At 70.5% G+C, this 44810-nt stretch carries 32 protein-coding genes and 1 pseudogene; 15 read left to right on the top strand and 18 right to left on the bottom strand.

Features of this window, described 5'->3' with window-relative positions; genetic code table 11:
* Positions 1-321: pseudogene (locus tag ON31_RS04835) on the top strand (TIGR03619 family F420-dependent LLM class oxidoreductase); the annotation flags it as partial.
* Positions 322-380: 59 nt separating this feature from the next.
* Entirely contained in the window at positions 381-770 is a 390-nt protein-coding gene (locus ON31_RS04830) for a nuclear transport factor 2 family protein (protein WP_039809634.1), read from the top strand.
* Between the two features lie 5 nt (positions 771-775).
* On the opposite strand, the gene ON31_RS37735 is transcribed toward ON31_RS04830, so the two are convergent.
* The 3 genes from ON31_RS37735 to ON31_RS04815 all read right to left on the bottom strand — a co-directional run bounded on the left by ON31_RS37735 (position 776) and on the right by ON31_RS04815 (position 4689).
* The gene (locus ON31_RS37735) at positions 776-2866 is read right to left on the bottom strand and encodes a DUF4153 domain-containing protein (RefSeq protein WP_255221985.1); all 2091 of its coding nucleotides are present in this window, start codon (positions 2864-2866) and stop codon (positions 776-778) included.
* A 72-nt stretch (positions 2867-2938) separates the two neighbouring features.
* Complete coding sequence (locus ON31_RS04820) at positions 2939-4006, bottom strand: HAMP domain-containing sensor histidine kinase (protein ID WP_081592227.1); 1068 nt, start codon at positions 4004-4006, stop codon at positions 2939-2941.
* Positions 4003-4689 carry a response regulator gene (locus tag ON31_RS04815; RefSeq protein WP_085996339.1) on the bottom strand — a complete coding sequence of 229 codons (687 nt, stop codon included), beginning with the start codon at positions 4687-4689 and terminating at the stop codon, positions 4003-4005. The genes ON31_RS04820 and ON31_RS04815 overlap by 4 nt, the downstream gene beginning before the upstream one ends.
* A 118-nt stretch (positions 4690-4807) precedes the next feature.
* Between ON31_RS04815 and ON31_RS04810 the strand changes: the two genes are divergently transcribed.
* Positions 4808-5641 (top strand): SGNH/GDSL hydrolase family protein, encoded by an 834-nt coding sequence (locus ON31_RS04810; RefSeq protein ID WP_039809633.1) that lies wholly within the window; start codon positions 4808-4810, stop codon positions 5639-5641.
* On the opposite strand, the gene ON31_RS04805 is transcribed toward ON31_RS04810, so the two are convergent.
* Positions 5638-6321: an arsenate reductase ArsC gene (locus ON31_RS04805; RefSeq protein ID WP_039809630.1), complete on the bottom strand. Its 684-nt coding sequence runs from the start codon at positions 6319-6321 to the stop codon at positions 5638-5640. The two genes, ON31_RS04810 and ON31_RS04805, sit on opposite strands and share 4 nt — an antisense overlap.
* Before the next feature lie 35 nt (positions 6322-6356).
* Positions 6357-7052, bottom strand: a complete 696-nt coding sequence (locus tag ON31_RS04800; protein ID WP_039809627.1) for an arsenate reductase/protein-tyrosine-phosphatase family protein — start codon at positions 7050-7052, stop codon at positions 6357-6359.
* Between the two features lie 101 nt (positions 7053-7153).
* Here ON31_RS04800 and ON31_RS04795 point away from each other — a divergent pair, with 101 nt between their 5' ends.
* The 4 genes from ON31_RS04795 (at position 7154) to ON31_RS04780 (ending at position 10081) form a co-directional block, all read left to right on the top strand.
* Positions 7154-7696, top strand: a complete 543-nt coding sequence (locus tag ON31_RS04795) for a hypothetical protein (RefSeq protein ID WP_039809625.1) — start codon at positions 7154-7156, stop codon at positions 7694-7696.
* A 163-nt stretch (positions 7697-7859) separates the two neighbouring features.
* Positions 7860-8447, top strand: coding sequence for a copper chaperone PCu(A)C (locus tag ON31_RS04790; RefSeq protein ID WP_081592226.1), 588 nt, complete (start codon positions 7860-7862; stop codon positions 8445-8447).
* Positions 8440-9645, top strand: coding sequence for a Dyp-type peroxidase (locus ON31_RS04785; RefSeq protein WP_039809661.1), 1206 nt, complete (start codon positions 8440-8442; stop codon positions 9643-9645). Before ON31_RS04790 ends, ON31_RS04785 begins: the two co-directional genes overlap by 8 nt.
* A 100-nt stretch (positions 9646-9745) precedes the next feature.
* Positions 9746-10081 carry a YnfA family protein gene (locus ON31_RS04780; protein ID WP_039809622.1) on the top strand — a complete coding sequence of 112 codons (336 nt, stop codon included), beginning with the start codon at positions 9746-9748 and terminating at the stop codon, positions 10079-10081.
* Between the two features lie 44 nt (positions 10082-10125).
* Here the strand turns inward: ON31_RS04780 and ON31_RS04775 are convergent, their stop codons facing one another.
* On the bottom strand, positions 10126-10746 hold the full coding sequence (locus ON31_RS04775) for a TetR/AcrR family transcriptional regulator (protein WP_039809620.1): 621 nt from the start codon (positions 10744-10746) through the stop codon (positions 10126-10128).
* A 128-nt stretch (positions 10747-10874) separates the two neighbouring features.
* Between ON31_RS04775 and ON31_RS04770 the strand changes: the two genes are divergently transcribed.
* On the top strand, positions 10875-11558 hold the full coding sequence (locus ON31_RS04770; protein ID WP_039809618.1) for an SGNH/GDSL hydrolase family protein: 684 nt from the start codon (positions 10875-10877) through the stop codon (positions 11556-11558).
* 282 nt (positions 11559-11840) lie between these two features.
* On the top strand, positions 11841-12734 hold the full coding sequence (locus ON31_RS04765) for an oxygenase MpaB family protein (protein ID WP_051036864.1): 894 nt from the start codon (positions 11841-11843) through the stop codon (positions 12732-12734).
* Between the two features lie 66 nt (positions 12735-12800).
* On the opposite strand, the gene ON31_RS04760 is transcribed toward ON31_RS04765, so the two are convergent.
* Positions 12801-13151, bottom strand: a complete 351-nt coding sequence (locus ON31_RS04760; RefSeq protein ID WP_039809655.1) for a hypothetical protein — start codon at positions 13149-13151, stop codon at positions 12801-12803.
* A gap of 217 nt (positions 13152-13368) precedes the next feature.
* Between ON31_RS04760 and ON31_RS04755 the strand changes: the two genes are divergently transcribed.
* Positions 13369-14361 (top strand): glycosyltransferase family 9 protein, encoded by a 993-nt coding sequence (locus tag ON31_RS04755; protein WP_063821433.1) that lies wholly within the window; start codon positions 13369-13371, stop codon positions 14359-14361.
* 15 nt (positions 14362-14376) lie between these two features.
* On the opposite strand, the gene ON31_RS04750 is transcribed toward ON31_RS04755, so the two are convergent.
* Positions 14377-14709 (bottom strand): ArsR/SmtB family transcription factor, encoded by a 333-nt coding sequence (locus ON31_RS04750; RefSeq protein ID WP_039809616.1) that lies wholly within the window; start codon positions 14707-14709, stop codon positions 14377-14379.
* Positions 14710-14892: 183 nt separating this feature from the next.
* On the opposite strand from ON31_RS04750, the gene ON31_RS04745 reads away from it, so the two are divergent.
* Positions 14893-15573 carry a M23 family metallopeptidase gene (locus ON31_RS04745; RefSeq protein ID WP_051036862.1) on the top strand — a complete coding sequence of 227 codons (681 nt, stop codon included), beginning with the start codon at positions 14893-14895 and terminating at the stop codon, positions 15571-15573.
* A gap of 180 nt (positions 15574-15753) precedes the next feature.
* The gene (locus tag ON31_RS04740) at positions 15754-16836 is read left to right on the top strand and encodes a hypothetical protein (protein WP_039809612.1); all 1083 of its coding nucleotides are present in this window, start codon (positions 15754-15756) and stop codon (positions 16834-16836) included.
* Here the strand turns inward: ON31_RS04740 and ON31_RS04735 are convergent.
* Entirely contained in the window at positions 16787-17113 is a 327-nt protein-coding gene (locus tag ON31_RS04735) for a hypothetical protein (RefSeq protein ID WP_029927897.1), read from the bottom strand. The two genes, ON31_RS04740 and ON31_RS04735, sit on opposite strands and share 50 nt — an antisense overlap.
* 189 nt (positions 17114-17302) lie before the next feature.
* Here ON31_RS04735 and ON31_RS04730 point away from each other — a divergent pair, with 189 nt between their 5' ends.
* On the top strand, positions 17303-17638 hold the full coding sequence (locus ON31_RS04730) for an RNA polymerase-binding protein RbpA (RefSeq protein ID WP_029927898.1): 336 nt from the start codon (positions 17303-17305) through the stop codon (positions 17636-17638).
* Positions 17639-17665: 27 nt separating this feature from the next.
* On the opposite strand, the gene ctaD is transcribed toward ON31_RS04730, so the two are convergent.
* From ctaD to ON31_RS04700, 6 genes are all read right to left on the bottom strand, one after another.
* Entirely contained in the window at positions 17666-19402 is a 1737-nt protein-coding gene (ctaD, locus tag ON31_RS04725; RefSeq protein WP_039809607.1) for an aa3-type cytochrome oxidase subunit I, read from the bottom strand.
* Positions 19403-19538: 136 nt separating this feature from the next.
* A complete protein-coding gene (locus ON31_RS04720) occupies positions 19539-20426 on the bottom strand; it encodes an ABC transporter permease (RefSeq protein WP_081592224.1) in 888 nt (295 codons plus the stop codon).
* Positions 20427-20492: 66 nt separating this feature from the next.
* Positions 20493-21479, bottom strand: a complete 987-nt coding sequence (locus tag ON31_RS04715) for a daunorubicin resistance protein DrrA family ABC transporter ATP-binding protein (RefSeq protein WP_039809605.1) — start codon at positions 21477-21479, stop codon at positions 20493-20495.
* The gene (locus tag ON31_RS04710; RefSeq protein ID WP_039809603.1) at positions 21476-35101 is read right to left on the bottom strand and encodes a non-ribosomal peptide synthetase; all 13626 of its coding nucleotides are present in this window, start codon (positions 35099-35101) and stop codon (positions 21476-21478) included. Before ON31_RS04710 ends, ON31_RS04715 begins: the two co-directional genes overlap by 4 nt.
* Before the next feature lie 424 nt (positions 35102-35525).
* Positions 35526-37175 (bottom strand): apolipoprotein N-acyltransferase, encoded by a 1650-nt coding sequence (lnt, locus tag ON31_RS04705; protein WP_255221986.1) that lies wholly within the window; start codon positions 37173-37175, stop codon positions 35526-35528.
* Between the two features lie 612 nt (positions 37176-37787).
* A complete protein-coding gene (locus ON31_RS04700) occupies positions 37788-39383 on the bottom strand; it encodes an amidohydrolase (RefSeq protein WP_039809647.1) in 1596 nt (531 codons plus the stop codon).
* Positions 39384-39545: 162 nt separating this feature from the next.
* On the opposite strand from ON31_RS04700, the gene ON31_RS04695 reads away from it, so the two are divergent.
* The gene (locus ON31_RS04695) at positions 39546-40040 is read left to right on the top strand and encodes an FxsA family protein (RefSeq protein WP_039809601.1); all 495 of its coding nucleotides are present in this window, start codon (positions 39546-39548) and stop codon (positions 40038-40040) included.
* A gap of 62 nt (positions 40041-40102) precedes the next feature.
* Here ON31_RS04695 and ON31_RS34450 read toward each other — a convergent pair whose 3' ends face one another.
* The 3 genes from ON31_RS34450 to ON31_RS04680 all read right to left on the bottom strand — a co-directional run bounded on the left by ON31_RS34450 (position 40103) and on the right by ON31_RS04680 (position 43644).
* Positions 40103-41530: an RNA-guided endonuclease TnpB family protein gene (locus tag ON31_RS34450; protein ID WP_169334998.1), complete on the bottom strand. Its 1428-nt coding sequence runs from the start codon at positions 41528-41530 to the stop codon at positions 40103-40105.
* A gap of 181 nt (positions 41531-41711) precedes the next feature.
* Positions 41712-42374, bottom strand: coding sequence for a response regulator (locus tag ON31_RS04685; RefSeq protein WP_039809641.1), 663 nt, complete (start codon positions 42372-42374; stop codon positions 41712-41714).
* 31 nt (positions 42375-42405) lie between these two features.
* The gene (locus ON31_RS04680) at positions 42406-43644 is read right to left on the bottom strand and encodes a sensor histidine kinase (RefSeq protein ID WP_039809600.1); all 1239 of its coding nucleotides are present in this window, start codon (positions 43642-43644) and stop codon (positions 42406-42408) included.
* Positions 43645-43768: 124 nt separating this feature from the next.
* Between ON31_RS04680 and ON31_RS04675 the strand changes: the two genes are divergently transcribed.
* Complete coding sequence (locus ON31_RS04675; protein WP_039809638.1) at positions 43769-44536, top strand: TSUP family transporter; 768 nt, start codon at positions 43769-43771, stop codon at positions 44534-44536.
* The last annotated feature ends 274 nt before the right edge of the window (positions 44537-44810 follow it).

The raw sequence follows: 44810 nt of genomic DNA, 5'->3' as shown, positions 1-44810 counted from the left end.
CGGATCGGGCGGCGGGCCGACGGCTGGCTGCCGGTACTGCCGGTGCCGGGTCCGCCCGGGTGGGGCGCGCGACTGACCGAGCTGCGCGGCGTAATCGAACGGGCCGCCGCGACCGCCGGGCGGGACCCGGCGACCATCGGCACGACCGTGCGGGTCAATGTGGCGGCCGGAACCGATCCGGAGCTCATTGTCACGGCCGTCGAGAAGGTCGCGGCCGACACCGGATTCGACGACTTCTTCGTCGACCTCATGTACGTCACGCGCTCGGTCGACCGGATGCGCGATACCGCGCTCGCGCTGTTGGAGCGCCTGCGCGGGTAGCCGCGGCGGGTTCCCATTCGTCCAAGCCACCGGGGCGCGTGCGGCGCGATGCTTGCCGGATGGACGCGCAGCGAGAATTCCAGTCGATCATGGACGAATGGGCGAGCGCCATCGTCGACAACGACGCCGACAGGATCGGCTGGTTCGCCACCCCGGATTGGTTGCTGTTGGGTCCCGAGGGCGGGATCGGGCACCGTGACCGGTTCCTCGCGCTTGTCGCGGCGGGCGAACTGGTGCACACCGCGATGGAGCTCGAGGTGCTGGAGGTGCGGAGGTTCGGCGATGCGGCGGTGGTCATCACGCACGGCACCAATGCGGGCACCTGGCTGGGGCACCCGTTCGGGGCCGATGAATGGGCCACGAACGTCTTCGTGCGGCGCGACGGCCGCTGGCTGGGCTCGGTCACCGCGCTCACCCCGAACTTCGCCGCATCGCCGCGCCGCACCTGAGCGGACTACCGGGCGTTGGCGCGGGACAGGTTCCAGTCCCGCCAGGTGTCGTCGTCGAGCCGCAGGACGATCGGCCCGACCACCTCGCGGCGCAGCGCGTCCGGCAGCCGGTCCGCGGCGGGCAGCACGTCGGCGGACAGGTCGTTCAGATAGTCGGTGTCCAGACTCTTTCCGGCTTCCCAGCGGTCGATATTGCGGTCGGCGATGAGCCGTTCCGGATTCATGATCGCCAACGCCAGCAGGGTGGCGGCGGCCGCGCCGACCGCCGCGCGCGGCAGCCACCCCTGCCGCAGCCGCACCAGACTGGCCAGCACCAGCAGGTAGACCGCGGCGATCCACAGTTCGAACACCTCCACCAGCAGTCGCAGCACGGTGAATCCGTACGCCTGCTGATAGGTCCACATGCGCGACAGCGCCGACGCCACGATCACCAGGGTCAGCACGCTCACCGCCGCCAGCGCGACCCGCAGCCAGGCGCGGTCGGCGACCGTGTCGCGGGCGGCCCATCGCTGGACGACCGTGATGACGGCGAGGGTGAGGACGCTGACCGCCGACAGCTGCCAGAATCCGCTGCGCGCGTACTCCGCGTAGGTGAGGTCGGCGGTGCGCTGCACGTAGTCGTCGCCGCCGAACAGCACCGCCAGCTGGGTGCCCACGAACACCGCGAACAGCATCGTCAGCGCGCCCACCGGCAGCGCCCACTCCAGCCGTGTCAGCCGCCGCGACACCCGCTGCCGCACCACCGTGCCCGCGGCCGGCGGCGGGGCCGCCAGCAGGTACAGCGCACCGGCCGTACCCAGCGCCGCGAGCAGGAACAGCAGCACCCACCGCCACAGCTCGGCCGCGTCCATACTGGGCAGCACACCGTCCACCAGGGTCGCGAAGACCGCGTCCGCGCCCGCCAGCAGCGGTACGAACACCACCAGCAGTGCGACGGTCACCAACGCCGACCACCACACCCGCTGCTGCGAGGACATCCGCGCCCGCCGCACCCGCGTCACCCCGTGATACAGCCACGGCACCGCGAACAGCAGCGCCGTCAGCGGCACGGCCGCCATCTCGAACACCACACCGTGCGCGGAGCGTCGCACCACGGCCAGCGAGGCGACCACACCGGCGGTGAGGACACACAGGATGAACAGCCATTCCGAGGCGCGGAACGCCCCGACCGCCAGCAGTGCCAGCGCGAGCGCCGACCACCACACCCGCGCCCCGAACCAGAACGGTGATGCGCTCGCCCCAACCTCGGGCTGCTCACCGCCCGATATGGGAGTTGTTGTGCGAGTGCGGGTTTCAGACATACTCGATGAAGTCGCCGCCCCATCGGTGGTGCGAGTGGATGCACCGCCCGCGAATGCAGCGGCGGATGGGTGCTCGGAATCGACAACCCGCACGGCGGACCCCGACGTTTCGGCTGGTTTCGGCTGGGCCGTGCTTGTCGAGGCGGCGGGATTCCCAGTAGGCACAGTGCGCTGCGGAGCGGAACTCTCGGCAGGCGCGACGGCGGCCAGGGTTACCGCCTCTTCGGTCGTCTTATTCTCGGGCATCTCCGGGCGACCGGAGTTCACCGTGACGGCGAGCGCACCATCGCCGCTCGTCCGCGCGGACCGGTTCGTCGAACGCCGCGCCGCGTAGTCCACCGTGACGATGGTGGCCGCGACGATCAGTCCGGTGAGCAGCCAGCCGATGCCCGGACGGTCCACCGGGACGAACAGCGCCGCCGCCACACCGCTCAGGGCCGTGGCGGACAGAACGCCCCGCGGGAACGCCACCCGGGCAGCGGTCGGGGGTTGCTTCGCGGCGGAGTCGACCGCGGTCCCGGTGACGCCCGTACCGCTGTTCGATGCGGGAGTGCCCACCGCGGGGCGATGTCCGGTCGCCGCAACGGTGGCGGGCGGTGAGTCGGCGCGAGCTGCGTCCGCCGATGCGGCGTGCCGCTCGACCGCCGCCGCACCGACGATCCGGTCTCCGGCGGATTCGGTCGTGGCGACGACGGTCGGCGCGGCAGCAGCGGTCTCGCGACCGTTTCCGGATGCGGTCGAGTCATTCTGTTCGACCGGCACTGTCGAGCTGTCGTCGGCTGGATTCTCCGGCATGGATATTCCCTCCCAGGGTGTGCGGGACCGCCCCGGACGCGATATTGCGGCGGGTTCGCGGTCGGGTGTGGGTCAGTCGGTTGTGGTGAGACGGGGGTCGGGCAGGGTGATGCGGATGCGGGAGCCCGGGTCGGCGACGGTGATGGTGCCGCCGTGCAGGTCCACGATCCAGCGGGCGATGGCGAGACCGAGGCCGGTGCCCCCGCCGTCGGTGGCGCCGCCGCGGGTGAAGCGTTCGAAGATGCGGGAGCGCTGCGCCGGGGGGATGCCGGGGCCGTCGTCGCGGACCTCGATGGTGAGCTGGTCACGTCCCGCCCGCGCGCTGACCCGCACTTCACCGCCGACCGGACCGTGCCGGATGGCGTTGTCGCACAGGTTGATCAGCACCTGGTGCAGGCGGGCCGGATCGGCGAGGACGGTGAGGTCGGGGTCCACGTCGACGGTGAAACGGGTGTCGCGGTCGACAGCGGTGGCGACCACCTCGGCCTCGGCGACGACCTCTTTCACCAGCGGAGCGAGCGGAACCCGTTCGATCTCCAGCCGCACCGCGCCCGCCTCCACGCTGGACAGCGCGAGCAGCTCCGAGACCAGCAGGCTCAACCGCTCGGTCTGGGCGAGGGCGGTGCGCAGGGTCGCCGGATCGGGTTCGGAGACGCCGTCCACCAGGTTCTCCAGCACCGCGCCCAGGGCCGTGATCGGGGTGCGCAGCTCATGCGACACATTGGCGATGAAGTCGCGGCGCTGCTGGTCGGCGGTGGCGAGATCGGCGGCCATCTGGTTGAACGCCTCCGCCAGCTGCCCCACCTCGTCCCGGGAGGTGGCGCGCACCCGCCGCGAATAGTCGCCCTGGGCCATGCGTTTGGCGGCGGCGGTCATCTCCCGCAGTGGGCGCGTCATCCCGTGCGCCAACACCTGCGACAGGGCCAGCGCGATCAGGGTCGCGGCGATGGTGGTGCGCGGCGGCAGCCAGCCGATGCGCACCGCGAAGAACCCGAACGCCACCGCCCCCGAACCGACCATCAGAATCGCGAGCTTCAGCTTGATCGACCGCACCCGGTCCAGCGGGCGCGGCAGCCGCTCCCCCAGCCGGTCGGTGAACTCCCGCAGCCGCGCCGCGCAGCTCGCGCCGATGCGACTCATCGCGCCTCCAACGCGTATCCGACACCGTGCACGGTGCGAATGAGATCCGCGCCGAGTTTGCGGCGCAGGGCCTTGATATGGCTGTCGACCGCGCGGGTACCGGAAGCGTCGGCCCACCCCCACACCTCGCTGAGCAGGCGTTCGCGGGCCAGGACGGTGCGCGGGCGGCGGGCGAGGTGCACCAGTAGTTCGAATTCCAGTGGGGTGAGCTGGGTTTCGGCGTCCGCGCGCCACACCCGCCGCTGGTCGACATCGATGCGCAGATCGCCGACCAGGATGGTGGCGCCGCGCTCGGCGGTGCGGTCCACGCGGCGCAGCAGGGCGTGCACGCGCGCGGTCAGCACCCGCATGGAGAACGGCTTGGTCAGGTAGTCGTCCGCGCCGACGCCGAGGCCGACGAGCATATCGGTCTCGTCGGCGCGGGCGGTGAGCATGAGCACCGGCACCGGCCGCCGCGCCTGCACCCGCCGGCACACCTCCAGCCCGTCGAAGCCGGGGAGCATGACATCGAGCACGATCAGATCCGGGTCCAGGCGTTCGGCGCTGCTCACCGCGGCCGGCCCGTCGTGGGCCAGGTCCACGGTGAACCCTTCGGCGCGCAACCGCACCGCGATGGATTCCGCGATCGTCGGCTCGTCCTCCACCACGAGGATGCGCCGCCCGCCCCGCTGCTGCTGTTCCATGCAGGTGACCCTATGCAGTCGCCGTGGAGATGGTTCGCACCGCATGTGAAGATCTTGTGGAGACGATGTCGCCCTCGCCTGCGTATTCTGTTCGCGCACCCGCTTCGAAGGAGCGACGATGGACCGGACACTCCACGCGCCAACCCCCTTCACCCGCTTCGTCGCCCTGGGAGACAGCCAGACCGAGGGGATCGGCGACCCCGACGGTATGGGCGGATTCCGCGGCTGGGCCGACCGGTTCGCGACCCTGCTCGCCGCGAGCACACCGGACGTGCACTACGCCAATCTGGCCGTGCGCGGTCGGCTGGCGGCCCGCATCCGCGCCGAACAACTCGCCCCCGCGCTGGCTCTGCGCCCCGATCTGGCCACCGTCATGGCCGGGATGAACGACCTGGTGCGACCGTCCTTCGCCATGGACGCGACCCTCGCCGACATCGAGGCCATGATCACCGCGCTGCGGGCGGTGGGCGCGCACGTGGTCACCTTCACCTACCCTGATATCGGCGCGATCACCCCGATCGCGCGCCCGCTGTCGGGCCGCATCCGCGCCATGAACGCCGCCGTGCGCACCCTGGCCGCCCGCCACGCCGTCACCCTGGTGGACTTCGAACCGGTGGCCGCAACCACCCATCGGCGAGTGTGGGCCGAGGACCGCCTGCATCTGAGCCCGCTCGGCCACGACCTGGTCGCCCGCGCCCTCGCCGACACCCTGCGCCTGCCCGGCGCGGACAGCACCTGGCGAGACCCGCTACCCCCGGAGCAGCGCGGTATCGACGCCCTGCTCGCCGCCGAATTCCGTTGGACCGCCTACCATTTCGCGCCCTGGGTGGCGCGTCGACTACGCGGCCGCTCCTCCGGCGACGTCGTCACCGCCAAACGCCCCACCCTCACCCCGGTCCACCCGCATCCGCCCGCGGCGCAGCGTGCGGAGACACTCGACGCGCAACACTAGGTGCGTCGGTCCGCGACGGTGACACCGAGTTCGCCGAGCAGCCGCCGCACCCGCTGCTCGATCTCGTCGCGGATCGGTCGAACCGCGGCGACATCGGCACCGGCCGGATCGTCGAGCACCCATTCCTCGTAGCGGCGACCGGGATAGACCGGGCAGGCGTCACCGCAACCCATGGTGACGATGACATCGGCCGCACGCACGATCTCCTCGGTCCACGGTTTGGGGAACTCACCGGAGATGTCGATGCCGACCTCGGCCATGGCCGCGACGGCCGCCGGGTTGATCTCGCGGCCGGGTTCGGAACCACCGGACCAGGCGACGGCATCGTCCCCGGCCAGCTCGGTGAACCAGCCCAGCGCCATCTGGGAGCGGCCCGCATTGTGCGTGCACAGGAACAGCACGGTGGGTTTGCCGTCGGCGATCCTGCCCTCCACGCGAGCGAGCGCCCGCAGCCGCTGTCGCGCGAACCGTTCCGCCAGCAGAGGTAGGAAGTTGACCACGGTCGCATGCCCGGCGAACTGGTCGTAGGAGGAGTGCAGGAACCGTTCGATGGTCTCCACACCGAACATGGTGGCGAAATCGTCGTGCAGCCGGGTCGCGGCGGTTTTCAGCGCCAACTGCTGGTCGATGGACAGATCCGCGCGCCGGTGTGCTGCTGCGGCGAGAGGGGATTCGGTCATGGCGGGCTCCGATGGTGAAGGGGATGGGTTGGACGTCAGGGGTGCGGATCGGCCGCGGCGGGTGTGACGGTGTCGGCGATGCGCTCGATGCGGTCGGCGATGAGGTCGAGCGCGTGATCGAAGGCCGCGTCCGTGCCCGCCCGCACCGGGTCCGGGATCGACCAGTGCAGGCGTTCGATCTCGGTGGGCAGCTCCTCGTGCGCGTTGTCGCAGACGGCGATGACGAGGTCGCCGGTGCGAAGGAGTCCGTCGATGCCGCGCGGCCGCTGCGGTCGCAGCGGCAACCGATGCCGCCTGGCCGCGACCACCGCGCCCGGATGCACCCGTTCGGCGGGGTGGGTCCCCGCTGAGACCACCGGCACGGTGCTGCGACGCGCCCAAGCGGCCGCCGCCAACTGTGACCGCGCCGTATTGCGGCTGCACACGAACACCACCCGCGCCGCCGCATACCCGCCACGCGGCAGCAGCTTCCCCTCGAACCCGGGCACCAGCCGCAGATAACTGCGCCGCCGATCCCCCTCGGACCGGCCGCGTTCGAGCAGTTCCGCGCGTTCGAGCACCTTCAGGTGGTGTGCCATCAGGTTTGTCGGGATCGACAGCAGCGCGCACAGCTCCGAGGACGACATATCTCCGGCGGTCAGGGCGTCCACGATGCGCAGCCGGGTGGCGTCGGCCAGTGCGGCGTGCACATCGGCACGCCGTTCCACCGACCACAATCGCTCAGCATTCATTGACTCAATGATTGTTGAGTAAAATGACGGTGTCAAGCCGGAAGACCGGCCGAGTCGGCCTGCGGTGAAGTCGACAGTGGCGAGGTCGGTAGCATGTTCGGGTGCTGTCACCGACCGATCACGCCGCGCGCCTGCGAGGGGCCGCCGTCGGTGCGGCGTCGGGGGCGGTGGCCGTGGCGGCCCACGGGCTCGGGGGTGGGAGCACCGACGTCGGAGGGTCGGCGTTGGCGCTGTTGATCGTGGCGTGCGGGTTGATCGGCGTGGTGGTGGCCTCGGTGCGGCCGCGGGCCGGGGTGCTGTCGACCATGGGCATGCTGGCGGTCGGGCAGAGCGTCGGGCACGAAGCGCTGTCGCTGGCTCCGCAGCAGCATCAGCACGGGCTGAGCGCGGGCATGGTGGCGGCGCATCTGGTGGCGATTCCGGTCGGCGCGTTCGCGATTCGGGCGGCCGAGGTGGGGTTGCGGCGCGCCGTGACGAGCGTGCGCCGGTTCATCGTCGCGCTCGGGCCGATGCCGGTGACACCCGGACGGGTACTGCCCGTCGCCTTCGATCAGCGGCCGGTACCGGCGCGACTGCTGGTGAGTTCCGGAGTCGGACGCCGGGGGCCGCCGCGTCGGGTACGCCTCCCTCTCGCTCCCGCGTGACCACGCGGTCCCCACTCCGGATTCGGATGTCCCGCGCCGATGGCTGAGCGGCGTCGACTGCGATCACGCATCGGCGGCCCGCCCCCGCGGCGCGCTACCTCGTCGGACCGTGGCGGTTCTCGCCGGAGCGAATCACTCTTCCTTCGACGATCGGAGTTCCGTCATGTCCGTACTCTCTCCTGCCCGCAGCCGGGCGACATTCCCCCCTGCCCGCAGCCGGGCGACCGGTAGGGTCCGCCGCCTGGGTGCGGTGGCCGCCGTCTCCGCGCTGGCCCTGCTGCCCCTGGGCTGTTCCTCGTCCTCCCCCGACGCCCCGGCCGCGTCCGCCGACGCGGTGCGGATGAGCGATCAGTGGATCAAGGCCGCCGACAGCGGGATGTCCGCCGCGTTCGGCGTGCTCGAGAATTCGAGCGATCAGGACGTCACGCTGGTGGCGGCGTCCAGTCCGGCCTCGAACACGGTCGAGATCCACGAGGTGGTCGCCGACGCCCAGGGCGACAAGACCATGCGCGAGAAGGAAGGCGGGCTCACCATTCCCGCGCACGGGTCGACCACGCTGAAGCCGGGCGGTGAGCACCTGATGTTCATCGGGCTGAAGGAGCCGCTGCGCACCGGCGCGGAAACGCCGATCACGCTGACCTTCGCCGACGGTTCCAGCACCACCGTCTCCGCGCAGGTGCGGGACTTCGTGGGCGGTAAGGAGAACTACGAGCCGTCGGGTGCGACCACGGCCCCCGCGCACGGTGGCTGAGCGGCCGCTACCGCGCCCCACCCGGCTGTCCCGGCGACGGCTGCTCGGCGGTAGCGCCGCGGCGGCCGGCGCCGCCGGGCTCGGGTGGGGCGCGGCCACACTCACCCATCGCGACCACCACGACGATCCGGCGACCGAGACGGTGCCGTTCTTCGGCGTCCATCAGGCCGGTATCGCCACCGCACCGCAGGATCAGGCGGCGTTCGTGGGATTCGACCTCGCCCCCGGGGTGAACCGCGAGGACATCGTCGGCCTGCTGCGGATCTGGACCGACGACGCGCAACGCCTCACCCAGGGTCGGCCCGCACTGGCCGATACCGAGGCGGAGCTGGCGGCCCGGCCCGCCCGGCTGACCATCACGGTCGGTTTCGGGCCGGGCCTGTTCACCGCCGCCGGGCTGGACCGGCAGCGGCCGGAGTGGTTGAAACCGTTGCCGCCGTTCACCATCGACCGCCTGGAGGACGCCTACACCGGGGCAGACCTGCTGCTGCAGATCTGCGCGGACGAGGCCACCACGGTCTCGCACGCGGTGCGGGTGCTGTGCAAGAACGTCACCTCGCTGGTGCGGGTGCGGTGGGTGCAGCGCGGCTTCCGCAACGCGTCCAAGGGGCAGACCATGCGCAATCTCATGGGCCAGGTGGACGGCACCGTCAATATCGCGCCCGGCGTCGATATGGACCGGCTGGTGTGGGACGACGGTGCGCGCCGGGCATGGCTGGCGGGCGGCACCTCCATGGTGCTGCGCCGCATCGCCATGAATCTCGACACCTGGGACGAACTCGACGATGACGCCCGGGAGCTCACCGTCGGCCGCCGGGTATCGAACGGCGCGCCGCTCACCGGCACCCGCGAATTCGACGAGGCCGATTTCGCGGCCGTGGACGACACCGGCATTCCGGTGATCCCGCCGTCCTCGCATATCGCGCGCGCCCATCACACCCACGACGGCGAACGGTTCCTGCGGCGCGGCTACAACTACGACGAGGCGCCCGCACCCGGAACCGTCTCGAATTCGGGTCTGCTGTTCGCCTGCTTCCAGCGTGATGTCGACGCCCAGTTCCTGCCGGTGCAGCAGCGACTGGCCGAATTCGACGCGCTCAACCAGTGGACGACGCCGATCGGGTCGGCGGTATTCGCCATCCCGCCGGGCGTGCCCGCACCCGGCGGCTATCTGGGCCAGCCGCTGTTCGAGGCGTGAGTCCGGTCGCCGCACGCGCTGCCATCGTGCAGCGGGTGCGGCGACACCGCCCCGACCGTGCACACGGGCGCGGCGGTCTCGGACCGTACAGTGCGTGCCCATGACCGTTGTGCGTTCGATTCTGCTGTTCGGGCTGGCGGCGATCGCCGAGATCGGTGGCGCGTGGCTGATCTGGCAGGGTGTGCGCGAACATCGCGGCTGGGTGTGGATGGGGGCGGGCGTGATCGCGCTCGGCCTGTACGGGTTCGTCGCCACCCTGCAACCGGATGCGAACTTCGGCCGCATCCTGGCCGCCTACGGTGGCGTCTTCGTCGCGGGCTCGCTCGCCTGGGGCATGGTGGCGGACGGGTATCGCCCCGACCGCTGGGATATCGCGGGCGCGCTCATCTGCCTGATCGGCGTGGCCGTGATCATGTACGCCCCGCGCGCGGCCTGAGCGGCGGCGGTCCGAGGCGAGCCGATCGACCACCGCTGTGAGCGTCACCGCTCCGGCGTCGCTCCGAGCAGTTCGTCGACCATCGCGCGCACGGTGGGGACGGCGGTCTCGTCGCCGAGGCGGGCGGCCACATTGGCGGCTCCGACGAGGGCGTCGAGGTGGAAGGCCAGCCGGTGCGGGTCGCGCCCGGTCATATACCCCTGCTCCTGGGCGCGTCGGATCTCGCGCTCCAGCACGGCGAACCAGTCGTCGCGGTCGGCGGCGAGCGCATCGCGGACCGGGCCGGGCCGGGAGTCGAACTCCACGGTTCCGGCCACCCGGAAGCAGCCGCCGGGGAAGACCGGTTCCCGCACGTAGTCCAGCCAGTGGGCGATGAGGGCGCGCAGGCGCGGCCAGCCCTCGGGTTCGGTGTGCGCGGGCCGCACGACGGTGTCGACGAACACCTCCCGCGCGGAGCGCACGGCCGCGAGTTGCAGATTCTCCTTGCTGCCGAACAGGGTCGCGACCCCGCTCTTGCTCAGCCCCAGATCGCTGGCGAGCCGTCCGAGGCTCAGTCCCGTCAAACCCTCCGCGGAGGCGACATCGGCGGCGTGCCGGGCGATGGCCGCCCGTGCGCGCGCGCCCTTGAGCAGTCGCTGATCGGAGATCTCCGTCTGATCGGCCATGGCTCCATCCTTTCATCCCCCCTTGCGGAAATGAACGATCGGTCGTACGTTCACAAATACGAACGATCGTACGTTCTGTTTGCCTCCGGCATCGGAAAGTCGCCCACCACCAGCAAGGAGATCACCCGATGAATCGACACGTGACGACCGAGGCCGACGACCCCATGGTGCTGTCGGCCGAGGCCATCCGCGCTCTGCTCGCACCGCTGCCGTGGCGACGATTCGCCGTGCTCGGCGATTCCACCGCGGCGGGGACCGGCGATCCGTGGCCGGGTTACGAGACCCTGCCGTGGCCGGAGCGGCTCGCGCGGGCGCTGCGCGCGGCCCATCCGGAGGCCGAGTACCTGAATACCGCGGTGATGGGCGCGCGCATCGCGGCGGTCCGCGACGGTCAGTTGCGGCGCGTACTCGACTTCCGTCCGGATCTGGTCCATATCAGCTGCGGTGGCAACGACCTACTCCAGCCCGATGCCGATCTCGCGAGGGTGGAGCACGATCTCGACGAGCTGTGCGCGGCGCTGACGGCCACGGGGGCGCAGCTGTCGCTGTTCACCTTCGCCGACGCCTTCACCGGCCACATGCGCGTGCTGCGACCGCGTTTCGTGGCCTTCGCCGAGATCATCCGTCGTATCGCGGCCCGACACGGGGCCATGGTGACCGAGTTCTGGGACCATCCGGCGCGACGGCGACCCGACTGGCTCAGCGCCGATCGCATCCACCTCTCGATGGCGGGACAGGCGATCGCGGCGACCGAGATCGCCAAAACCCTCGCCCGGCAGCACAGTTCGAACGCGGCCGGAAACCGCCGCTGACCTGGCCCTCCCGATCGAAGAGTCGACCGCAGCAGACTCGATCCGACCGACCGGGCAGCGATGCACACTGTGCAGCAATGCCTTTCGCGCACATCCGCATCGAGTCGGCTCCACGTGAAACCACTCATGACCGGCCCATTCCCACGTCCTGAATCCGGTGGTACAGCAAGGAATTCCAGGGGAATACGACACCCGACAGCGAACGGATACGGCCGCTTGACGCACCCCCGCCGGTGAGAGATAGTGACAGTAATTCTCTCATCCTCAATGTGGAGGTGGCCCATGGACCCGGACGCGCCGCGCTTCGGACCCGGATCGCTGCTGTACGAGACGTACGGCGACCGTCGCGGATATCTGCTCGCGCCCATGGAGGGTCTGCTGCAGCTCATGTATCCGTCGCTCGGACGCGGCGTGGAACAGCATTCGGACTTCTTCAACGAACCGTGGGAGCGGCTGTTCCGGTCGGTGCCGCAGATCCAGGGCATGATCTTCGACGGACCCGAGTCGTTGCGCACCGCCGCCCGGATCCGCGACTTCCACTCCGATATCAAGGGCACCATGCCCGCCGGGGAGCGCTATCACGCGCTGGACCCGCACACCTACTTCTGGGCACACGCCACCTTCATCGACACCGCGTGGCGGGCCCGCGACCTGTTCGCGCGGCGGCCCTACACCCGCGAGGAGAAGGCCGCCGTGTACGCGGAGGGGGTGCGCTGGTGGGGCATGTACGGCATGTCGACACGCATCGTCCCGGCCACCTACGACGACTTCCTCGACTATTGGAACCACACGGTCGAGCACGTACTCGAACCGACGCCGTCGGCCCGCGGGCTCATCGACTACTTCGACAGCGCGGCCGATATGCCGCAGCCGTGGCTACCGACGGCGCTGTGGCGGATTCTCGCGCCCAGCGCGAGCGAGGCGTGGCGGCACGTCCTGGTCGGCACCCTGCCCCCGCACATCCGCGAGTTGTACGGCTACCGCTGGACCCGCGCCAACCAGTTGGCCTTCGACACCTTCCGCCACGCGGTGGCGCGCACCTGGCCGCTGCTGCCCGAGACGCTGCGCATCATGCCGCGAGCGCGGGCGGCCTACCGCCGCGAGGGCCGCACGGGGCTGCGCGTCGCGCTGGATCGCGCGGTCGATCGGCCGCAGCCCCTGCGCGCGGCCGGTTAGCGGACACGATTTCGTCCGGCCCGGGGCCGTCGTGCCCCCGGGCCGGTCGGTGGAGCACGCCGTCGATCAGGTCCAGAGCGCGGCGATGAACACGTTCAGAATGGCCAGCCCACCGGAGGCGTGGGTCATCCACGGCACCGCCTTGCCGCGCTTGGCGTCGGCCCGCCCGATCTCGGCGAAGGCCGCCACGGCGAGCGAGACCACCAGCTTGATGCCGATCTTGGTCATATTGGGATCTTTGCCGAGCGAATCGATCGATTCGGCGAGGCCGACCAGGATCACCCCGGTGACCAGCTGGAGGCGGGCTCCCCACACCATCAGCTCGGAAACGCGCGGCTGCCCGGCCGCGTAGCCGCCGACCACCGCGGCCATGCCCAGCAGATGTGCCACGACCACGAGGTTGTAGACGAAATCCATGGATACACACGGTAGTTGATCGACCGGGTTCAACGACAGTCGGTAGTACACATTCCTTCGCGCGGCACCGGCCTCGGAGGCATCCACCACAACAAGGCCGATGTCGCGTTTCGCGTCGGGTCGCGCCGGGTAGTCCACTCCAAGTGGCTCACATCGGTCCGTGTGCGGCGGGGGTGGGTCGGACCCATGGGCACCAGCGCGGTCGGAGGAGTTGAGGGTGGCGGTTGTACTCGTGCTACGCGCACGCGGACTGGGTGATCTCCTCACCGCGGTCCCGGCGCTGCGCGCGCTGCGCCGGGCCAGGCCCGGCGACCACATCGCACTCGCGGCCCCGCACCGGTTGAAACCGATCGTGGATCTGATCGCCTCCGTGGACGAGATGGTGCCGATCACCGGCCCGACCGGGATGCGCTGGGACGGTCCGCCGCCCGCCCTGGCGGTCAATCTGGACGGTCACGGCCCCGAGGGCCTGGTCGAGCTGGTCCGCACCAAACCCGAACGCATCCTCACCTACCGCAATCCCGCCTTCCCGGATCTGCCGGGACCGGAGTGGGAACCCGATATGCACGATGTGGACCGCTGGTGCCATCTGCTCGAGACCGACGGGATCACCGCCGACCGTCGCAATCTGGGCCTGGTACCACCGGTTGCCACCACCAGTCACCGCGACTGCGTGGTGGTGCACGTCGGCGCGGGCGCGCCCGCCCGCCGCTGGCCGCCGGACCGTTTCGCCGCCGTGGTCCGGCATCTGCTGGTCCAGGGGCGCGAGGTGGTGCTCACCGGTGACGAGTTCGAGCGCGATATCGCCCTCGGGATCGCCACCCGGGCGGGCCTGCCGGTCTCACGGGTGCTCGCCGGGGAGCAGAACCTCATCGAATTGGCCGCCACCGTCGCCGAGGCGTCCCTGGTGGTGTGCGGGGATACCGGCGTCGCACATCTGGCCACCGCCTTCGGCACCCGGACCGTGCTGTTGTTCGGCCCCAACCCGCCCTCGCGCAGCGGCCCGCCGCCGCATCTACTGGGCCGGCACGTGGTGCTGTGGGCCGGACAGCTCGGCGACCCCTACGCCACCAGCCCCGATCCGGGTCTGCTGAAGATCGGTACCACCGAGGTGATCAACGCGGTCGACAAGCAGCTGCACAAGCGGACGTGGCCCGCCCCCGGGATGGAACAGCGGCGCGGCCCGCAGGCGTATCGCCGGGTCGGCTGACCGGACGCGAGCGGCCTAACTCTCCCCGTCCGCCATATCCGCGCTGGCCGTGGACAGTGCCGCCGAGTAGGCGGCGATGGCGCTGGGCCAGAACTGCTCGAGATAGTCGCGAGCGTCGGCGAGCCCGCGCGGGTCCAGGGAATACAGGCGGCGGTTACCCGCCGCGCGCATCATCACCAGGCGGGCCTCGCGCAGCACCTTGAGATGCTGGGACACCGCGGAGCTGCTCACCCCGGAGATCGCCGAGAGTTCGCCGACCGAGCGCGGCCCCTGCGGCAGGGCCTCGAAGATGGTGCGGCGGGTGGGGTCGGCGAGCGCGACCAGCACCCGAACTCCGTTAGCGGGCACTTACATAGTGTGCACCCCGCACGGCGTGTCGGTCAAGATCGCTCATTTCGACATTTCCCAACGTCATTTCAAAATTACCGGCGTGTCGTTATCTGGCTGTGACATATCAACTGGGCTTTTGCGGCGCTGTGACGGTAACGACAAGGTTTCGGTTCCGGGGTTTGCCTCCCGTACGTTCGTGCCATGCCCGTAACCGTTCCGTTATCAAAGGGCCGCGCACTGCGCCGGTACCGGGCCGCTGCAACTCGTGCCGTGGCCGTCACCGCGATTGCCGGGGCCTCGCTGTCCGTACTCGCCGCCGCCGACCAACAGGCCGACGGCACCCCCGCCGGGAAGCTCACCGCCGCGCCGCAGCAGGAGGCGCCCGCGCACGAGATCCGTCCGGTCGCCAATGTCGGCGGCATCGAGATCCCCGATCTCATTCCCGTTCCCCCGCAGATCGACGACCTGCTCAACGGGATGGCCCAGGACCACCGGCCGCGCACCGTGCGACCGGTCGCCGGCCCGCTCAGCTCCGGTTACGGCATGCGCTGGGGTGCCATGCACTCCGGCCTGGACTTCGCGGACGGCTTCGGCGCGCCGATCGCCGCCGTCACCGACGGTACCGTCATCGAGGCCGGTCCGGCCTCGGGCTTCGGCCTGTGGGTGCGCATCCAGCAGGACGACGGCACCATCGGCGTCTACGGCCACATGCAGGACATCCTGGTGTCGGTCGGCCAGCACGTGCGCGCCGGTGACGTGATCGCCACCGTCGGCAGCCGCGGCTACTCGACCGGCCCGCACCTGCACTACGAGGTGCACACCGACGCCGGTCCGATCGACCCGCACCCGTGGCTCGCCGCCCGCGGTGTGAGCGTCGGCTAGCAGCCCGCACCGATCCGCCGCGGATCGACAGCCGATGAGGGGCTGCCGAAACGATCGGGCGGACAGACGAATCGACGACGCCCCCGGTACCGCCGGGGGCGTCGTCATACCCGGGTACCAGAGGCGAACGGCTCCGCAGGGGGACCCGGCGCGCGGCGACCCGAACCTAGCGTCGGCCCCATGCCCAGCACCTCGCCCGCCGCTCCCCCGACACTCGGTACCCGCCGCCCGCACCGGCCGCTGCTGGCGTGCACGGCCGTCATGGCCGTACTCGTGGTCGTCACTCTGTGCGCCATGGTCGTCGACGACCGTCGACTGCTCGGCGAGTCGATCTGGTTGAAGCCCTGCAAATTCGGACTCGCCTTCGTCCTCTACACCGCGACGCTGGCCTGGTTGCTGTCGTTCCCGCACCGCGGCAGTCGCATCACGTGGTGGATGGGTACGGCATTCGCCGTCACCGGCATCGTCGACGTCGGATTCATCGTGGTGCAGGCCGCGCGGGGCACCTTCAGCCACTTCAACAATCAGACCGATGCCGTCAACTCCATCGGACAGACCGTGTTCATGTCCGGGGTGCTCGGCCTCTTCGGTGCGAATCTGGTTATCGCGGTGATGCTTTCGTGGCAACGGGTCACCGACCGACCCACCTCGCGGGCCATTTCGGCCGGACTGGGGATCGCGGTACTGGGCATGGCGATGGCCTATCTGGTGGGCGGCACCGGCCCGCAGCGGGTCACCGACGCCTACGGCCGTCCGGTGGAGCTGGGGGCGGGACATACCGTCATGCCCGGCGATCCCCCGGTGCGCGACGGCGTGGGCGCCGGGGTGCCGGTGCTGCGCTGGAGCACCGAGGGCGGGGATCTGCGCATCCCGCACTTCCTCGGCATGCACGGCATCCAGGTGCTCATCCTGACCGCCGTCCTGCTCGCCCGGTATGCGCCGCGGGTGCCGTGGCTGCGCACCGAGCGCACCCGCGCCCACCTCGTGGGCGTACTGGCGCTGTCCTACACCGGAGGCATGGTGGTGCTGCTGTGGCAGGCGCTGCGCGGACAGCCGGTGACCCGCCCCGACACCGCCACGCTGGCCGCGTTCGCGGTGCTCACGGCCGCGACCGTGGCCGCACTCGCCCTGGTGCGCGCCCGGGCGCGGCGACCGCGGCCGGTGCTGCCCGAGATCGAGGCCGCGCCGACCGTGCCCCTTCCGGTGGGGCGGCTCAGCGCAGCCGTTCGGCGTCCCGGGCCAAGGCCACCAGCTGGGCGGTGAGCGCGGTCAGTTCGGCCTGATCCGCCCCCTCGGCGACGGCAGTGGCCACATCCTCGGCGGCGCAGCGGGCGGCGAACCAGCGGTCGGACAGATCCGACACCTCCTGCGCCGACAGCACCACCGAATCCTCGGGAATTCCGGTGCCCTTCACGCTGTTCCGATGTTCGTAGGCGCGCTGGCGGCAGGACTGTCGACAGTATCGTCGGCGTCGCCCGACCTCGGATTCGCCGATCTCCCGACCACACCACAAACACGACGACCCTTGGCGGCGCGACATGAGTCGAGAGAGTAGCGCTCACCACCGTCCGGATGGGCGAGGGGCACGCCGATAACCCGGCCGATGCCGCAGCGAGTAGAATAGTCGGGTTCTCCCCACGGGAACCGAATCGTCCACCGAAGCGTTGATGCTCCAGTAAGGCGTCGACACCGAGTTAACGTTGCCGACAGGCGAGAAGGGACCGCACCCATGGCAGATCGCGTACTCCGAGGCAGTCGGCTCGGAGCGGTGAGCTACGAGACCGACCGCGACCACGACCTGGCGCCGCGTCGGATGGCGCGGTACCGGACCGACAACGGTGAGGAATTCGACGTCCCGTTCGCGGACGACGCCGAGATCCCGCCGACCTGGCTGTGCCGCAACGGCCAGGAGGGCGTACTCCTCGAGGGCACCACGCAGGAGCCCAAGAAGGTCAAGCCGCCGCGCACCCACTGGGACATGCTGCTCGAGCGCCGCAGCAAGGAGGAGCTCGAGGAGCTGCTCCAGGAGCGGATGGAACTGCTCAAGAATCGTCGGCGCGGCTGACGCGTTCCGATTCGAAGGCCCCCTCGCCTAGGCGTGGGGGCCTTCGTCGTGTTCGCCGTCGCCCGCGCGGAAACGGCTGCCCGCATGCGATTCCACCCGCATGCGCTCGCGCATATGCGGATAGTGCAGCTCGAAAGCCGGTCGCTCGGAACGGATTCGGGGCAGTTCGTGGAAGTTGTGCCGCGGTGGCGGGCAGGTGGTGGCCCACTCGAGGGAATTACCCGATCCCCACGGATCGTCCACGCCCACCACCTGGCCGTACCGGTAGCTCTTGAACACATTCCAGACGAAGGCCACCATCGACACGCCCAGCACGAACGATCCGATGGTCGAGATCGTGTTCAGCGCGGTGAAGCCGTCGTCGGGCAGATAGTCGGCGTAGCGGCGCGGCATGCCCTCGTTACCGAGCCAGTGCTGCACCAGGAAGGTGAGGTGGAAGCCGAGGAACGTGGTCCAGAAGTGGACGCGGCCGACGCGCTCGTCCAACAGCCGCCCGGTGAGCTTGGGGAACCAGAAGTAGATCCCGGCGAAGGTCGCGAAGACGATCGTGCCGAACAGCACGTAGTGGAAGTGCGCGACCACGAAATAGGTGTCGGTGACATGCCAGTCCTGCGGCGGGCTGGCGAGGATCACTCCCGACAGACCGCCCAGCAGGAAGGTGACGATGAAGCCGACCGCGAACAGCATGGGGGTTTCGAAAGTCAGCTGCCCGCGCCACATGGTCGCGATCCAATTGAAGAATTTGACGCCGGTCGGCACCGCGATCAGGAAGGTCATGAGGGAGAAGAACGGCAGCAGCACCGCACCGGTGGCGAACATGTGGTGCGCCCATACCGCCACCGACAGTCCGCCGATGGCGAGGGTGGCGTACACCAGCGCGACATAGCCGAACAGCGGTTTGCGGCTGAACACCGGGATGATCTCGCTGATGATGCCGAAGAACGGCAGCGCGACGATGTACACCTCGGGATGTCCGAAGAACCAGAACAGGTGCTGCCACAGAATCGCGCCGCCGCTCGCGGGATCGTAGATGTGCCCGCCCAGATGCCGGTCGTAGGCCAGCGCCAGCAGCGCGGCGGTGAGGATGGGAAAGGCGAGCAGCACCAGCACGCTGGTGACGACGATGTTCCAGGTGAACAGCGGCATCCGGAACATGGTCATGCCCGGACAGCGCAGGCACACCACCGTGGTCAGCATGTTGACCGCGGCCAGGATGGTGCCCAAGCCCGAGACGACCAGGCCCATGATCCACAGATCCGCGCCCACCCCGGGCGAGTTCGTCATCAGGCTCAGCGGGGTGTAGCCGGTCCAGCCGAACCCGGCCGCGCCACCGGGGGTGATGAATCCGGCTGTGGCCATGGTCGCGCCGAACAGGTACAGCCAGTAGCTGAGCGCGTTCAACCGCGGAAACGCCACATCCGGGGCCCCGATCTGCAACGGCAGCACCGCGTTGGCGAAACCGAATACCACCGGGGTGGCATAGAACAGCAGCATGATGGTGCCGTGCATGGTGAACAGCTGGTTGTACTGCTCGGGTGAGAGGAATTGCAGCCCGGGCCGGGCCAGCTCGCCCCGCATGAGCAGCGCCATCAGGCCGCCGATGAGGAAGAACGCGGTCGCGGTGGTCAGGTACATGATCCCGAGCAGTTTGGGATCGGTGGTGGTGAGCAGTCGCCACAGTCGTGAGCCCTTGGGCGCGAACCGCGCCGGATACGGCCGAGCGGCGACCAGCTCGCGCACCTCGCTCGACGAGTCGGTCGTCACGGGTCCCTCCTCGATCGACGCCGGTCTGCGCCGAGGTACCCATGAATCGCGATGCCAAACGATCACCGGTGTGCGAGCGGTCGCGCACGGCCGCCCGGTGTCTCAGTGGCCTCTGTGTCTCAGTGGCTCGAGTGCCTCAGTGGCTGGCGACCTTGCGGTACTGGAGCAGAGCCAGCGGTACCGCGATGGCGAGGATGCCGAGCGAGCACAGCACCGCGTATTCGATGCAGTGGTCGGCGGGCCAGCCGTCGGCGGGTATGAAGGTCGGGGGCGCGCCGTTGTCGAACAGTTTGCGCCCCGCCGCCGAGACGGCGGTGATGGGGTTCCATTCGGCGATGGTGCGCAGCGGTCCGGGCAGGGTCTCACCGGAGATGAACGCCGAGGAGATGAAGGTGAGCGGGAAGAGCCAGATGAGTCCGGCGCTCTGGGCCACCTCCACGCTGGGCGACAGCAGTCCGGTGAGGGCGCCGACCCAGGACATGGCGAAGGCGAAAAGTAGGATCACCGCGAAAGCCAGTACGGCGTCGGCGATTCCGCCGTTGATGCGCCAGCCCACCGCGTAGCCGCAGCCGACCATGACGCTCAGGGCGAGGATGTTCACCACCAGATCGGACAGGGTGCGGCCCATGAGCACCGCCAGCCGCGACATGGGCAGCGTTCGCATCCGGTCGATGATGCCCTTCTGCAGGTCGTTCGCCAGCCCGACCGTGGTGAAGGCGGCGTTGAACGCCACTGTCTGCGTGAAGATTCCGGCCAGCAGGAATTCACGGTACTGGCTGCCGCCCAGGGACGCGCCGAAGATGTAGGCGAACAGGAACACGAACATCAGCGGTTGGATGGTGGCCGTCACCAGCAGGGTCGGCACCCGCAGAATGGTGAGCAGATTGCGGTAGGCCACGATCGCGCTGTCCCGGAAAACCCGTGGTAGCCAGCCGACGACGGGATGTTCCGGCGCGGTGCGCCCCTCCTTCCCCTGGGCCGCGTCCTCGCTGGGCGCGGGTTCGGTTGCCACATCGACACTCATATCCAGTCCTCCTCGGCCACGACGACTTCGAATCCCCACCCCATCCCCCGATACCCCCGCTGCCGGTTACGACAGCACTTCCTCCTGGACGCCCGTCGGGCGCGGCGCGGGCTGTTTCGCGGATTTGCCCGTGAGCGACAGGAATACATCGTCGAGGCTGGGCCGGTGCACGGATGCGTCGACCACGTGCACGCCCGCGTCGTCGAGCCGCCGCAGCGCTTCGACCATGGTGCGGGTGCCGTCGCCGACCACCACCACGACCTGGTCGGCCCCCTCGTCGTAGGTCGGTTCGCCGATGCCGACCTCGGCCAGCACCTTGCGCGCCGGGGCCGGATCCTGCCCCGTGGCCAGGGTGACGGTCAGCTTGTCCCCGCCGATGGAGGTCTTGAGTTCGTCGGCGGAGCCGCGGGCGATGACCCGCCCGCGGTCGATGACGGTGATCCGGTCGGCGAGCAGGTCGGCTTCCTCCAGGTACTGGGTGGTGAGCAGCACGGTGGTGCCGTCGTCCACGAGGTCGCCGATCACCCGCCACATATCGAGGCGGGCGCGCGGATCGAGTCCGGTGGTGGGTTCGTCGAGCACCACCACCGGCGGGCGGGAGACCAGCGCGCCCGCCAGGTCGAGGCGGCGCGCCATACCGCCGGAGTAGGTGCCCGCCCGCCGTCCGGCCGCGAATTCCAGGCCGAGCGCACTCAGCAGTTCGCTGGCGCGCCCGGCGGCCTGCCGGTGGCTCATGCCGTACAGCCGCGCCACCATCCGCAGATTCTCGAAGCCGGACAGGTTGGCGTCCACGGCCGCGTACTGCCCGGACAGCCCGAGCCGGGTGCGGACCCGGGCGGGCTCCTTGAGCGCGTCCACGCCCGCCACCTTCACCGTGCCCGCGCTCGGGCGCAGCAGGGTGGTGACGATGCGGACCGTGGTGGTCTTGCCCGCGCCGTTGGGTCCGAGCAGCCCCATGACGGTCCCGGACGGGATCTCCAGATCGATCCCGTCCAGCACCCGCACCTTGCCGTAGTACTTGACCAGTCCGGAGATCTCCACCGCGAGACTCATCGGGTCTCCTCCCCTTCGGTTGCGTTGTCGCCCAGTTGTTCTCGCAGTACCGGGCCGATCACGCTGAGTGATTCCGGTGTGGTCATCCCGGAGTGGCGGCACCGCACCAGGTGGTCGTGCACCGTGCCGGTGACGTACGGCTGCCAGGCGTCGGCACAGCGGTCCGGGTGGGCGCGGTTGATCTCGTCGTCGGCGGCGGTGAAGAACAGCATGTCGCCGTCGAAGACACGCGGCCGGAAGCCGTGCGCGAGGGTGACGCCATTGGTGCAGCCGACGTAGAGCCGTTCCAGATGCTCGACGGTGAGCGCGGCGAACGGGCCGGGCCGGTTGCGCAGCAGTTCGGCCGCCTCCTGCAGGTTCATCCGCGGATCGATATCGGTATCGCCCCCGAGCAGGTCGCTACCGAACTCACCGATGATGTCGGCGATGGACGGGATGCCGCGTTCGAGCAGTTCGTCGGACAGCTGGAAGCTGTCCATCAGCCCGAGCAGCGCCACCTCGTCGCCCGCATCCTGCAACTGCACGGCCATCTCGTGGGCGATGAGGCCGCCCAGCGACCAGCCGAGCAGATGGTACGGCCCCTCCGCCTGCACCGTCTTCAGCTGCGCCACATAGTGTTTCGCGGCCTCCACCACGGAGCTGTGGCTGTCCGCGCCGTTCACGTGCGGCGCCTGCAGGCCGTAGAGCGGGCGGTCGGCGGGCAGGTGCGCGAGCAGGCCCGCGAAGCACCAGGACAACCCGATGGCCGGGTGCACGCACCACAGCGGGGCTCCGGTCATGGTGGCTCCGGTCCGGATGGGCAGCACCGGTTCCAGCGCGGCCGACAGCACCGAGTCCAGATCGCCGTGCGCCTCCTGCAGCTTGTGCGCGATGGCGGCCGGACTGGATTCGCCGAACATGGCCTGCACCGGCAGCGCGATGCCGTCGGCGCGCAGATGCGCCACCACCTTGGTGGCGAGCAGCGAGTTGCCGCCCAGTTCGAAGAAGCCGTCGTCCACGCCCACCCGGTCGAGACCGAGTACATCGGCGAAGGCCGCGCACAGCGCCGCTTCGGTGGGGTTGGTCGGGGCCCGGTAGCCCTCGCGGGCGGTGAACACCGGTTCCGGCAGCGCCTTGCGGTCCAGTTTGCCCACCGGCGACAGCGGCACCCGGTCCAGCAGCATGATCGACTGCGGGACCATGTAATTCGGTACCAGGTCGGCCAGGAAGGTGGTCAACTCCAGGACGGTCGGCGCGCTGCCGGCGCGCGGCTTCACGTACGCGACCAGCGCCGTCACGCCCGCCGGGGTGCGATGGCCGATGGTGTGCGCGAACTCCACCGCCGGATGTTTGGCCAGCGCGGCGTCGATCTCGCCGAGTTCGATGCGGAAACCGCGGATCTTGACCTGATGGTCGGTGCGGCCCATGTATTCGAGATCACGCACCCGCCCGTCGCGGGCGCACCAGCGCACCAGGTCACCGGTGCGGTACATGCGCTCACCGGGTTTGCCGAACGGATTGGCCACGAACCGCTGCGCGGTCAGCCCCGGCCGGTGCAGGTAGCCGCGCGCCAATGCCGGTCCGGCCAGCTGCAATTCGCCGGTGACGCCCGCGGGCGTCGGATGCAGCCGCCCGTCGAGCACGGTGGCGTGCACGCCCCGGATGGGTTCGCCGATGGTGATGGGCACACCCTCGCCCATCGGCTCCGACATGACGGTGACGATGGTGGTCTCGGTCGGCCCGTACACGTTGTAGAGCTTGCTGGTGCCGTTGGCCCACCGGGTGACCAGATCCGGCGGCAGCGCCTCACCGCCCACCAGGATGTGCCGCATCTCGGTGATCCCGGTCGGATCGACGGTGCCGAGCGCGGAGGTGGTGATGAAGGCGTGGGTGATGCGCTCTTCCCGGAACACCTCCCCCAGTTCCGCCCCGCCCACCACGCCGGGTGGCGTGATGACCAGGGTGGCCGCCCCGCCGAGGGCGAAGAGGATGTCGAGCATGGCGGCGTCGAAACTCGGGGTGGCGAAGTGCAGGATGCGGCAGCCGGGCCGCACCTCGAACCGGGCGGCGGTCTCGGCGGCGAAGTTGGAGATGCCGCCGTGGGTGACCACCACGCCCTTGGGGGTGCCGGTGGAGCCGGACGTGTAGATCACGTACGCCGGATTGTCCATGCGCAGCGGCAGGATCCGGTCCAGGTCCGTGATGGGCGCGTCGGAGGTGGCCAGCACCCGCCGCCGGAACGACGGCGCGTCCAGCACGGTCCAGTTGGCCCCGTCGGGCATGCGCTGCCGGTGCGCGGCCAGGGTGATGCCGATGACCGCGCCGGAGTCGGCGAGCATATGGCTGATGCGGTGTTCCGGATAGTTCGGGTCGACGGGGACGAACGCCGCGCCCGCCTTGGCGACGGCCAGCATGACCGCCACCGATTCGGCCGAGCGCGGAATGCCCATGGCGACCAGGGTTTCCGGTCCCACGCCCTGTCCGATGAGCACCCGGGCCAGCCGGTTGGTCCAGCGGTCGAGCGCGTCGTAGGAGATCTGGGTGCCCGCGGCGCGCACGGCCACGGCCTGCCGGTCGACATTGGCGGCGGCCTCGAACACCTGCGGGAAGGTGATGGGCCGTCCGGGGGTGCTGCCCCGCACCGGCGCGAGCGCCGACCATTCGTCGGAGTCGAGCAGTTCCAGATCGCCCACCGCGGTGCCGGGATGGGTGGCGGCCGCGCTGACCAGCCGCACGAAGCGCTCACCCAGCCGCCGCGCGGTGGCCTCGTCGAACAGGTCGGCGGCGTAGTTCACGTTCACCGTGATGCCGTCGGGTTCGCGCTCCGGGCTCCACGCCTCGGTGAGGGTGAACTGCAGATCGAATTTGGCGATGCCGGGGTCGGCGTCGTCGGCCTCGATGCGCAGGCCGGGCAGTTCGAGCACGCGCAGCGGCTGGTTCTGCACCGACAGCATGACCTGGAACATGGGGTGGTGGGCCTGGGAGCGCACCGGATTGAGCACCTCGACCAGCCGCTCGAACGGGACGTCGGCGTGGGCGAAGGCTTCCAGGTCGGTGTCACGCACCTGGTGCAGCAGCTCGGCGAAGGTGGCCCCGCCGCGAATCCGGCTGCGCAACACCAGGGTTCCGACGAACATGCCGACCATGCGGTCGAGCGCGGGGTGGCCGCGTCCGGCGATCGGCGTGCCGACGGTGATGTCGTCCCCGCTGGTGAGCCGGTGCAGCAGGGTGACCAGCGCGGCGTGCAGCACCATGAACATGGTCACGCCGTGCTCGGCCGCCACCGCCTGCAGCTCGCGGTGGGTGAAGGCGTCGATATGGCAGTTCACGGTGCCGCCGCGGTAGCTCGGCACCGGCGGGCGCGGCCGGTCGGCGGGCACCTGGAGCAGCTCCGGAATGCCGTGCAGGGCCGTGCGCCAGTAGTCGAGCTGACGGCTGATCACCGATTCCGGATCGTCCTCGCGGCCGAGGACGTCCCGCTGCCACAGCGTGTAGTCGGCGTACTGCACCGGCAGCTCCGGCCACTCCGGGGTCTGTCCGGCGACGTGCGCCCGGTAGGCGGCGGCCACGTCGGCCGCCAGGGGTCCCAGCGACCAGCCGTCCATGGCGATGTGATGCACCACCAGGACGAGCATGTGGTCGTCGGCGGCCAGGCGCAGCAGCTCCGCGCGCAGCGGGGCCTGGGTGCCGAGGTCGAATCCGGCGGCGGCGATGCGCTGGATCTCGGCGTGCACCTGCTCCGGGTCCGCGCCGCGCACGGGCAGCGCGATGGCGCAGGCGTCGGCGTCGAGCACCACCTGACTGGGTTCGCCGTCCAGCTCCGGGAAGACGGTGCGCAGCGTCTCGTGCCGCCGCTGCACCGCGTGCACGGCGGCGCGCAGGGCGGCTACGTCCAGGTTGCCGTGCAGGCGCAGGGCGACCGGAATGTTGTACGCACCCAGGGTTTCCGCGTCCCCGGAGGCATTGAAGCGTTCCAGGAACCACAGCCGTCGCTGCGCCGCCGACAGCGGAATCCGTTCCGGCCGTGTCTGTTTGCGCGGTTCGGGCCGCAGTTCGGCGGTACCGGCTCCGGCGTCGAGCTGAGCGGCGAGTCCGGCCACGGTCGGGGCCGCGAACACGGTGCGCACCTCGAGCCGGGTCCCGGTGGCGGCCGCCAGTCGCGCCACCAGCTGGGTCGCCAGCAGCGAGTTGCCGCCGATCTCGAAGAACGAGTCGTCCGCGCCGATGCCCTCACCGCCCACCAGCTCCGCCATCACGGCGGCCACGAGCCGCTCGGTGTCGGTCTCGGGGGCCCGGGAGACCACCGCCACCACCGCCTGCGGTGCGGGCAGGGCGTCGCGGTCGAGTTTGCCGACCGGGGTGAGCGGAATGCGGTCGAGCGGGGTGAGGCTGCTGGGCACCATATGGGCGGGCAGCTGGTCGGCGGCGTGTGCGCGCAGGACCTCCGGGTCGAATGCGCCGCCGTCGGCGGGCAGTACGAAGGACACGATCCGCGGGGTGCCCGCGATCTCGCGAACCTCGGTGTGCGCGAACCGGATTCCCGGATGCCCGGTGAGCACGGCGTCGATCTCGCCGAGTTCGATGCGGAAGCCGCGCACCTTCACCTGGTGATCGCTGCGGCCCAGGTAGGTGAGTTCTCCGGTGCCGGTCCAGCGCACCACATCGCCGGTGCGGTACATCCGCCCGCCGTCGGGGCCGTACGGGTCGGCCACGAATCGGGCCGCGGTGAGCCCGAAGCGGTCGAAGTAGCCGCGCGCCACGCCCATACCGCCGAGGTACAGCTCGCCCGGCACCCCGACGGGCACCGGCCGCAGCCGTTCGTCGAGGACCAGCGCCCGCGCCCCGCGCACCAGGGTGCCGATGGTGACCGGATCGCCCGGCACCATGGGTCCGGCGATGCTGATGACGACGGTGGTCTCGGTGGGACCGTAGCCGTTGAACATCATCCGCCCGGGTGCCCAACGCGCCACCAGTTCCGGCCCGCACGCCTCACCGCCGACCATGACGGCCCGCAGGTGCGGCAGCTCCCACCGCTCGCGGTCGATGGTGGCCAGCGCGGCCGGGGTCATGAAGGTGTGGCTGACGCGTTCGCGGTCCATGAGCGCGGCCAGTTCGTCGCCGCCGTACACATCGGGCGGGCAGATCACCATGGTCGCACCGGAGCCGACGGCCAGCAGCAGGTCGAAAACGGCCGCGTCGAAGCTGGGTGAGGAGAAGTGCATGGTTCGCGAATCACGGTCGACGCGCATGCGTTCGCGGATCTCGTCGGCGAAGTTGGACAGTCCGCCGTGGGTGACGGCCACGCCCTTGGGGCGCCCGGTGGATCCGGAGGTGTAGATGACATAGGCCAGATCTCCGGTCCACAGCGTGGTGATCCGGTCCATATCGGTGATGGGACCGCCGTCCACGGCCTCGAATTCCTCGATCAGGCCGGGATCGTCGAGCAGCAGCCAGTCGATGGCGTGGCCGTCGGCGGCGGCCTCCAGTCGGGCGGCGTGATCGGACATGCTCACCCCGACCCGACATCCGGAGTCGGTGAGCATGTGCCGGATCCGGTCGGCGGGATAGTTGGGGTCCACGGGCACGAACGCCGCCCCGGCCTTGGCCACCGCGAGCACGGTGAGCACCGATTCCAGGGAGCGGGTCAGGCCCAGCGCCACCCGGTCGCCGGGTCCGATACCGCGGCGGATGAAGGCGCGGCCCAGCCGGTTCGAGTAGGCGTCGGCCTCGGCGTAGGTGAGTTCGGTGCCGTCGGCGCTGAGGAACACCCGGTCCGGGTTGAGGTGCGCGGTGGCGGCGAAGTAGGCCGCCAGGCTGCACTGCGGTTCCGGCGCGGGTCCCCACGCCGGGGCGAGCAGTTCGCATTCGGCATCGGTGCGGGCGTCGATATCGCGGATGCGCACCCGCGGGTCGATGCTGATCGCGTCCAGGACGCGCACCAGCCGCTCGGCCAGGGTCTCGACCGTGTGCCGATCGAAAAGCTCGGTGGCATAGACGAATTCGTAGGCCCGCTGCTCGGCGTCGGGACCGGGCAGCACCCGCAGCTCCAGATCGAATTTGGCGCGGGCGATATCGAGTTCGGAGGCCTCGAGCGCCAGCCCGGGCAGTTGCAGCACCGGGCGCGGCGTGTCCTGCACCGTGAGCGCCACCTGCAGCAGCGGCCGCAGGCCGCCGGCGGTCGCGCCGAGCGCCTCCACCACCCGTTCGAAGGGCACCTCGGCATGGGCCATGGCCGCGAGTTCGGTATCGCGGTCGGCCTGCAGCAGTTCGCCGAAGTGCCGGTCCGGGTGCACATCCGAGCGCAGCACCAGGGTGTTGACGAACATGCCGACGAGGTCGTCGAGTCGGGTGTCGGTGCGTCCGGCCACCGGGGTACCGATGACGATGTCGCGCCCGCCGGTGACGATGCGCAGCAGCACCGCCAGCGCCGAGCGCAGCATCATGAAGGTGGACACCCCGTGCGCGCGGGCGATATCGGCGAGCCGCTGCTGCATGTCGCCGGCCACCTCGAAGCGCACGGCCGCCGCGTGCTGGGTCGGCTCGCTCGGGCGCGGCCGGTCGTAGGGCAGCGGCAGTTCCTCCGGCAGATCGGCCAGTGCGTGCCGCCAATAGGCGAGCTGGGTGGCGGCGGCGCTGTCCGGGTCGGATTCCGCGCCCAGGCAGTCGCGCTGCCACAGACTGAAGTCCGCGTACTGCACCGGCAGCGGCGACCAGACCGGGGCCGCGCCGCCGCGCCGCGCGGTGTAGGCATTGGCCAGATCCCGGGTGAGCGGTCCCAGCGACCAGCCGTCGGCGGCGATGTGGTGCAGCACGATGCCGAGCACGTGCTGGTGGGATCCGGTGCGCAGCAGGCTGACCCGCAGCGGAATCTCCCCGGCGAGGTCGAAGCCGCGCTGGGCGAACCGGTCCAGTTCGGCATCGACCTCGGCCGCGTCGAGCTCGACGGTCGCCAGGTCGGGCAGGCAGCCAGCGGCGTCCAGGACCACCTGGTGCGCGCCGTCGCTGTCCTCCGGGAAGACGGTGCGCAGCACCTCGTGCCGCCGCATCAGGTCGGCCAGGGCCGCCCGCAGCGCCGCTACATCCAGGTCGCCGCTGATTCGCAGCGCGAAAGCGATGTTGTAGGCGCTGGATTCGGGGGAATATCTATTGAGGAACCACAGTCGCTGCTGGGGCAGCGACAGCGGGATGCGTTCCGGACGCGGGGCATGCACAGCCAGCGCCGCCCGTTGCGTCCGGGGCGCTTCCGCCAACCGCGCGGCCACCCCCGCCACCGTGGGCACCTCGAAGATGGCGCGCACCGGCAGCTCCACCCCGAACTCGGCGTGCAGGGCGGCGGTGAGGCGGGTGGCGAGCAGCGAATTGCCGCCCATATCGAAGAAGTTGTCGTCGGCGCCCGCCACCGGCATGCCGAGGACGGCGCCGAAGGTCTGCGCCACCCGCTTCTCCGTGTCGGTCTCCGGTGCGCGCGAGGGTGTCGCGGCGGCGAAATCCGGTGCGGGCAGGGCTTTGCGGTCGAGTTTGCCGGACGGCGAGACCGGCATGGCGTCGAGCATCACGAGTGCCGCGGGCACCATGTACCCGGGCAGGCGTCCGCGCGCGGTCTCCAGCACCGCGGCGGTGTCGACATCGCCCTCCGCGGTGAGGTAGCCGACCAGCCGCGGCGTGCCGCGCTCGTCGGAGTGCACCACGGTGAGCGCGAAGGTGACGCCCGGGTGCGCGCGCAGCACATGGTCGATCTCGCGCAGTTCGATGCGGAAGCCGCGGATCTTGATCTGATCGTCGGCACGGCCCAGGAAGCGCAGCTGCCCGGTGCCGTCGGTGACCACGAGATCGCCGGTGCGGTACATGCGTTCGCCGCGGCGGCCGTGCGGATTGGCCGGGAAGCGCTGCGCGGTCAGGCCGTGGCGGCCCAGGTAGCCGCGCGCCAGGCCGGGCCCGGACAGGTACAGCTCCCCCGCCACGCCGGGCGGTACCGGATGCAGTCGCCCGTCGAGCACGAACAGCCGCATGCCGCGCACGGGCAGGCCGATGGGCACCGGACGCCCCGCCTCCATGGGTCCGGTGGCGGTGGCGGCGACGGTCGCCTCGGACGGGCCGTACATATTGTGCATGCGGCGGCCCGCGCCCCCGCGTGCCCGCGGATCGGTCCAGGTCCGGACCAGTTCCTCCGGGCATGCCTCACCGCCGACGATGACGGCCTCGAGGTCGTCCAGATCCTCCGGCGGCACGGTGCCGAGTGCGGCGGGCGTGATGAAGGCGTGCGTCACCCGCTCCGCACGCAGCAGGCGCGCCAGTTCCGCGCCGCCGTACATCCCCGCGGGCGCGACCACGATGGTGGCGCCGGCCGCGAAGCCGAGCAGCAGTTCCAGCACCGAGGCGTCGAAGCTGGGTGAGGAGAAGTGCAGGGTGCGGGCGCTGTCGGTGACCCGGAACAGATGCATCTGCTCATGTGCCAGCGAGGCCAGACCGGCATGCGTCACCACCACGGCCTTCGGCTTGCCCGTCGATCCGGAGGTGTAGATGAGGTAGGCCGGATGCGCGATGCGCAGCGGGTGGTGCCGGTCGGCGTCGGTGAGCGGAGTATCGGGGAATCGGGCGCATTCGGCGGCCAGTTCCGCGGAGCCGATGAGCAGCCAGTCCACGTAGGACTTGCGGTGGCGGCCGCGGCTGCCCGGCCAGTCCGGCATAACGTCGCGATATTCGGGATCGGTGAGCCCGAGCATGGCCCCGGAGTCGGACAGCATGTGCGCGATGCGGTCGGCCGGATAGTCCGGGTCGATGGGCACGTAGGCGGCGCCGGTCTTGGCGACCGACCAGACCGCGAGCACGCAGTCCAGGGTGCGCGGCAGCGCGATGGCCACCACCACCTCCGGGCCCGCGCCGTGTTCGATGAGCACGCGCGCCAACCGGTTCGAGCGCTCGTCGAGTTCGCGGTAGGTGGTGTCGACGCCCAGGTAGCGCACCGCCACCGCGTCGGGCACGCGTTCGGCGGTGTCGGTGAGCAGCCGGGCCAGGGTCACCGCCGGTTCGGCCGGAGATCCCATGATGGGCACCAGTTTCGCGGTTTCCCGGACGTCCAGCAGCGGCAGATCACCGACGGCGACGCTCGGATCGGCGACACCCGCGGTGAGCACCGCGGTGAAGCGCCGGGCGATGGCCTCCACCGTGGCGTGGTCGAACACGTCGGTGGCATAACCGAATTCGGCGGTGAGCGGACCGTCCGGCGCGCCGTCGCCGCCCGGGCCGGGCTCGTGCACGGTGAGCTGCAGGTCGAACTTCGCCACGTCCACGGCCATGGGCAGCACCCGCGACGACAGCCCGGCCAGGTCGATGCGCAGGTCCGGGGTGTTGTCGTAGGACAGCATGACCTGGAACAGCGGATGCCGGGCGGCGGAGCGCTCCGGATTCACCACCTCCACCAGCCGTTCGAACGGCACGTCGGCATTGGCGAAGGCATCGAGGTCGATATCGCGGACCTCGGTGAGCATGCGATCGAATCCGGCCGCCGGATCCACTCGGGTGCGCAGCACCAGGGTGTTGACGAACATGCCGACGACATCCTCGAGCGCCGGATCGGTGCGGCCCGCGATGGGGGTGCCGATGGCGATATCACCGGTATTGCACAGCCGCGCCAGCACCGCGGCCAGCGCCGCGTGCAGCACCATGAACACGCTGACGCCGCGTTCGGCCGCCAATTCGGCCATGGCACGCCGGGTTTCGGCGGCGATGGTGAACTCGACGCGGCCGCCCGCGGTGGACCGCTGCCGCGGGCGAGGCCGGTCCAGGGGCAGGTCCAGCTGATCGGGCAGCTCGGCCAGGGCCGACCGCCAGTAGGCCAGCTGCCGGGCCAGTGCCGAGGCCGGATCGGATTCGTCGCCGAGCAGTTCCCGCTGCCACAGCGCGAAATCCGCGTACTGCACCGGCAGTGGCGTCCAGTCCGGGGCGTGCCCGGCGGTGCGGGCGGCGACGGCGGTCATGATGTCGCGGGCCAGCGGTGCGATGGACCAGCCGTCGCCGCTGATGTGGTGCAGCACCACCAGGAAGACGTGCGCGTCCGGGCCGGTGGCGTAGAGCGCCACCCGGATCGGGGCCTGGCTGCGCAGGTCGAAGCCGTACCCGGCGTATTCGGTGGCCAGGGCGATCACATCGGCGTCGGTGGCGTCGATGGGGTCCAGGGTGAGCGGTATCTCCGAGGCCGGGTGCACCAGCTGGCAGGGTCCCTCCGGCGAGTCCGGGAAGGTGGTGCGCAGCGCCTCGTGCCGTTCCAGCACGTCGAGCAGACCGGCGCGCAGTGCCGAGATGTCCAGCGCCCCGGTCAGTTCCACGGCCAGGGGCATGTTGTAGGCGGCCGCGTGCTCGTCGAAGCGGTTGAGGATCCACAGTCGCTGCTGGGCCTGCGACAGCGGGATGTGCCGCGGTCGCGGCCCGGCCACCAGTCGCGGCGAGGAATCGTCGGGGCCGTGGTCGTCGAAGTGCGCGGCCAGTGCCGCGACCGTGGGGTGTTCGAAGAGGTCGCGGATGGTGAGCGTGCCGCCGAGCGCGGCATTGATCCGGCCGACGGCGCGGGCGGCCGACAGCGAATTGCCGCCGAGGTCGAAGAAGCTCTCCCCCACACCGATCTCGTCGACGCCGAGCACCTCGGCGAAGACGCCGGTGAGCCGCTGCTCCACGTCGGTGCGGGGCGCGGCCGGGGTGGGCACCGGTCGCCGCGGCCCCGCCCCCGGATCGGGCAGGGCCTTGCGGTCCACCTTGCCGTTGGCGTTGAGCGGTAGTTCGTCCAGCGGAACCAGCACCGACGGCACCATGTAGCTGGGCAGGGTGCGCTTGAGGGCGGCGGTCAGCTCGGCGGTGTCGAGTTCGGCGACGCCGGGCGCGGCCACCACGTAGCCGACCAGATCGTCACCGCCGCGACCGCGCCGGGCCACGCAGACCGCGCGGGCGACCCTGGCATCCGCCAGCAGGGCGGCCTCGATATCGCCGAGTTCGATCCGCAGGCCGCGAATCTTGACCTGGAAATCGCTGCGGCCCAGGTACTCCAGCACACCCACGCGGCCGACCCGCCAGCGCACCAGGTCGCCGGTGCGGTACATGCGCGCGCCGGGGGTGAAGGGGTTGGCCACGAACCGGTCGGCGGTCAGGCCCGCCCGGCCCAGATAGCCGCGGGCCAGCTGCACACCCGCCAGATACAGCTCACCCACCACCCCGGGAGCGACCGGTTGCAACCGTGCGTCGAGCACATAGGTGCTGGTGTTCCAGATGGGCGAGCCGATGGGCACGTCGGTCGCGCCGGGCGCGCAGTGCCAGGCAGTGACGTCCACGGCGGCCTCGGTGGGACCGTACAGGTTGTGCAGCTGCGGGGCATCCGGCCCGGAACCCAGGGCGGCGTGGAATTCGGCGACGGTGGCGGCGGGCAGTCCCTCACCGCTGCAGAACACCCGCCGCAGCCCGGTGCAGCCGCGCACATCGGTGTCGGTGAGGAAGACCGACAGCATGGACGGCACGAAATGCGCCGTGGTGACGCCCTTCTCGGCGATGACCCGGGCCAGGTAGGCGGGGTCGCGGTGGCCGTCCGGGGTGGCGATGACCAGCCGCGAGCCGATCTGCAAGGGCCAGAAGAACTCCCACACCGAGACGTCGAAGGTGGCGGGGGTCTTCTGCAGCACCACATCGCCGCTGTCGAGCGGATAGGTGTGCTGCATCCAGCGCAGTCGGTTCACGATGGCGGCGTGGCTCACGCCGACGCCCTTGGGCTTACCGGTGGAGCCGGAGGTGAAGATGACGTAGGCCAGGTGCTCGGCGCGCAGCGGGGCGCGCCGGTCGGCATCGGTGATCGGGCGCGGGCTGTGCCCGGACAGGTCGGCGGTGTCGATATCGAGCTGCTCGGCCACGGGCAGGTCCAGCGCGTCGCGGGTGACCGTGAGCACGCACAGCGGATGCGCCTGTTCCAGCACCTGTCCGATGCGCTCGGCCGGGTGGTCCGGATCGAGGGGCAGATAGGCCGCGCCCGCCTTGACGACGGCGTACATGCCCACCAGCAGGTCGATGCTGCGCCGAATGGCCAGGGCCACCACGGTATCCGGACCCGCGCCGCGGGCGACGAGTTCGCGGGCGAGGCGGTTGGCGCGCTCGTCGAAGGCCGCGTAGGTGAGCGTCTCGCCCTCGAATTCCAGGGCGACGCGGTGCGGGCAGGCGGCGGCCCGGTCGGCGAAGAGTCCCGCGAGGGTGCCCTCCTGGCGGGCCACCCGGGTCGAATTCCATTCGCGCAGTACGCGATCGCGTTCGTCGTCGGTGAGCACCGGCAGGGTGGCGACGCCGGTCTCGGGTGCGGCGGAGAGGAATCGGTCCAGGTAGTCGAGGAAACGGCCGTGGTGGGTGGTGAGTTCGGCGGGGCCGTAGAGCCGCGGATTGGCCTCGAAGTCGATGTGGGTGCGCCCGCCCTCCCCGTTGTAGAGGTTGATGGACAGGTCCTCGACCGGGCCGGTGGAGATGATGTTGAGCGAGCCGACCAGACTGCCGAAGCGCAATTCGCTGTGGAACAGCATGATGTTGACCATCGGCCCGAAGAAGCCGCGCGCGTCACGCGAGTAGCCGCAGTCGCGCCGGATGTCGTCGCTGCGGTAGCGCTGATGCCGCAGCGCGCCGGTGATCTGGAGTTCGACCGCGCGCACGGTATCGGCGACGGTGCTCTCGTCGGTGAAGCGGATGCGCAGCGGCACCACATTGGACACCACACCGGCCGAACGCCGCAGCGCCACGGTGGTGCGGGCGGAGACGGGCAGGCTGAGCACCACGTCCTGGGTGCCGGTGACACCGCGTACGTAGCCGGCCAGCGCCGCCACGAACAGGGTGGAGGAGTTGGTGCCCAGAGCCGCGGCGGTGGCGGCGACGGTGTCCTCGAGCGCCGGAGCCAGGACCGCGGTCGCGAGCCGGCGGCCGGCGTCGGCCACGGTGGCGACCGCGCCCGCGGCGGACAGGGTGATGGGATCGCCCACACCGTCGAGCTGTTCGCGCCAGTACTCCCCGTCCTTGAGGAAGCGGGTGGTCTCGCGATAGCGGGATTCGTCGGCGTAGATGCCGGCCAGCGGGGTCGCGCGGGAGACCACCGGTTCGGTGTGGTTCTCCAGCGCGCTGTAGATCTCCGCGGTGCGGGTGACGGCGTTCATCGCGCCGTAGCCGTCGATGACGATGTGGTGGGCGCGCGAGTACCAGAAGTACTCCGAATCCCCGACCCGCAGCACCACATTGATGGTGAGCGGATCGTGTTCGATGTCGATGGCCGAGCTGGCGTGCTCGTTCATCCACGTCAGCGCGGCCGCCCGGGGGTCCGGTTCGGCGCGCAGGTCGATGCGCGCCCAGCCGGGCCGCCAGCTGGGGTCGACCACCTGGTGCGGGATGCCGTCGATCTCCGCGAGTCGCACATGGCCCACCTGGGTTTCGGAGCCGAAGCGCTCGATGGCGTAGAGCAGGCGGCCGACATCGAGATCGCCGTGGATCTCCACGTATTGCGCGATGGTGAGCGGAATATCGGGCCGGATGCGCTGGGCATACCAGAGGGCCGATTGCGCGGGCGACAGCGCGAAAGGTTGTGCTGAGAATTCACCAGAAGAGCATTGGTCGACGCGATCCGTGGCCAATGAACTCATCAATCACTCCGTTCTGCCGCTGTTGACGCAACTCCCCGAGCACCGCACCCGACGCTGCGACTGCCACGCGCACGCGTGTAGTCGTAGGACGTGATCCACGCCCTATGATTCGGTGCATCCCGCCGACCGGACTGGTGGCGATCTCGAGTTGTCCGGCAACGAACCTCGTTGGCGGAGTGGATTATTGATTAGCTACCTCGCCGCAAACTTCGCGAAAACCTTGATCTACCAGTATTGATAGGAATCAGAGTGCGCGATACCAGCGGTCCTATTGTGACATAGCTAACATCAGGTGAAGCTGCGGCAGGCGGGTTCGGCGGGCGTCCCTCATACGCGCCGCCGCCACGCACGGCGGGGCTGTTCCGGCTCGGACCGATCACACCCCGCGCCGGGCACGGGCCACCTCGCGTGTGGAGCCGGACGGTTACCCGGCTGCGTCCTGGTCGGCCGGCGGTGCGGGGGTGGTCGTTCGCCGGCGGATCGCTGCCGCCACGAGTGCGGCCGCGGCCAGAATACACAAGACATACTCCGGCGCGGGGCCGATCCGCGTGGCGAGTGTCGTCTCGGTGCGCAGCGACAGCTCGGCCACCAGCGCCGCGGGTACGAACTGGGCAGTCTGCTGCTGGATTCGGCCGTCCGCGCCGATCATCGCGCTCACCCCGGTGGTGGCCGAGACCACCAGTGCGCGACCGTGCTCCACCGCGCGCACCCGCGACATGGCGAGCTGCTGGTAGGTCATCTCGCTCTTGCCGAAGGTGGCGTTGTTGGTGGGCACCGTGAGGATTTCCGCGCCCGCTCGCAGCGACTGTTCGAAGGCGCGGTCGAAGGCGACCTCGTAGCAGGTGGCGACGCCGATCGGCACGCTTCCGGCAGCTGCGGTCGGCACGTCCACCACACCGTCTCCCGCACCGGGCACGAAATATCCGGCGCGGTCGGCGTATTCGGAGAAGTGCCGGAAGAACTCGCGGTAGGGCAGGTATTCGCCGAAGGGCTGGATGATCTTCTTGTCGTGGCGGTCGACCGGACCGTTCGCGCCGTCCCACACCATGACCGAATTCGTGGTGGTGCGATCGGAGTTGACCAGCACCGCGCCGACCAGGATCGGGGCCCCGATCGACTCGGAGGCCCGGGTGATGAGCGCGGCGGCGTCGCCGTTGCGCAGCGGATCGATATCCGACGAATTCTCCGGCCAGATCACCACATCCGGGCGGGGGACGCGACCGGCGGCCACCTCGCGGGCCAATTCCTCGGTGCGCCGGACGTGATTGTCCAGCACCGCGCGGCGCTGGGCGTTGAAGTCCAGGCCGAGGCGGGGCACGCTGCCCTGGATCGCGGCGACCGTGATCGGCCGGTTGCCGTCCTCCGGGCCGGGCAGCGCGGTCCGGAGGATCACTCCGGTGAGTGGAATGATAGCCACAAGCATGGTCGCGGAAATAATCAAGTTCCAGGATGTGGGACCCCAAGCTCCCCATCTGGAACGACGGGGGGTGTTGGCCGGGGCCTCCGCACCCGCCCGCCACCGCCGCACCGTGACCGCCAGCGCGGCCAGTCCGGTACCCGTGAGCGCCACCAGGAAACTGACCAGCGGTGCGCCGCCGAGCATGGCGTACGGCAGGTACCAGCCGTCACCCTGACCGAAAGCCAGCCTCCCCCAGGGAAATCCGCCGAACGGGAAACTCGACCGCAGCCACTCGGTGAGCGACCATCCGGCCGCCACCCACAACGGCCACCCCGGCAGCCGCCCGACCCACCGCGCGACCACGCCGAACAGTCCCACGTACACCGCGCACACCGCCGACAGCGCCAACCACGGCACCGGTCCCACATAGATCCCGGTCCACGGCAGCAGCGGCAGGAAGAATCCCAGCCCCGCGAGCATCCCGTACCCGAATCCCGCACGCGCGCGCCCGCTGTCGCGCACCACCAGCGTCAGCACGGCAATGCCCACCGGGGCCAGGAACCACAGCGTCCGCGGCGGAAAACTCGCGAACAGCAACAGCCCGGCCACCACGGCCACCAGCGATCGCGCCACCACCGGATACCGCCGCACGACACCCCCGACGCGGCCACGCACCCCACCGAGATCCACCGCGTCCGTCACCGCCCCACCGTCACTCACGGCCGTACCCTCCACGCAGCCGATCGGGTCCCGCTACCGATGGCCCGGCAGACCACGACCACACTGCCGACCGCCTCGGGTGGTACCGATGCCCACCGAGGTCGCCCCCGCGTGCCGAGGTGAAGAAGGCGCACACGACGACCGCCGTCGAAATCCACGGTCCCGAGATCCCGATGCCCAGAGTGCAGGCGGTGCCCGCAGTCGAATGTCGCGCCCGGTCGACTCGCCTCGGCTACCGCGCCCGCGTGATCCTGCGGCTCGACGGGACACGGTGGCACCGACGACCGGACCGCAGCGAACCGGCCGCCACTACCGATGCTCACCGCCGCACCGGGCACGCCCGATGGGTGTCGACGCGTGGTGGCGCCGAATCCGGCAGGAGCGGAGCGTGTTTCGCCGGACCTGCGGGTGGGGATGACGCACGCCGCGGCCGTCGGACCCGCGACGGACGAGCGGCGGCGCGGCGGGGTGGACGAGCAGCTTTCGACGCAGCCGCGAGTGACGGTGCCATGCCGCGGGAAGCTGGGCCTCGGGGTGCTGTGCCGCAGGGGTCCATTCGCCATGGATTCAATCGCCATGGATGGTGACCCCGCGGTGCACGGTGCGCAGGCAGCGCGGGAGGGGGGTGGCGGGGTCGAGGGGTGGGAGGCCGGGGACGCGGGAGCGGGGGTCGGTGGACCAGCGCTGGACGGAGTCGGCCGACGCGGCGACCACCAGGTCGTCGGCCGCCCAGACGGCGTAGGAGGCGGGGGCGCCGGGGACCAGGGTGCCGCTGACGCCGTCGCGGATGCCGCCCGCACGCCACGCGCCGCGGGTGGCGGCGGTGAAGGCGGCGCGCGGGGAGATGCCGTGGCCGGGGGTGCGATGGTGAGCGGCGGCGCGGACGGCCGCCCACGGATTCAGCGGTGTCACGGGTGCGTCCGAACCGATCGCGAGGGAGATGCCCGCGGCGGCCATGGCGGCGAAGGAGTTGAGGGTGGCGGCGCGGTCCGCGCCGAGGCGGGCGGCGTACATGCCGTCGACCCCGCCCCAGGCGGCGTCGAATCCGGGTTGCACACTGGCGATCACGCCCCAGGCGGCGAGTTGCGCGATCTGCTCGGCGTCGACCATCTCGGCGTGTTCGATGCGGTGACCGCGGGTGGCGACGGCCGGGCCGCCGAGTTCGGCGGCGGCGCGGGTGAATCCGTCCACCACGATATCCATGGCGGCATCGCCGATGACATGGAATCCGGCCTGGATACCCGCTTCGGTGCAGGCGCGCAGGTGGGCGGCCACGGCGTCGGCGTCGAGGAAGGCGGTGCCGCGGGTGTCGCGGTCGGCGTAGGGGGTGCGCAGCCGGGCGGTGTGCGAGCCGAGGGACCCGTCGACGAACAGATCACCGCCGAGGGCGTGCACGCCGAGTTCCTTCACCAGGGTGCGGGCCTCGTCGGCGGTGCGCACGGCCTCGCCCCAGTACACGCGCACCTCGACACCGTGGGAGAACTCCAGCAGTTCGGCCACGTCCGCATGCCCGCTGATCTCGGGTCCGGCGCATTCGTGGACGGCGACGATGCCGTGCGCGGCGGCGTGGTCGAGGGCGGCCCGCCGGGCGCGGTCGCGCTGGGCGCGGTCGAGTCCGTCCAGCACGGCGGCACGCACCCGGTGATGGGCGTTCTCCCGCAACGGTTCTCCGCGCGTGAAGCCGGCGGCATCGGTCACGCCGGGCACCGCGTCGAGCAGGGCGCTGGACACCACGGCCGAATGCGCGTCCACCCGGGTCAGATACACCAGGCGGCCGGGGGCGGCGGCGTCGATCTCGGCCGACGTCGGCGCGCGCCGCTCCGGCCAGCGCGTCTCGTCCCAGCCGTCGCCGAGGATCGCGCCCTGCGGCCGGGTGCGCGCGAATTCCCGCACCAGTTCCAGGCATTCGGCCAGCGACGTGGCCCGCGACAGATCGAGTCCGGTGAGCTGCAACCCCAGCGCGGTGATGTGCACGTGCGGATCCACGAACGCCGGTGCCACGAACGCGCCGTCGAGATCGACGATTTCCGCGTCCGGATGCAGCGCTCGCCCCGGCTTGTCCTGACCCACCCACACCACGATCCCGTCACTCACCGCCATGGCGGTCGCGTCGGGATTACTCGAACTGTAGATACGGCCACCGACAAGCAACTGGGTACTCACGACTCCCCAGTCTGCCGCACGCCTCACCCGCACCCCCGACCAGCCTCCGGCCGTGCCGAGCACGGTCCCGCCCGGCCGGGTGCCCCGCGCCACAGTTCCATTCGGGAGAAATTTCGCGCATTCGGACGTTGTCCGGGTAGATCGTCCGAAAGGATCGCCCCCATGCCCGCACTGTTGTTCCTCGCCTATCTGGTCGCCGAGGTCGCCACGCTGGTGGCGTTCGGCCACCTCATCGGCGTTTTCCCCACGATCCTGCTGCTGATCGGCGGTTCGGCGGCCGGTCTGATCCTGGTGCGTTCGCAGGGTCGGCGTGTCTTCGAGCAGTTCCGCAGGGCCGCGCGCGGCGAGGTCGCGCCGAGTTCGGCGGTCGCCGACGGCGCGCTGGTCACCCTGGGCGCGATCCTCATGTTCGTTCCGGGTCTGCTCACCTCGCTGCTCGGCCTGCTGGCCCTGGCCCCGCCGACCCGCTTCCTGCTCCGCCCGGCGGTGGCCGCGTTCGCCGCCCGCCGCCTGGGCCGGGTCGCCGCCGCCGTCGGCCCGTACGGCTATCGCGGTGTGGTCGTCGATCCCGACGGCGAGGTCGTCGACGGCACGGTCGTGACCGAGTGGTACGACGACGGCCAGGGCACGGCCCGCCGCATGATCGACCCGCGCTGACAGCCTGTTGGGTAGCCCGGGTGTGGGGTTACTCGACAGCGCCCTTCTCGGGCGTCCGGCACTCACACCGCGAGCGGGCGAGTGCTGGTTCCCGCGTCTACCGGGCCGGTTACACCGACACCCGAACGGTGTCGGTCAGCGCCTTCCCGTCGGCGGGCGTTGGTGACCCGGCCCCCTGCTGGGAGGTCCGGGGATCGTGACACGCTCTGGTGGATGGTGGGCCAGTGTGCGAGGTTGATCGCCGCGTTCACATCCCGATCGATTCGTAGCCCACACGCGCAGGCGAATACTCGATCGGCCAAACACAGCTCCGGGTTGACGGTGCCGCAACGCGAACAGCGTTTGCTTGACGGGAACCACCGATCAGCGGTGACCACGATGCCGTGCCGCCACTGCTGTTTGTAGCGCAGGATGCGCGCGAACTCGGCCCACCCGGCATCACTGATCGCCCGGGCGAGGGTGTGGTTGCGAAGCATTCCGGCCACGTGCAGGTCCTCGACGACGAGCCGGTCGTGGGTCTTGACCAGCATGCCGGTGACCTCATGCAGAAAGTGACGACGAATCGCTGTGGCCTTGCGATGGTGCCGAGCCAGCCGCGCGTCGGCCCGGTCTCGGTTGCGTGATCCTTTCTGCGTGCGGGACAGTGCTTTCGACAGTCGTCGCTGCCGGGCCAACCCGGCAGCAAGCGGCTTCGGCGCGGTGACGCGGGCGACCTCGCTACCGTCGGTGGTGGCGGCGACCACAAACGCCGACAGTCCTCGATCCACTCCGACCCAGCCGTGTTCGTCGCCGGGGTCGCGGGGCCGGTGGTGGTGGGTGGGGTGCAGGTCGGCGGCTTCGGTGGCCACGCTGATCGACCACCGGCCGCCGCGCTGGGTGACGGTGGCGTAGAGGATTCTCGCGCGGCCCTTGGCCAGCATCCGCCGCAACCGGCGCGTGTCCTCCCGCACCCGCAGCACACCGAGTCCGGGCAGGGTGACCGACCGGGGGATATCGCCGTCACCGATCCGGATCGACGGACGGCCGTTCTTGGAGGGCTTGTTACGCAGCCGGAACGCCGGAAGAGTGCTCCGCTTGCATTTCCACCGGGGAAACCCGATCCGCTTGCCATTACGGCGACCATTCCGGGAGTTCGACCAGCCAGTCAGGGCGTGGCCGCAGTCGACGGCGGCTTCCTCGAACACCTGCTGGCACACCTGATCCCGCCACACCAAGCCGGTCACCCGCACCTGTGCCGTCCCGGCGGCGTCGACCGTGAACACCCGCCCGGCCGCCTCGGATTTCTTCCAGGCGTTGAACGCGTTGATCAGGCTGAACCGCGTCCACGGCACCGAATGCTCGGGATCGGTATCACGCTGCGTCAGAGCGGTTTTCACCAGGTGCAGGCATTGGTTGAACGCGAACCGCGCCCCGCCCGCGTGCCGGGCCAGCGTGGCGTGCTGCTCGGCAGTGGGCTCGAGCCGGTAGCGGAAGGTGGTATGCCTGCTCATCACCAGCGAGTGTGACATAGGCCACCGACAACGAACCGTGCGTCGATACGACCATCACCGGGCAACGCGGAACGATCAGTTCACCAACAGGCAGTGAGTAAGCATTCCCACACCGGCCCACCCGCCGGGCCTTTTCCATGCGGTGGGCCGTACGCACCGGCCCGGTTCGGGCGTCCGGACTTCACGCGCTGCCGGGGCGGACCAGTCCGGTTTCGTAGGCCAGCACCACCGCCTGCACCCGGTCGCGCAACCCGAGTTTGGTGAGCACCCGGCCGACGTGCGTCTTGACGGTGGCCTCGGAGAGGTAGAGCGTCGTGGCGATCTCGGCGTTGGAGCGGCCGGCGGCGATGTGTTCGAGCACCTCGCGTTCCCGGGCGGTGAGGACGTCCAGCACGCCCGGGTCGCGACCGGCGGCCGGATCGTCGGCGATCAATCGGTCGAGCAGGCGTTTGGTGACCTTCGGGGAGACCACGGCGTCACCGGCGGCGACGCTGCGGATGGCCGAGATGAGGTCCTCGGGCGGGGTGTCCTTGAGCAGGAAGCCGCTGGCTCCGGCGCGCAGCGCGCCGAGAGCGTGCTCGTCGAGGTCGAAGGTGGTCATGACCAGAACCCGGCTGCCACACCCGGAGTCGATGATCTGCCCGGTGGCGGTGACGCCGTCGGTGACCGGCATGCGCACATCCATGAGCACCACGTCGGGCCGCAGTTCGGCGGCGTGGGAGATGGCGGTGGCCCCGTTGTCGGCCTCCCCCACCACCTCGATGTCGGGGTGCGCGCCGAGCACCATCTTCAATCCCGCGCGCATGAGTTCCTGGTCGTCGACTACGAGAACGGTGATCGGCACGTAGATCAATCTATCGGCCCGCGCCACCGATTTACTCGTCCGGTGCGCGTTCCAGCGGAATCGTGGCGCGCACCCGCCACCCGCCCTCGGGGCGGCGGCCCGCGCTCAGGGTGCCGCCGAGCACGGCCATGCGCTCACGCATGCCGACCAGACCCAGGCCGCTGCCGACGGTGGCCAGGCCGTTCGCGGGGGCGACGGTGGCGACGGTGGCGACCCCGCCCGCCGGGGTATCGGCTGCTCGCGCGGTGTCGCCGGGCGCGCCGCCGGAGTCGACGATCTCGATCAGGACGTCGCTGTCGCGGCGCACCACCCGCACCTTGGCGCGCGGGTCGGGTCCGGCGTGGCGCAGGGTGTTGGTGAGCGACTCCTGCACGATGCGATGCACGCCGAGGCTGATCTCGGGACTGACATGGTCGAGTTCACCGCTGAGTTCGAGTTCCACCGCCAGCCCCGCACTGCGCATCATGGCGACCACCTTGGCGATGCCGGCGGTGCCGTGCTGCGGAAGTTGTTCGGGCGCATGCTCGGTGCGCAGCAGCTCCACGGTGCGGCGCAGTTCGCGCAGGGCTTCGCGTCCGGTGCCGGCGATGGTGGTGAGCGCCTGTTCGGCGGTGTCGGGGTCGTGGCGCAGGGCGTAGCGCGCGCCGTCGGCCTGCACGATGATAACGCTGACCGCGTGCGCCACCACATCGTGGAGTTCGCGGGCGATGCGGGTGCGTTCGGCGGCGACGGCGTCGTGGGCGCGCCGTTCGCGGTCGTAGTCGGCGACGGCCAGCCGCGCTTCCACCTCGGCGTCGTAGGCGTGACGCGCGCCGATGAATTCCGCGAGGGTCCAGCACAGGGCGTAGAAGACGGCGGTGAAGGCGGCGTCGGTGCCCTTGGGGGTGCCGACGAGGTAGTGGGCGATGGCGCTGTCGACGACGAGTCCGCCCAGGTACAGCAGTCCGTGGCGGCGGCCGACGTAGGCGACCAGCGTGTACAGCATGATGCCGAGGCCGAGCAGTGCCGGATGTACCGCGCCCGCGTTGTCGGCGACGGCCCAGTGTGCCAGCGAGGCGAAGTACGACAGCCCCAGCAGCGCGATCGCGGATCCGACCGGGTGGGTGCGCCGGAAGATGACCGGTAGCGGCAGCAGGACGCTGAAGGCGAGGTAGACGGCCTTGTGGTCGCTCTCGCCGACCCCGAGGATGTCGATGAGCAGCAGCGCGAGCGCCAGCATCGAATCGGCTACCTGGGGCCTGCCCCGCAACCACAGACTGAACCGACGCATGGGTCCACCCTAGGTCGTGCCGGGGACCGGCCGTTCCAGCACGCCGCCCATCGGTTGGAGAACCGACCGGTTCGAGCTTTTCGGTGATTTGCCCGAAGTGTGCGCGTTCTGGTTGGGTCGGCGAGTGAACGTTGCGGACTGGGCGGTACTGCTGACGGCGGCGACCGCGGCCGGATGGGTGGATGCGGTGGTCGGCGGCGGCGGACTGATCATCCTGCCGACGCTGTTCGTGGTGGCACCGGGCATCGCCCCGCAAACCGCGCTGGGCACCAATAAACTCGCGGCCTTCTCCGGCACCAGCGCGGCGGTGCTCACCTTCGCCCGCAAGGTGCCCATGCGATGGCGCAGCCTGCTGCCCGCCGCCCTGCTCGCCGGACTCGCGGCGGCCTGCGGCTCCGCGGCGGTCGCGCTCATCGACCGGGAGCTGTTCATCCCCATCGTCATGGTGGTGCTGGTGGGTGTGGCGGTTTTCGTCACACTACGGCCGTCGATCGGCGTCACCATGGCCACCCATCCCCCGACCCGCCGCAAGACCATCCTGGTGATCGCCCTGGCCGCCGGGCTCATCGGCCTCTACGACGGCCTGCTCGGCCCCGGCACCGGCACCTTCCTCATCATCACCTTCGCCACTCTGCTCGGCACCGAATTCGTGCGCGCCGCCGCCATGGCGAAGGTGATCAACTGCGGCTCCAACCTCGGCTCGCTGCTCTTCCTCGGCGCGACCGGCCACGTGCTGTGGGCACTCGGCCTGGCCATGGCCGTCGGCAATGTGCTCGGCGCGGTCATCGGCTCCCGCATGGCCCTGGCCCGCGGCGCCGGCTTCGTCCGCGCGGTACTGCTGATCGTGGTGGTGGCCATGGTGTTCCGCCTGGGCTGGCAGCAGTTCGCCTGAGCCACGGGCACATCCGGCCGAGGCAGCGGGGCCGCGCCCGAGCCGACCTCCCGCCCGGAGTCGACCGGCCACGTGACCGCAAGGCGCGGCCGACAGCGGGGGCGAGGAGCTCCGCGCGGGGGCCGTGGTGAGACGGACCCGCGCGAGGCGTGCCCGCCGTACGGCGACGCCGCGACCAGCCATCGCGGACGACGACGCGGTTGACCGCCCGCCGCCATGCGGCGGCCCGCATCGACTCAGACCAGAGCGTCCTGAGGTAGCGGTAGGTCGTCGG

It is taken from the genome of Nocardia otitidiscaviarum NBRC 14405, assembly GCF_000308635.1.
Classification (GTDB): Bacteria; Actinomycetota; Actinomycetes; order Mycobacteriales; family Mycobacteriaceae; genus Nocardia; species Nocardia otitidiscaviarum.
Note: the sequence above shows the minus strand (reverse complement) of the source record. Positions and strands in the feature narration are given on the sequence as shown.

Coding starts and splice junctions, on each gene's coding strand:
- ON31_RS04830 (WP_039809634.1), top strand. CDS start 381: ATGGACGCGCAGCGAGAATTCCAGTCGATCATGGACGAATGGGCGAGC.
- ON31_RS37735 (WP_255221985.1), bottom strand. CDS start 2,866: ATGCCGGAGAATCCAGCCGACGACAGCTCGACAGTGCCGGTCGAACAG.
- ON31_RS04820 (WP_081592227.1), bottom strand. CDS start 4,006: ATGAGTCGCATCGGCGCGAGCTGCGCGGCGCGGCTGCGGGAGTTCACC.
- ON31_RS04815 (WP_085996339.1), bottom strand. CDS start 4,689: ATGGAACAGCAGCAGCGGGGCGGGCGGCGCATCCTCGTGGTGGAGGAC.
- ON31_RS04810 (WP_039809633.1), top strand. CDS start 4,808: ATGGACCGGACACTCCACGCGCCAACCCCCTTCACCCGCTTCGTCGCC.
- ON31_RS04805 (WP_039809630.1), bottom strand. CDS start 6,321: ATGACCGAATCCCCTCTCGCCGCAGCAGCACACCGGCGCGCGGATCTG.
- ON31_RS04800 (WP_039809627.1), bottom strand. CDS start 7,052: ATGAATGCTGAGCGATTGTGGTCGGTGGAACGGCGTGCCGATGTGCAC.
- ON31_RS04790 (WP_081592226.1), top strand. CDS start 7,860: ATGTCCGTACTCTCTCCTGCCCGCAGCCGGGCGACATTCCCCCCTGCC.
- ON31_RS04780 (WP_039809622.1), top strand. CDS start 9,746: ATGACCGTTGTGCGTTCGATTCTGCTGTTCGGGCTGGCGGCGATCGCC.
- ON31_RS04775 (WP_039809620.1), bottom strand. CDS start 10,746: ATGGCCGATCAGACGGAGATCTCCGATCAGCGACTGCTCAAGGGCGCG.
- ON31_RS04770 (WP_039809618.1), top strand. CDS start 10,875: ATGAATCGACACGTGACGACCGAGGCCGACGACCCCATGGTGCTGTCG.
- ON31_RS04765 (WP_051036864.1), top strand. CDS start 11,841: ATGGACCCGGACGCGCCGCGCTTCGGACCCGGATCGCTGCTGTACGAG.
- ON31_RS04760 (WP_039809655.1), bottom strand. CDS start 13,151: ATGGATTTCGTCTACAACCTCGTGGTCGTGGCACATCTGCTGGGCATG.
- ON31_RS04745 (WP_051036862.1), top strand. CDS start 14,893: ATGCCCGTAACCGTTCCGTTATCAAAGGGCCGCGCACTGCGCCGGTAC.
- ON31_RS04740 (WP_039809612.1), top strand. CDS start 15,754: ATGCCCAGCACCTCGCCCGCCGCTCCCCCGACACTCGGTACCCGCCGC.
- ON31_RS04735 (WP_029927897.1), bottom strand. CDS start 17,113: ATGTCGCGCCGCCAAGGGTCGTCGTGTTTGTGGTGTGGTCGGGAGATC.
- ON31_RS04730 (WP_029927898.1), top strand. CDS start 17,303: ATGGCAGATCGCGTACTCCGAGGCAGTCGGCTCGGAGCGGTGAGCTAC.
- ON31_RS04720 (WP_081592224.1), bottom strand. CDS start 20,426: ATGAGTGTCGATGTGGCAACCGAACCCGCGCCCAGCGAGGACGCGGCC.
- ON31_RS04715 (WP_039809605.1), bottom strand. CDS start 21,479: ATGAGTCTCGCGGTGGAGATCTCCGGACTGGTCAAGTACTACGGCAAG.
- ON31_RS04710 (WP_039809603.1), bottom strand. CDS start 35,101: ATGAGTTCATTGGCCACGGATCGCGTCGACCAATGCTCTTCTGGTGAA.
- ON31_RS04695 (WP_039809601.1), top strand. CDS start 39,546: ATGCCCGCACTGTTGTTCCTCGCCTATCTGGTCGCCGAGGTCGCCACG.
- ON31_RS34450 (WP_169334998.1), bottom strand. CDS start 41,530: ATGAGCAGGCATACCACCTTCCGCTACCGGCTCGAGCCCACTGCCGAG.
- ON31_RS04680 (WP_039809600.1), bottom strand. CDS start 43,644: ATGCGTCGGTTCAGTCTGTGGTTGCGGGGCAGGCCCCAGGTAGCCGAT.